Genomic DNA, 50112 nt, shown 5'->3' on the forward strand with positions numbered 1-50112 from the left:
CCCAGCTAAACACGGGGGCTGCGCGGCGGACACGCCGACGTCACCGCGATGCCACGCCATTTTGCAGAACTTGACGCACACAACTTGAATCAGATCGCGGGGTCTCACAGGCTGCAGTTCCTAGGATACCTCCTGGAGATGGCGTATATCGAGTCGTACGACATGGTCCGCAAAGAGCGCTCCCACCGTCAAAGCAAGGCCATAGATCAGGGATAGCCCTGCTGAACTGAGCGCTGCGGCAGCTTCAAATCTCACTCGGCACTTCTATTTCCGCAAAAAAGACGCGCAGTGCTCCAGCGCGTTCACGGGCGGTTGGACTGCAAAAACCAGTTGGAATATCTGACAGCGCGGCAGGATCACGATTTGCCCTCCAGTGCGCGAGCAACGACATGGATTCGATCTACTTGTTTCGAGAAATGGTCGGACTGTTTCGCACAACTGACATCAGTTTCGGTTGAGTGGATTCGAGTGGGTCTAGTGGCCCCTCACTGAGGCCCTATGCGAAACCATAGGCCAGCGGATAATCCAAAAAGTCGTGTGACACGCCAATTGCATCGAGGAGGATTCGCGTTGCCCTTGTACAAGCCAATGCTTCGCCACCTGAAAACGCGCGAACTGTTCGGAGCCATTGACCGGGTGCCGGCTCTTGGCATGCTGGTAAGTGAGCGGACCTTCGAGGTACTAAATCCTTCGACCGGCGAAGTGCTGGCGGAACTGGCCGACATGGGTGTCGAGGAGACGCGCGCGGCGATTGACAAAGCTTATGTGGCGCAACCTGAATGGGCCGCACTGACCGCGCGCGAGCGCAGCGACATCCTCTGGCGTTGGCACCAACTGATCGTCGACCACACTGACGATCTTGCAGCGATTCTCACTGCGGAAATGGGCAAGCCGATAGCCGAAGCGAAGTCTGAGGTGGCGCATGCGGCCGCGTATCTGCAATGGTACGCCGAAGAGGCTAATCGCATCTATGGTGAGACGATCTCGCCGCCCTCTACAGACCGTCGCATGCTGGTGATCAAACAGCCGATCGGCGTCGTTGGAACGATCACGCCCTGGAACTTCCCCGCCTCAATGGTTGCGCGCAAGATCTCGCCGGCTCTCGCTGCCGGCTGCACGATCGTGCTCAAACCGGCTGAACAGACGCCGCTGGTGGCGGGTGCAATGTTTGCTCTGGCCCACCTTGCCGGGTTTCCGGAAGGCGTCGTCAACCTGATCTATGCGTGCGAGGGTGATACGGTCGGCCGCGAACTCTGCTCCAACCCCAAGGTCCGCAAGATCAGTTTCACCGGTTCGACCGAGGTCGGCCGATTGCTCATGCGCCAGTGCTCGGACCAGATAAAGAAAGTCAGTCTAGAGTTGGGTGGCAATGCGCCTTTCATCGTCTTTGATGATGCCGACGTCGATGCTGCCGTCGACGGCGCGATCCAGGCCAAGTTCCGCAATGCCGGCCAGACCTGCGTTTCCGCCAACCGGCTTTACGTCCAGTCGGGCGTTCATGACGAATTCGTCGCCAAATTCGTGGAGCGTGTCCGTGAGCTTCAGGTCGGCGACGGCTTCGATCCAGGTGTCGCCATCGGTCCGCTGATCGACGGGCATGCACTGGCCAAGATCGAACTTCACATTGCCGATGCCTTGGCCAAAGGTGGCGCGATCCGATGTGGCGGCGGCCGGATCGGCAGCGGTGGCAACTTTTTCCAGCCGACGATCCTCAGCAACGTCTCAAGGGAAATGATCGTGGCGCAAGAAGAGACCTTTGGACCCTTGGCGCCGATCATTCGCTTTGACGATGCTGATCAGGCCGTGCGTGAGGCCAACGATACGATATACGGCCTCGCCGCCTACTTCTATGCTTCGAACCTGAAGCGTGTCTGGCGTGTGGCCGAGGCGCTGGAATACGGCATGGTGGGGATCAACACGGGACGCATGTCCTCAGAAGCCGCGCCTTTCGGTGGCATCAAACAGTCCGGCATCGGGCGGGAAGGTTCCCGCCACGGCCTCGAAGACTATCTTGAAATGAAGTACCTCTGCATGGGCGGCATCTGAGGCAGCGGGCGGCGACTGCCGCGATGAAGGCCAGCGGTCGGCCGGACGCCACGGAATGGACCCCACAGTTTTCAGATTCGCGGAACAATCCACACCCAGTCTGCCTCATAAAGGGCCACGGTTTTCCGCCTATTTTTTGGTGGTCGAACGTCGTCAATTGCCTTCGTCACTGTGGCGGAACGCGGCGCGATAGCCGGTTAGCAACAAGCTTTGGGCGTCATTTCTCTCTGGCGGAATAGACCTCTTCCGACAAAAGCCTGACCTTTGCCAGTCTTCTACGAGCCAGCGTTCGCGCCAAAAGTTCAAAGCCGCGTCCGTAACATTCAACAATGAAAGCCAGCGTTATCAGGTCGAGCAGAAAGTCGTCTATCGCATGCGTGAGCGCATCAGACCTTTGTTCGAATCGAAGTAGCAGGGCGCGCGCCTCTTCGATCGCGGCCTGGCAATCGTCTGCGTCTATCAGGGAATTGAGCCTGTCAAAGATCTGCAAGCGTCCTCACTTTTCGAAAGCCACACTCAGCATCGAATGCCGCTGATGAGTGAGTTCCAACAAAAAAACAGGGTCGCGTTTCGCGAAAAAATCTCGGCAGCGGCGTCGATCAAGCATGGCGCCTCCAATGCCATGTGAATCCCGGCTCACCAAGATGTGGTCGAAGCGAGTGAGCCGGCCCATTTCTGCGTCTCGGCCGCCTAACCATTGGTCAGGAGGAACTGTGGCCACATTTGTCGGGCAAATGGGTTCCATCTATTCTTCTAGCCGCCACGGTTCAGCCTAGATTACATGGGAAGCGACAATAACGGAAAGCAAAGGTTCGCAAAATGAGTAGGGTGGCTGGATCAAACGAAGATTTGGCTGCACCAACGACCTTTGGGCCACTTCTGCAGCCCACCTTTCGTTCGATCTGGCTCGCGACGCAGGTTTCAAGCCTCGGCTGGTTGATGCAGACTGTTGCCATCAGCTGGCTGATGGCAACGATCTCGACTTCCGATCTGATGGTTGCGTTGGTGCAGGCTTCATCGAACCTGCCCGCTTTCGTCTTGTCCGTCTTTGCCGGGGCTCTCGCCGACAATTTCAGCCGGCGCCGGGTCATGTTCGCCGGTCGGTGCCTTATGGTGATTGCGTCCGCGATGCTGACCGCGTCCGTGGCGCTGGGCTTTGTCAGTCCGTGGATGATCCTCGGCTTCAGCTTCTTGATCGCAAGCGGCGGTGCTCTCAATGATCCGGCCTGGCAAGCGTTGGTTGGCGATATCGTGGATCGACGAGATGTTCCCGCTGCCGTCACCCTGCTTTCTGTTGGCTTCAACACCGTCCGGACTGTGGGTCCGGCGCTCGGCGGCATTGTGGTTGCCTCATTTGGCCTTATGGCGGCATTCGCGGTGACCACGCTCACCTATTTCGCACCCTTGGCCACTATTTGGCGCTGCAAGTGGAAGATTCGTTCTTCCCCTCTTCCGCGCGAGTCGATGAGGACGGCCATCTATGACGGGCTGCGCTTCACGGCGATGTCATCGGAGATCAAGGCAGCGATCGCGCGCGGAACCCTCTTTGGCCTGGCGAGCATCGCCATACTCGCGCTGCTGCCGGTGGTTGTCCGCGACCAGCTGGGTGGAGGCCCGCTTGCCTATGGCGCGCTCATGGCCGGCTTCGGGGCCGGTGCCGTCTTCGCCGGCCTCTCCAACAGCCTGTTCAGACGGAGCTTGTCGCAAGAAAGGCTGATGAGGCTCTCCTGCGTCGCCTGCGCGGCGTGCTCCCTTTCACTTGCACTGACCTCTTCAATTGCGGTGGCGGCAATTGCACTCGCCTTGGGCGGCGCCGGCTGGGTCACCGCCTGGTCCGGGGTTGGTGTGAGCGTGCAGCTGGCGAGCCCGCGCTGGGTCGTGGGGCGCACCATCTCGATCTACTATGCTTTGATAGACGGCGGCATCGCGCTCGGCAGCTGGGTGTGGGGCACGGTGGCCGAAAACCATTCGTTGACCTGGGCGCTGGAGGGCTCCGCTGGAGCCCTGCTGCTCGTCGCTGCAGCCGGCGTTCTCTTTCCTCTTCGAGAGCGCCGCGACTCCGAGCCCGATCCCTTGGAGGAATTCGATGCCCCAGCTGTCGCTCTCAATCTGAAGCCGAGGAGCGGCCCGATCGTGGTCAAGATCGAATATCTGATAGCCGAGAGAAATCTCGAGGCCTTCCTCGACCTCATGCGGCAGCGGCGCCATGTACACAGCCGCGTCGGTGCTCGGAACTGGACGCTCCAGCGCAACCTGCAGAAGCCTACGCATTGGACAGAAACGTTCCGCACGCCGACCTGGACGGACTACCTTCGCCTCAATCATCGTCTGACGGAAGTGGATAAGGAACTGGGCGATCGTGTCTTCCAGTTGCACGCGGGAGAGGAAGCGCCTCAAATGACACTTTCCATCGAGCGGCCGACAAGCTCGGCCCGCAAGCCCGAGCACTCAGCTTTTCGCCATCCCCGTCATTGAAGCCCGGCCGGCACAGAAAACGCGATTCTTGTCTATCGCGCTCAAACCGGTGCGGGAGACGGACAATCCACCAAAATTCGATGATGGGTGGCAGAGAAGAACCCCAGGCTGAGAGTGCGACCGATCGGTCCCCACGGTGAAGCGGAGCCTGGGGCTACAGCGGCACGCGACTATTGCCGCGTGTCACCTTTTGAATTTAAAGTCTTCCTCAGTCCGCCTCGCTGATCCGGGCCAACGCTATCTTGAGGTTGGCATTTTGTCCCGCCAGCTCGCTGAGACGATCGCGTTCGGCGGCGACCACATCCGGACTGGCGTTGGCAACGATACACCCGCGCGGAGCGTGCTGTTGCTGGAAGCAGGAAGGCATGATCGGCCAAAGCCGGGAGAGGTGCTGCCGGCAGTAGCGAATGGGCTGCTGCGTCAGCTTGGTGTCTGGACGCCGTTCGCCGAGGCCGGCTTCGTTGAAAATCGTGCGCTTGTTTCGGTGTGGGCCGATGAAGTTCCCAGCGAGCGGCACGGCATGTTTTCCGCTTACGGTGCCGGCTGGCAGCTCGACCGGACGCGATTCGACCGGCTGATGGTGCAGGCGGCCAAGGCGGCAGGTGTGGACACGCGGTTTGGCTCGGCCGTGGGTTCGGCAGTGCGCGACGATCAAGGCTGGCTGCTCAAGCTGGCCGATGAAGCTATCGTTGCCCGCGCCGTGGTTTGGGCGACCGGTCCAGTTGGAGGCTGGCGCGATGTTTCGGCGCCAAGCTCACTATGCACGGACATCTTGCCGCCTACACACGCTTTTTCGACCGCGCACCGGGCGATTGCAGCATGGTCGTCGAGGCGCGTCCCGAAGGCTGGTGGTACAGCGCCGACTTGCGCGTGCCTCACCGATCCGGATCTGGGCAGCGAACTGCGCAAAGCCGGACATTGGTACCGCGCTTTAGCCGCAACGCAGTCCGTCGCGCCGCTCGTGCCGCCCAACGCAATCGAGACCGCCAGCATGATCAAGGCGGCGGGAACCGCAACGATCGATCCCGCCGCCGGTAACCGCTGGGTCGCGGCGGGCGACTGCCTGTTCTGTGCCGATCCACTGTCATCACGCGGGATCGTGCATGCACTCCGCTCAGGGATCCTGGCGGCCTACGCGGCATCGGACATGCTGGACGGGCGTGGCGATTCGCCTGCGCGCTATGCAAAATCGCCACACGCGGCTTTGCCGATTAGCTCCCGGCGCTGGCTGCCCACTATGCAGCCGCCGCGCGACGGGACACGCCTTTCTCGCAGCGGCGGCGCAGCCATGTCTTCCACGCGTCTAGCATCGAAGGAGGGAGGTCAGAGGTGGTCTCGGGACGGGGTGCTCGGCATTTATGAAGCGACCGAGCGCCAGCGAGTGGTCGTCGGCGGGCTCGATGGCGGCATCAGGTCAGGGAACTCGGCCTCCATGATCATCTCCGATTTAATTCAAATTTTTCTGTATATATTGACGATTGCACTACCTTCACCTCGTAGACGGCAATGCGGGCGGGTAGAGAGGGTTCTATGATATGACAAGCGATTTTTCCGCCGCCCGAGTGCATTTAGATCGAGCGTATGACTACCTTTGTGGGGATGACCCGATGAGTCAAAGGGGCCGCGAAGCCTTGGACCTGCTAATTGAGGCGGTTGCCGTCGAAGAGTTCAAGCAGCCACGCCAAAGCGCTGAGGTGCTAAGGTTTCCGATCAGGCGCCGCTGCTGAGGTAATCTCCACGGCCGCCATGTAGCCTCGCGGGTGAGGCGCTCACGGCAGGGACTCGCCGCCCCGTGAGGGCCGGGAACGAACGCATTGGCAAACGGAAAGCCCACTTGCCAGACCAGCGCCCGGCCGGCGTGGCAAGTAGGCCGGCGGTTCCAAGCGGAGACATTGATGCCGGACTATGTCGTGCTTTGCATCGCATTAAGCTGCTGCGGGATATACGTAACGCCATCCCTAAACACATCGAATGCGGCAGCGACAGCGCGAATCCCAAAGCGATGCTCCCGCCGTACGCGGACAAAGCCGTTTTCGAAGTCCACTATCCCGTCCTTGGCCAGCATGGCCAAGCGCTCAGCCGAATCGCGAAGACGGATCGGATCAGATCCGTGGGCGACACAGATTGCCGGCACGTCAGCCTCGAAATCGCACATTAATCGCTCGATAATTGCGGCTCGCACGCGGTCGTCGTCTGTGAGGCGATGGCCCTTCGATGTAGCCAGTCGGCCAGCTGCGATGTGCTGGATGTAGGAATCCCGTGTAACTTCGTTTTGAACGTATCCCTGGCCGACGCGGCCGATAGCCGACGCGCCGAAACCGATCAGGGTTCTGCAGGTATCGGCCGAGTAGCCCAACGAGTTACGTCGCAGGCGACCTGTTTCCTGTGCCAGCGCGAGCTCGTCGTCCGGCAAGGCGAAATGGTCGAGCCCGATCTGTCGGTAGCCGGCGGCAATCAGCGTCACGGCGACAGCCGCATACTGTTCAGCGCGGGCAGTGCTGTCGGGAAGAAATTCCGCCTCGATGAGGCGCTGATTCTTTACTTGGGATGGGATGTGCGAGTAGCCGAACAAGGCAAGCCGGTCGGGGCGCATGGCGACCGCCGCCCTCACTGTTTCGACGCACGACTCCACCGTTTGACGCGGCAGGCCGTAGATGAGGTCGAAGTTGATGCGGCTTACTCCATGCCGGCGCAGCACTTCCACGGCAGCCGACGTCTGGGCCTCGCTCTGGATTCGGTTGATCGCTTTTTGAACAATGGGATCGAAGCTCTGTACGCCCAGGCTCGCGCGGTTCACGCCGGCCGCTCCCAAGCCTTCCGCCATCTCGGGCGTGAGTGTTCGTGGATCGATCTCGATGGCGACCGTAGCTGTTTTCGAGATGGCGAAGCGGCATCGCAGGAACTCCATCAGAGCGACGAACTCGGCTGGTCCGATGAGAGACGGCGTTCCGCCGCCGAAATGTATGTCGCTCACGGGCAACGTCTTCGGCACTCGCTCCGAAACCAGACGGATCTCGTCACGCAGCGCCGCCAGATAGTTGAGGATGGGCGCATCACGGCGGGTGATGGTGGTTGGGAAGCCGCAATACCAGCAGGCTGATCGGCAGAACGGAACGTGCAGGTAGAGTGACACCGGATCATCAGCCGGCAGGTTCCTGAGCCATTCCTCATAAGCCTCGGCGCCGACCGCCCCAGAGAACTCCGACACAGCCGGATAGATAGTGTACCAAGGCAGCCGGGCCTCTCGAAATTTCGTGGTCTGCAACGGTCACCGTCCCATGCTGATAACATCCAACCTTACCGCTGCGCTCGCCTGCGTCTTTGCGCTATGTCAGTCCGTTCCGCTTTGGGCTCGAAATTTTTTTAGCAATGGGCGCCGTTCAGTCTTGGCTGGACAGCGATGGTCTGAGCGCACTCGGTCAGCGACTGACGATGGTGTTCCCGCCGAAACCCTCACGCGCACCGTTTTGTTCGACGTCCCTTCCCTTCATCTGCGCGTGGGAGACTCTTCTGAGCGCAGATGCCGCATCCGATGAGACAATACGGTGTTGGGTCCAGACTTTGCACGCCAGCTAGCGCCGCCCATAATGATCTCTGCCGTCTCGATGAGCTCGTTGTGTGAATTGCTGGCAAGAAGCATTAGCTGTGCCGCGCCGCTTTCAGCACGAAAACCTGCTCGACGCGACCGTCAGGTCCGCCGCAATGCCAAGGCTGGCGCCTACCGACTCAGTGGTGCAAGGCTGCGGCGCGTGGTTATCGACCATCAGCTCGCCAAAGTGACGGCGTCGTACCGAGCGGTGGCCGCCGCATGATGCCTCAACGGCGGGGCTCACAGCAAACAATGCCGTCGCCATTAAGCCAAACTGTCACGAAGCGAACAGACGAACCGTAGCCGAAACGTTTGCCGTTCGTGCTTGGGTGGATCCGCAAGGCAAAAAGAACGGAAGCGCGAACCAAGGTCCGCCCGCAAATTTGAGCTTCAGCCGCAGCTGGGTCGTCAGGGTGGCACGTCATTTGCAGTAGCACCCTTTGTGAGGCCCGCCGCGGAGGTGAAAAGGGTAATTGTACAAAAATGTTGTATGATCGTCTGGAGTGATAAATGCTTAATAAATGTGACGGCAACCACATTCTGAATTCTCCTAAGCGTTAGCACGGCAGTTGCAGCAACACTCCTAGAATTAATCTTGATTCGCTATCAATCGTTTGCTTAGCAAAAATCATTTATCGGTCTCGATTCCTTTTACCATTTAGACGGAGATCAACAATGACCATTGGGAGCCTCCTCCTCGGCTCAACTGCGGCACTGATCGCCGCTTCGGACGCTCGCGCCGTGATCATCGTCCCCGAGCCTGATCCCACTGAGTACCTCAAGATCTGCGACGTCTACGGCTCCAGCTACGTCTATATTTCAGGCACCGAGACCTGCCTGCGCATCGGCGGCTATCTCAGCTACTACGTGGGCCTGGGCCATGTCGGATTGTTTGACCACGCAAGAACCTCAGATGTGAGGACTGGTGAGGATCAGGGTACATGGCAAAACAATACGCGCTTCACACTGAAAGCTTGGACCGGCCAGGAGACCGAACTCGGCACGTTGAAGACCTACACCGAAACCCGCGTGAATTTCGGTAACCGCCACACTTCGGTTTCGGACAGTTCTCGGTCCTATGCCTTCAACGGAGACAGCATCTTGACTTTCGCCTGGATTCAGCTTGGTGGCCTCCGAGTTGGTAAGGACTGGTCGGCCTTCGACAAGTTTATTGGCGGCGCGGGTGACGTACTCAACCAGACGCCGGTTCCGTACGGCGCTTTGGATACCAATGTGGTCCAGTACTACTTCGACGCCGCGAACGGCTTTTCCGCCGTGGTTTCGCTCGAAGAAGGCTCAGGCGTGGTGGGCACAATCGGCAACTACGCTCCGCACATAGTCGGCGGCTTGAAATACACACATGGCTGGGGAGCGATCACCGGCGTTGCTGGTTATGATAGCAACTACGAATCGGTAGCCGCCAAGGTCCGTGTCGACATCAACGTCACCAACGAACTGTTGCTGTTCGGAATGTTCGGCTACGGTTCCAATGGCAAGCTCAACGACGACTCCATGAACGCGATCGACGCTCATGGTCGCGGCTTATATAAGATTTGGGGCGGGAACTCGGCTTTCTGGGCTGGCGCCGCTTACGACGTCAACGAGACAACTTCGTTCAACCTTCAGCTCTCGGGTGATCAGCTCAAGAACTATGGTGTCGCTGCGAACGTCGCCTATGCGCTTCTTCCAGATTTCACAGTTACGGCTGAACTCGACTACGACCGCTACGGAGGCTCCGCCGTCGGAAAGGTGAAAGCTTCCGAAGTGAACTGGGCCAATGCCAACAAGAAGAGCAGTGTCGGCGGTATCCTGCGTTTCGAACGCTCATTCTAATGCGATGAAGCGTTGAGCTCCGAGGTCAGTTGATGCGCGGACATTTCCCCTACATTCCGTTTGATTGTGGATGCGTGGCTCGGACGGCCGTCGTACGCGGCGACGTCATGGAGCTCGGGTTTGACGCCGTGCTCCTGAACACGGCGGTCCCGAGGGCGGCCGATCCGGTCGGCATGGCGCGTGCGTTCGGCAAGGGCGGTCGATGCCATTCGTTAAGCTAGCACTGGAATGCTCGAACCGCGCTACTCACCAACGGTCGGCAGGGCTGTCTTCTCAGGAAGTCGTCGACGTGCCGGCTGGATTGACCGGCTGGTGCCGCTCGGCGTGAGTCTGGTGCAGCTCCGGATAAAGGATATGGACGAGAAAGGACTGCAGACGGAAATCCGCCGCGCTAACGACGCCTGCGCGGTCCATGGTTGCCAAGTGAGCGTCAACGACTATTGGCGCACGGCAATCGAGGAAGGCTGCGACTCGTCCATCTTGGTCAAAAGGACTTGGCTGCCGCCGATGCTGACGATTAAATACGCCGGATTGAAGCTCGGCCTTTCGATCCACGATCACACCGAACTGGAAACGGCGCCAGTGGCCGAGCCGGAGTATGTGGCGCTCGGCCCAGTCTATCCAACTAGCCTCAAGAAGATGAATGGGCGTCGCAAGGGCTCGAGCGGATCAGCGAGTGGAAGCACCAGGTCGCGCCGATCCCATTGGTCTCCATCGGCGGCCTCAACCTGACCGGCTCGAAGGCGTTTTTCGAGGCTGGCGCGGAAAGCGCAGCCGTGGTCACCGACTTTGCGCTGAACGACGCCCCAGAAGCGCGCACGCGAGAATGCATCGAAAGACAGAACAATGGCGCTGGGGCGAGAACCGCATCTGCTCGTTGTTGTCGGGTCAGATTCCCGCGGTGGGGCTGGAATTGCCCGCGAGATCGAGACGATCGCTTGCCTTGACGTGCGCACCTGCCTTTGCTGTCAGCGCGCTGACGGTGCAAACCCAGGAAGACGCCTTGGAAATCCAAGTTACTCAACCCGGTCTGGTGACGGATCAAATGCGCGCTGCGCTTCAAGCTAACAGAGTGGCCGGCACCAAGGTTGGCATGCTCGCAACGGCTGAGATCATCGTCGCTGCGGTTGCCGCTGTGCTGCGCGAATATCGGCGCATATCGACAGTCCAGATCCGGTGCTGGCTTCCACGTCAGGCCGAGCGCTTCTTGAAGCAAGCGCCATCCCGCATCATGAAGTAGCATCTGATGCCGCTTTGCCGTGTCGACACCCAATGTCATTGAACTGGCGCTTCTTGCCGGCTCAGAGCTAGCGGCCAATGAGGTCGGCGCGCTTCAAGAAGGACCACAAGCTACCCCGTCTGCTGGACTACTCCTCCACCATTCGAGACACGGATGGTTCCTATCCAGACAATTGATTTTATCAATCTGCGACAATACCGCATAGCGGCGCCGGCGGAATGATCATCCGTACCAAGACGAGCTGCTTTCGGCGGCCTGCAGGACGCGCACCGCGACCGAGTACAACCGGCTCGTCTGCAGCCATGTTCGGATCGGCCGCATCGGTGCGCCGAATGAGATTGCCGGCGGAAAGCTCTATTCGTGCAGCTGTGACGGCAGTCATCTCACCGGGGCCATCCTGCCGATGGATGGCCGGCAGTCGGTGCAGCATGGGCTGACACTGTTCACGGAATGAAGCCGCTCGCGCTTCGGACGGTTGAAATGGAGGACATTAGCTTGGAACCGATCAGTCTCGACGAGCTTCTGGCCAGCGTCGGCAAGGAAGTCGGCGTGTCGCCGTGGCGGGTGGTCTCGCAGCGGATGATCGACCAGTTCGCCGAGTCCACCGATGACCACCAGTTCATCCACTGCGATCCGGAGCGCGCCAAGCGCGAGACGCCGTTCGGCGGCACCATCGCACATGGCTTCCTGTCGCTTTCGCTTTTGTCGGCGATGACTTTCGAGACCATGCGGCCGCTCGAAAACTGCAAGATGGGTGTCAACTATGGCTTCGAATCGCTGCGCTTCCTGGCGCCGGTGAAAACCGGATCGCGCATCCGCACCCGTTTCGTACTGGCCGACGTCAAGATCAGGCCGTCGGGCTGGGTGCAGACGGCGCTGGGCGTGACGATTGAGATCGAGGGCTCGAAAAAGCCGGCGCTGACCGCGCGCTGGTTGACGCTGACGCTGATCAAACGCCAGCCGGAGGCGGCCTGAATTGTCGACGAGTGTCAGCAGAGACGATCTTCACGTGCCGGGGCGATGTAGGCGACCAGTGCGCACCGATCGGCAACGCGGCCACGGGGGTCGGCTAGATAGAGTGGCAGGAATGCCTAATCGGGGCTCCGTCTCGGAAGGGGCGTCGATGTATCGGAAGCGCTTCGGCTTTCGGCGCTGCATTCCTTCTTCACGAAGTCCATGGAGAATTCCCGACCACGGGGTCGAAAGATCGGCTTGTGATCGGAGTGGGCAGATCCTCCCCGACTGAATCTGCCAATAGGGTGTTATCGAGTTAACCGGGTCGAACTTGAGGTCGCGGGTGTCGCTGATCGGCTGCTCGTCGAGCTCGAGAGCTGCCAGCTAAAGGCAGAACACGGCGATGCCAAGAGCTCCGCAGTTGATGTGGACGCCCAGAGCTGGGAGTACAGACCGACGAGTTCCCGGCGGGCGAATTTGCCATTGGTAGCGCGCCAGACCAGTCGCGAGAAAGCCTCGATGAGAAGGCCCCGAGCCGCGCGCGGCATCGACTACGTTTGGCGAGAGGCCTTCGAAGACGAGATCGAGTGTAAGATGGACGAGCTCGACACGCATATCGCGCAGTCCCTGCGATGGCGCCTTGTCCGCGGCGCTCGTGCGTGCGAACTGTTGGTAGATCGAGCTGACTAGATGAACCGGGATGGCATTAAAGCGGAACTGGAAGAGACGCCCTGGCCGAACTAAGCAAGATCAATCCAGCCATCGCTAAAAGGTAGGCGAACACGAGACGTTCGGACGCCGTGCCGCTGAAATCCTCAAGTTGAATCGGCCGGACCGTTGGAGCTATCATCACCCGCTTGGCTTCCAGAGCTACGGAGCGGGTTGATTATCTGAACGTCCTCGAAGTCCTTTTCATTGTCGGTCACTACGACACACTCGTTGGCTTCGGCTACAGCGGCAATGATTGTGTCTAGGGCGCTCCGCGAACAGCCTCTGGCTTTGCCGTTGGCCATCAGCCGCGCCCACACGAGGCCAGCTTTCTCGTCGAACGATAGCACGCGGCCAGCGAACAGCGCTTGCGGGCCTTCGGAGCCCTCGAACCAAGTTTCAAGGCTGCTGCGCTTTTTCCCCTTCGGCTTCTTTAGGATGCCTCGGCGAATTTCGGCGACAGTAAGCGAAGCAATGAAGAGGTCTTCGTCCTTCTGCGCGCCCATCCAGGCCAGCAACGAGCCCGAAGGCGCCGGCTTTATGACGTTGCTGATGATATTGGTATGAAGAAGGTAGCGCGTCACAGGTCGATCTTGCGCCCCTCTTCGCGCGGCCGGCTGAGGTCGAGATTGGAGCCAACCAGAGGCGAGCGACGCAACGCGGCGAGAATGCTGCCCGCTTTCGGTGGCTCACCCGCCACGGCTTGCTGTATGGTCCGACGAAGCTGTCGGGCATCCGGCCCGCTCTCCGTTAATTTTCGGGCAAGAGTTCGCAGTAGATCGCGGTCTGCGTCGAACGCCAGGATCTCGAACCGCGCGATGCCGCGCTCAGCCAGGCGAGAGCGATAATTCTCGATGGCTCTCTTCTGTGCAGTGTTGCCCATCGCGTGCCTCCGTTCTCTATCCGGATATATAGCCATGGCTTCTTCGGAGCACAAGGTGCCCCGTCATCGGCCAGCACTGGCTCCTGCGCGACGCGCGTTATTGATCACAAAGAATTTCCATCTTGTCGAAGCACTGCGACTTGGCATCATTGTCGCGAAACGGAGTATTTCGCGTCAGGACAGGAACGCGATTAATAGCGCGACCGAAACGTGCAACAGCCGAAATGCTTCGTGTGGTCGCCGGCGCGGCCCGCGAATCGGCTGTGCCTGCGTCGCCGAAGCCCGATCGACGCTTCGTCAATCTGGTCCATTTGCTGGCGCGACAGGCCGCACGGGATTTCGTTCAAGCCGAAACGGATAGCCAAACGCGAGACCGCGTCCCGGAGTAGGGGCCGCCTCATGAAGGTCGCGCTTGGCGCTCGCTACTGAACTGACAATCACCGAGACGCCTCGATCGAGGATCAGTTGGCTCTGCTGCTTGCGTGCTGAAAGCAAGGCTGGACAGTCGTCGACAGCAATACCCACCGCGCGATCTTCGGCGCGTCGCTGTTGCGTCCCGGCCTTCAGGAGCTGATCAGCGATGCGATGCAGGGCAAATTCCTGATCGTGCTAGCAGAAGCGATGGATCGCCTGACCATGACCGCTGCAAACCGGGAGCAGGCCAGGCTGGGCGAACGTTGCAACAGATCCTTCAAGGAAATTCATAGACCCTTAGCAACTTCGGCTCGCTGTGAATGGTAGGCTTATTGCAACGTCTGAGGTCAGTGGTTCCAAACCGTGGCCCCGCTTATCTTCGACTCGCCCAACTGCCTGCAAGTTCGGCTAAAGGCAGGAAGAGCGCCCATTTGTTTGTTGGACACAGGATATCGACGGTCGTCACGGCCACCGAGATTTGTCCGGTCGTGGACAACCTTCGAGATCTGCAACTTCTGTGGAGAACGCGAAATGAGAAATTCGGCAGGACGTGGTCCTGAGCCATGATGACACTGGTTAGTCGCCTACGCATGGCAGCGCATCCTGACCGCCTTCGAATCCTGGGCCTTTGTGCGCATGCGGACCTAACTGTCTGCGAGCTAGCCGAGATTCTGGGTCTATGCCGAGAGCGGGTTGCGCGACACGTCCGGCTGCTCGCCAGAGCCGACTTTCTTTGCTGCAACGAACAGCCTCCGTGGCGCTCGTACCATCTCAAAGCAGGATCCAACGACGGCGGGCTGGTTCAATTATTGATCGATCTCCTGCCCCATCGCGACGGCTTTCATAAACAGGACCTGCAGCGGCTCGAAGCGGTACGAGACACGCGGCCGAAGGGAACCGCGTGCTTGATCGTGAGGTAAGTCAATCGAATTGGAGCGCGACGCTACCATGGACAACTCCGCCAACGGCGCGATCGCACAGCCCGGCACGAATGGACGGTCTGCCTTGGCCAGCGTCGATTCCCGCGTGCATGAACTGATTTTAAGACAGGAGCGGCAGGAGCGAACGACCCTCAAACTCATTGCCTCGGAGAACTTTGCCTCCTCGGCCGTGCTGGAAGCGAACGGCTCGATTTTCACGAACAAGTACGCCGAGGGGTACCCCGGTGCGCGCTACTACGCTGGAAACGAGATCGTTGATGAGCTTGAGAATCTAGCCATTGAGCGCTTGAAAACACTATTTGGCAGCGAGCATGCCAACGTCCAGCCTTATTCCGGCTCGCCGGCCAACCAGGCTGTCTATCGTGCGCTTTTGAGTCCCGGTGACAAAGTCATGGACTTGCCCCTTCCGGAAGGGGGCCATCTGACTCATGGTTGGGCCATCAACTTTTCCGGAACTGACTATCAACGCGTGCCCTATGGACTAGATGAAAAGACACAGCAGATTGACTATGACCGCTTACGCGAGACAGCCAAGCGGGAACGGCCGCGGCTCATTTGGGTCGGCGGAACTGCTTACCCGCGTGTCTTTGACTACGCGGCAATGGCAGAAATCGCCCTGGAAGCGAACTCCTATCTCGTAGCCGACATTGCGCACATCAGCGGCCTGATTGCCGCGGGAGCGCACCCGAATCCCGTGGGCCATTGCGACGTGGTCAGCAGCACGTCCCACAAGTCGATCCGCGGTCCGCGCGGTGGCTTCATTTTGTCAAGGAACGAAGATCGCTATCAGGCCCTGTATCATACAAAGAGCAAATACAATCTCGCCAGACGAATAGACCGGGCGGTCTTCCCTCACCTGCAAGGCGGGCCCCACATGAATGCCATCGCTGCGCTAGCGGTTGCCTTGCACGAAGCCGCGAACCCGTCCTTCCGAAGCTACGGCCAACAGACGGTCAAGAATGCCAAGGCTCTGGCACATGCACTGCTTGAGCGAGGCTATGACCTGGTGACCGGGGGGACGGACAATCACATGCTGATCCTTGATCTTCGCGATCGGCCACTATCGGGCAAGGCCTATGCCGAGCGACTAGCAAAGGCAGGAATCATCACAAACTTTAATATGGTGCCTGGCGACCCGCGGAATCCGGCGGTCACAAGCGGAATTCGCCTGGGGGCGCCAGCAGTGACGTCAATGGGCATGCGCGATGTGGAAATGGTGCAAATTGCTGGCTTCATTGACTCCGTCCTCCAGCGGCCAGACGACGAAGATCTCCATGCCTGCGTGCGAAGAGACGTTGCCGACTTGTGCGCTGCGTTCGAGGTCCCGGGCATCTCCGACAAGTAAGGTGGGCCAAGCAAAATGCCCATACCACATCCAACACCCGAAGCGAGGTATTCATGGCTAGGCAGTTCGTGTTCTCTTCCGAATCGGTTGGCGCGGGGCACCCGGATAAGTTGGCCGACAACATCTCGGATGCCATCCTCGATGCCATCCTCCGCACAGATCCCAAGGCGCGCGTCGCCTGTGAAGCGTTGGTAAAATCAGGGATAGTCGTTCTGGCTGGCGAGATTACCACCGAGGCGCAGGTGGATTATAGCCAAGTTGCGCGCGATACGATTCTCGACATTGGGTACGACGACGAGGCCGTCGGCTTTGACGGCCGGCGTTGCGCCGTCGTTCATGCCCTCACCGAGCAGTCGCCCGACATCAGCCAAGGCGTTGACGAGGGAAGAGGGCAAGACCTCCAGCAGGGAGCGGGAGATCAGGGCGTCATGTTCGGCTACGCATGCCGCGAAACCGATACCCTGATGCCTTTGCCGATCCAGCTCGCTCATCGCTTGACGAAACGGCAGGCGTATGTCCGGAAGGCACAGCTTGGCTGGTTGCGTCCTGACATGAAATCCCAAGTCTCAGTGCGCTATGAGGGGTTGCGCCCGGTCGCCCTGGATACCATCGTCGTGTCGACGCAACATGACGAGCAGGTCTCGCAAGAGACTGTCCGCGAGGGCGTCATTGAGGAAATCATAAAGCCTGTCCTGCCGACCCACCTGGAGACGGAAGGCATCAGAATTCTGGTCAACCCGACGGGGCGGTTCGTAGTCGGCGGGCCGCGCGGCGACTGCGGTCTCACTGGACGCAAGATCATCGTCGATTCCTATGGCGGGATGGGTCGTCATGGCGGCGGCGCCTTCTCGGGCAAGGACCCGTCCAAGGTTGACCGCTCAGCTGCCTATGCAGCCCGCTATGTCGCAAAGAACATCGTCGCTAGCGGACTTGCGGACGTGTGCGAAGTGCAGCTTGCTTACGCAATCGGCGTGGCCAGTCCGGTTTCCGTCATGGTCAACACGTTCGGGACAGCCAGGGTTGAGGAAAGCAGGATCGAGCGCCTCATTCTTGAGTTGTTCGATCTCAGACCGAAAGGCATCATCAAGATGCTTGATCTCTTACGCCCTATATACCGCAATACAGCGACCTATGGCCATTTCGGCCGTGAAGAGCCTGATTTCACCTGGGAGAAGACAGACAGGGCCGACGAATTGCGGCGCGAGGCAGGACTTGCCGCCCCGTGAGGGCTGGCGCCGAACGGATTGGCAAGCGGAAAGCCCATTCCCACTGGCCAGACCCGCCCGCGCCCGGCATGCCAGAAAGCCGGTGGGTTTTTGGCGGAGACATTGATGCCGAAATATGACGTGCTTTGCATCGGCAATGCCATTGTCGACATCATCGCCCAGTGCGACGAGGAATTCCTCGAAACCAACGGCATCATCAAGGGTGCGATGAACCTCATCGACACAAAGCGCGCCGAACTGCTTTACAGCCGCATGGGGCCGGCGATCGAAGCCTCCGGCGGCAGCGCCGGCAACACGGCGGCCGGCGTTGCCAGCTTCGGCGGCCGCGCCGCTTTCTTCGGCAAGGTCTCCAACGATGCGCTGGGCGAAATCTATGCGCACGACATCCATGCGCAGGGCGTCGCCTTCCACACCAAACCGCTCAAGGGCGAGCCGCCGACGGCACGCTCGATGATCTTCGTCACCCCGGACGGCGAACGCTCGATGAACACCTATCTCGGCGCCTGCATCGAGCTCGGGCCGGAAGATGTCGAACCCGACAAGGCTTCCGGCGCCAAGGTCACCTATTTCGAGGGCTATCTGTGGGATCCGCCGCGCGCCAAGGAGGCGATCCGGCAGACCGCGAAACTGGCTCACGCGGCGGGCCGCGAAGTTTCGATGACACTGTCGGATTCGTTTTGCGTCGACCGCTACCGCGACGAGTTCCTCGAACTGATGCGCTCGGGCACGGTCGACATCGTCTTTGCCAACAGCCACGAGACCAAGTCGCTCTACCAGACCTCGTCCTTCGACGAAGCGGTGGCGCAGATCCGCAAGGACTGCAAGATCACCGCCGTCACACGCTCGGAAAAAGGCTCGGTGATCGTGCGCGGCGACGAGACCATGGTCATCCAGGCGACGACGATCCGCGAACTGGTCGACACCACCGGCGCCGGCGACCTCTACGCCGCCGGTTTCCTGCATGGCTACACGCAGGGCCGCAACCTCAAGACCTGCGGCGACCTTGGCTCGCTGGCGGCCGGCCTGGTGATCCAGCAGATCGGCCCAAGGCCAAGGCAGAATTTGCGCCGCGAGGCGGAACGGGCTGGGTTGCTGTAGATGCGCGGGCAACTAACCAGACGCCTACTGACGCGATGATCGCAGTGGCGGAACTGTGTCAAAGCTCGCTGATAGCAACAGCCATTCGCTCCGGAGAACTGACCCATGCTGCTGCCGTGAAGCTCGCTGGAGGAGCGGTGCAACGCGTGCTTGCCTTGACGGCATTCACCGTCATCCAGATCGTCACCGGCAATTTCCAGAAGCTCAGCTTTACGAGTATGCCTATCGTTCGGTGCCGATCCATTCCCGGGTTGCCGACATGGTGCAGGCCCAGCGCCTCGCTGGCCCGAAAGTAAGCTGCTGTTCCCGTCCCATACCGACCAGACCAAGCCCCGCGACAATTTCCGTAAGGGGCTGGAGCGATTTAAGGCCCTCCCCGGTGTGCCGGAGTATTTCCAGCTCTACGATCTTAAGCGGATTGCGATCTCCTCATGCTGACCCGCCAGGGCGTGTCGCACGAAGCCATATCCCACTACGTCGACCACAAGGGAAATCTGGAAACGACCATGATCTACGACCTTGGTCTCGTCGATCCCTTGCGCCCCGTCACCGAAAGACTCGGCGCCCTGCTCGGCATATAGGCTCCGACGACGAATACTTAACCCTTTAGCCGATGAAATAAGATACAAATCTCCATCGATATCAGGCTAGATTATACCATGTCATCTTCTGAAAGTTACTCGGTACGAGGCGACCGCGCCTTAGGCGCGGGCGATCAAGATAAACTTGGCTTCCGAGGGGTGGCCAAGCGTATTGCTACGTCATTGGTCGACCGGGCATCTGAGGACGGCCTAGTCGTCGGACTTGAGGGGGCTTGGGGTTCTGGAAAATCGAGCCTGCTATTTTTGGTCGGCGATGAGCTCGGCAACCTACCTCCCGAGGGAAGGCCGACAGTCATTCATTTTCGACCTTGGCTGATCGGCAATCGGGACGCCCTGATCGTTGGCCTTTTCGGCGAGTTTTCCAACCAGTTGGATCGACTGGCTCTCGCAGCTGGGGACGCTACGCCAATCTCAATCAAAAAGGCTAAAAACGCCGGCAAAGCCCTGCGCAGCTTCATGGGCGGATTAAGCAAGGCTGGAGGACTCATTGAAGTTGCAGGGGATTTTGCAGGGATTGGCGCGATTAAGTTCGCGGGCAAAGGCCTGAAAGCTGCAGGCGACATGGCCGGAAAACAAGCCGATCCTCAGTTGGCCACTCTCAAGGACCAACTTGTCGCGTCGTTGCGCGATCTTGGTCACCGTTTTGTCGTCACCATTGATGACGTGGATCGGTTGGAACCAACTGAAATTTTGGAAATTCTGCGCCTGGTAAGGTCTGTTGTCGATCTTCCGAACGTAATCTATCTGCTCTGCTACGATAGCGAAGTGCTGGCACATAGCATTCAGGAAGCCGCCAGTGTCCAGAACGGCGGGGCTTTTCTCGAGAAGATCGTCCAACTGACCGTGATGGTGCCCAAGCCGGAAGCTTTCCAATTACGCCAGTGGTTTGCCGAGGCACTACAACAAATTGGAACAGCTAAGGATGAGGACGAGCGCGAGCGGCTACGCAAGGTCATCGATCACGAGGGCGGCCGGCAATTGCGGACTCCCAGATCGGTGGTTCGGGCATTAGATTCAGTTCGTTTCTTTTGGCCCCCTCTCCGGGAAATTGGCGCCGATCTGGCGGATCTGGTCTGGCTGCAGCTGATTAAAGACGGCAATCCGGCGTTGTATCGATGGACCGAAGAATACTGCGGAACGGCGGCGGCCCTGTCCTTGGGAACGGCCCGGGTGGATGAAGCGGAGAAAAGCCAGCAGGTGGATTCACTTGAGGCCGCAGCCGGTAAAAACGTCTTTGATGACCATCTCTATCGGCATGCTTTCTCAGAACAGCTTGCTGGCGTTACCCCGAACTTCTCAAAAGCCGGACCTGCATTCCAGCTTTTCGAAAGAGTTGACGACCGAACGAGAGATGAGGCGATTCAAGGTCGGCGCCTGGCCAGCCCCGACCACTACAGGTTCTACTTCGCGATGGCCACACCATCCCACGCTCTGACGCAAAGTGATTTCGATGCCTTGCGGGACGCACTGACAGTTGGTCCCGATAAAACGACAGCGGTGCTGTTGACGTTGCAAAGCCAAAATGCGGCCGGAACTCTCACCAAGGCTGACTTGATGATCAAGCGGATGAAAGGTGGCGCCTACGAACTGTTAGACGGGAAGCAATGTCGAAACCTGCTTATGGCCTTGGCGAACAGCATGGACGAGGCATACCGTCTTCGTCCGTTCGACGGGTTTGCTTTCAGTTCATTGTGGGACAGGACGCTTCCGCTCGTAGCCCTGCTTTTGGCGCGGCTGAAACCCGCTCAACGCAGTACCACAACCCGTGACATGTTCGCAGAGGGCGCTGCAATCGGATGGCTTACTTTTGTGTTTCGGCATGAGATTTTTGCCCATGGCCGGTTCGGAGATCGGAGTCGTAACGAGAGCGACTGGGTATTGGCAACGGAGCAGCAGGTGGATGATGCTATCCGCATCATGCTCTCGCGGTACAATGCAATGACCCTCAAACACATTTTGCACTCCCCTCGCCCGCTAAGCCTTCTCTTCGCATGGCAGCAAGCCGGCGATGGGGAAGGCCCCCGGCGGTTGTTGGGCACTCACAGCAAATCGGACGAGGGGCTTTTACAAACTCTTGAAGGGCTAACCTCTCAGATCAACAGCAGTGATAGGGGAATCGTCACGGTGCTGTCTAGAGAAAATATCGAGCCATTTCTTGACTACGAGCAGGCAACAGGGCGAATAAAGGCACTCGCGTCGAAACCTAGATTCAAAGAGGCCGCTACTAAGATCATGAAGCTTATCGACGAAGGGAAGCAATTCTGAAACGCCTTTTTACCGCGGATTTTTCTGACATCAGCGCTTAACGTCATTTTTTGACTGTGACGCAATGAACCAACGGCGATTTCGGCTGCAAATCCCACCAAAAGAAAGTACGGCTTATGGAAGCCCTGCAAGCGCTGGTGCTGACCAGCACGCAATTGCGTGACATGCTGACGGACGCTGCGAGACAAGGGGCGGCACTCGCCGTAGCCGAGCTCCGCGCTGATCTTCGCCAGTCGCCCGAAGATGCTACGTTACAGAAGCTCCGAAAGCTACCTGACCGAACCGGCTTCCCTTTCCAATCCCCATGACCATTGGGCAGACAGCGGGCTGATCCGCCGGATTCAGGTTACCTCACGCGGAAAGCCAAGATCCGATGACAGTGCGCTGGTGGCAATTCGCCCAGTCGCTTACGGAAAAGCCCGTGAAGGGAATGCTCACGGGCCCAGTCACCATTCTCAACTGGTCTTTTGTTCGCGACGACGTACCCCGCTCCGAATCCTGCCGCCAGATCGCGCTCGCCATCCGCGACGAAGTGACGGATCTCGAAAAGTCCGGCGCAAGGTTGATCCAGATCGATGAGGCCGCGTTTCGCGAAGGATTGCCACTGCGCCAATCTGACTGGAAAGTCTATCTCGACTGGGCTGTCGAATGCTTCCGGATCGCTTCAACGGGTGTAAAGGACGCGACTCAAATCCATACCCACATGTGCTATTCGGAGTTCAACGAGATCATCGACGCGATCGCTGGAATGGATGCGGATGTCATTTCGATTGAGACGTCGCGCTCGAAGATGGAACTGCTGGACGCCTTCACGAGCTCGAAATATCCGAACGAAATCGGTCCCGGCGTCTATGACATTCACTCACCACGTGTGCCGGAGGTCGGCGAGATTTCGGACCTAATCATGCTTGCCCGCGAGCGACTGTCCGACGGCCAACTGTGGGTAAACCCGGACTGTGGCCTCAAAACACGCAAATGGGAGGAGGTCCGCCCTGCCCTCATGAACATGGTCGCTGCAGCGCGCGCGCTCCGGGAGAAAGTGCAGGCCTGAGGCTTCTCCTTCCTCACCGTGTGGTGAGCTACCGGGCTGGCGCATGTGGGCCGTGAATATGCCAAACCGGTCCCACTCTTGGAAATAAGCACCGGCGAAAATGTGCAATTTTCCTTCGGCACGTGTCCTAATCCCGCAGAAATATAAATGTGGCACCACGCATAATATTGGTTCCTTGGGAACATACAGGCCCCGCGCCTTGAACAAATCGTACACGTGTCGTTTCTTAAAGTAGACTGCTTGGCGCGTTCGCTCAGGCGGCGGCAATATATGGTGCTGCGTCTGTCAGCCCCCAGTTGATGCGCGCAGACTACGGGCGCGGTGGCAGGTTTCGGGTATCGCTAGCGTCCCGCCAATTCGGAGATGGACGTCGCAATTCCGTGTCGCCCAAGTAAAAGTCGCACTCATTTTCGATTGCGACGTCCGCAGCCAGCTGGCCCTTATTTTCCTAAGATCTGCGTTACAGGCCGGGGCGTTGTCGCCGTTTCGGAGGGTAAGATGGGATAGGCGACCTCGGGTGCCTCTCCGGTCAGCGAGTTGAGGAAGGCAACAAGCAGATCAACTTCTTCGTCCGCCAGTACTACGCCAAGCTGGGTGGTCCCCATGATGGCGACGGCCTGTTTCAGATCCCAAACCTTGCCCGAATGAAAGTATGGCGCGGTGAGTGCAACGTTGCGCAGCGGCGCCACGCGGAAAACATAGTAGTCATCGGCTGCATTGGTGACCGCAAATCGGCCCTTGTCTTTTTCCGGCAGGACCTCGGCGCTGGGCTGTTCCACGAGGCCGAATGGGTAATTGGCTTGCCCACCAACGTTGATGCCGGCATGGCAGGACGAGCAGCCTTTGTCCATGAAAAGCGCCAGGCCCTGTTTCTGTTCGGGAGTCATAGCAAGCTCATCACCATTCAGGAAGCTGTCGAACGGGGCCGGTGTGACCAGTGTCGCCTCGAAGGCTTCGATCGCCTTGGCGAAGTTGTCGAAGGTGACCCGATCGGCTTCAGCCGGAAAAGCTGCATCGAACCACTCGACATATTGCGGCATGGACTTGAGCGTGGCGATGACTTGGCCCGGTGTATTGGCCATTTCGATCCCGGCTTGGACCGGTCCCTTTGCCTGAGCCTTCAGGTCTTCGGCACGACCATCCCAGAACTGGGCGATGTTGAAGACAGCGTTCAGTACAGTCGGCGCGTTGCGCTGTCCCTTCTGCCAACCGTGGCCGATCGAGGTTTCGTGATTGTCGTCGCCGCCGGTGGCCAGGTTGTGGCACGAGTTGCACGACAAGACGCCTGACGCCGAGACGCGTGGATCGAAGAACAGTGCCTTGCCGAGAGCGATCTTTTCCGGGGTGATCGGGTTGTTGGCGACTGTCGGCGTGGTGGATGGCAAAGCCCTGAAGGTGGCCAATGCCGTATCTCTGAGGTCGGTGGGGATCGATTCCGCAGCAAAGGCGGTGGGTGCCAGCAAGGTGACAGCCATCGTTCTGAATAGGATTTTCATAAATGGTCTTCCTGCGTCGTGCACGCAGCCACTATGCGATCTGCGGCTCATGAACGCCCTGAGCTAGATCAGCTGAGGGAAAGGATCGGGGTCTGACACCTGTTTTCGCGGCTGAGCTGGGACCCTCTTGGAAGTGATCGCTCTTCTCGATTGGACTTCAGGGAGGAGGAGTAGCCCTGCTCGGCAACCGTTTGTATGCATCAAAGCACGCCCTGGGGCGGCTTCGTAGATTCGGTCACTGCGATCTTCCCGCCATCGTTGAGAAACTCGATAGCATCCGCAAGAATGGCTATCTCTTGCACGATGTGCGCTGCACGCCTTGCGAAAAGTGAGCTTCTGAAACCTCAGGGTTCATTCGTTCCTCCGGACCTGCTGATTGCGTGAATCGACCTTATCGACACCCGCCGACTGCACATTGTGATGTCACCAGCGATGGCGGTTTCAATACCTAAGCAGCGACGGTCTATGCGACATTATGGATGTCCTATCGGAATAGCCGGTCCGCCTTGTCGATCGTCACACCGGCATATAGCTCCGCTTCTACGAACATCCCATCACGCGAGGAAAGACATGGCCAACACGCGCAGTATCGCCAATCTAGCCCTTGTGCCGGCGCGGCGCTTGAGCAGGTCCACCGGCTGCAACTGCCTCACACCTTGATCCACAGATCCTAGGAGATAACCACGTTGTCGTCATCATTTGACGGACGCGGGGCATTGGCCCATAAGCGAGCCACCGCAAACTGTGCGGTCGCCAATGCGTAATGAAGTGAATTGGAATGATCTTCGGTTGCGAAACACGCACGTCCGACGCAGCTTGCGTTGACAGAGGCGGTTTTACGCGCAATAGCACTTCCGCCGGCCTATTTTTGTGGAGTTCAATTGTGGTTCGGCTAAGGGCGCGGGGCGCCGGACCGGCGCCGGTAAACCTCATTAAAGAGAGAGAGACCCTGCATGGAAGAATTCTTACCGCGCATCGCCACTGGTGCCGGCATCGGCCCGGCTCTCGCAGAGAAGGGCGTTGGGTTAATGCTGGGTTTCCTGCAAAGCCACGCGGCCGACGGTCCCGTTGCGCGCATGATCGAGGCCATTCCGGGAGCTTCGGAACTAGTAGCGAAGTATCATGGCGACGACCCAGAGGGTGGCGGCCTTATGGGGCTCGGCCAGCAATTGATGAGTGAGGGTCTCAGCATGGCAAAGATCGCCGGTCTCGCCAACGAGATGATCGCCTGCGCCAAGGAACATGCCGGCGACGAACTCGTGGACGAGGTCCTCAATTCCGTTCCTGGCCTTCCCCAGTTCGTCTGATCAGCGGCAGCCGGGGGCGCATGACCTCGTGCGCCCGTGCCGGCCAGTTTGCGGCAGGCATTCTCCGCCGAGCGTTCGTACCGATCTCGCCAGACCACCGACCGCCGGGCACGCCAAGCGAGCGTTGGAGTACTTCATTCGTCTAATCCAAAATCGACCTCAGGCGAATCGATGTGTATAATTTCCGGCGGTAAGGGTTTATCCTGAACGCTTTCGATGAAGCTCGCGAGATAAGCAAACGTATTGTATTTCTCGAGGACCAACCGCTTCGCCTCTCTTATTGCGCCGCGACGTTCCTTCCAGAGGTCCGAGTCGATGATTTCTTGAATTTTTGGGATTACGTTCTTGTCCTCTGGGTCAATCAGAACCATAGAGTCCGAAGGGAAGAACCTCGTGATTGCCGGGCTGCCGTAATAGATCGGCATTGTTTCAGCAACGAAGCAGTCCATAAGCTTCTCTGTAAAATAGTAATCAGCACGAGTATTCTCGAACGCTATACTGTAACGGTAAGGTGCGAGTGCGTTCCATTTATCTCCAATCAGCCGAAAACCTCGGCCGAACAGGTCAAAATCGAGTTCCTTTCTCAGCCGTTCCAGAAACGCCAGCCGATATCGATGTCCTTTAAGCAGGGCGATGTCACTGGTAATCCATGAGAGCCGAAGCGGCTTATCCACGACTTCGCTGACCAGAAGTTGGTCATATGTCTTGTTTACAGACCAAGACCGAGTGATAGGTGGAGACAAAACGAATCGGCGCGCTGCATTCTGCCGAGCAGCCAGCTCTGCGTCACACGTCAGGACGATAGTATTTTTCCCCTGCCCTTCATGAAACGCGCGATGAGCTTTCGTCGGCGGTTCGCCGATTGCAAAAATTGTCCTGTTTGGGCTCGCCTCGATATCAACAGGGAGCCCGAAAAGAGAAGCAGAGTTAAAGACGATATGCCAATCGGGCACGAAGGATGTCGTGCGAACAAAAGCGACATTGTTCCAGATTCCACTGCCCTTTGGAGTGAGATGGTGGATTGCATCATCCAAAACACCCCAAGAATCTAGACATGTAGCAACAATGGGCGCCGGGCGTTCCGTCAACAATTTGGCCGACAAAGAAGTTTCACTCCCTTCACTCGTGAAGGTACTCAATCGCCATTCCGGATTGCGGTAACATTGGGCAGCATAAACCTTCCGGGACCCGCTGTCGAGGCAATTGTCGCTTTGCACTTGACTAGGTTCTTCCTCGCTTTGTGGTGATCAGGCCGGCTGAGTGGCAGCATGCGTGCCCTAATGAGTTCGCACCCCGCTCTGCCCAATGGTACGTTTAATCGTCTTCAGGCGGTTGATCAGCCCTTCCGCCTGGCCGTTGCTCCACGGTAGTTCAATGGCATCGCGAACGGCGTCAGCGTCACGGCGTAGGACCCGACCGAAACGCGTGATGGCGACGGACCCGGAGTTGACGCCACGTCGATCGAAGTGTCGAGCTTGCCCAATTCACAGGCCCCGCAAAATGCCGCGGAAGCGCATGGCAAGCCTGCGCATAGTGGCAAACTGATGTGATCCCTGCTTCAGGACGTCGACCTTTGTGGCCTGGTTGATCATCAGCACATCCCGAGGCTTCGTGCAGAGGGCCGGGGCGACTACCGGCGAGATCACACGGCCGGTCGCGGGATTCGTATGGGACAGCGTCGCTGGCTGGTTGACGCGTATGATTGAAGCAGGCGACGCACTGTCCTTGCCCGGCCTCTCGGCGCGGCGCCAACTTGCGAGAAGCCGCTCCAGATTCGAGAAGCTGCCTGTGTCGCCGCGCTGTTCGAATCGTGGAACAGGTGTCGTCCGCAGCGATTGCCGTCTCTCGAGGACCGGTTAAGAAACGCCTCGAAATACATTGATGTCCTTGGTTACCAGCGGCGGTTCCCAGCCCCTTGGAAGAGCGGCTCACCGGGCGATGAACTTACATTTGGCCATGGCCAATGAACGTCCATCGTCCCTGATGCCACCAGCAAGCGATCACGATCCCTCGATTTCACAGTCAAAAGAAGTAATATCGAGCCAAAAAACCGCGCTTAGGCTCAAGACCACTAGCAACTTCGACGCAAAGTTACAGCCGGGACGCGCCACGCACCTCGGCAGGGTCGCCAACAACGAGTGGCTCAGCGTCACGACGGGAAATATGGCGCATCGATGTCGCTTCTGGACGAGCATTGGCAATAACGCTGTCGAGCATTGTTGCTTTCAGCGGCAACCGGCCCTATGAAGCGACGCTTCGCTGACTATGTTTCACCGCCTGGAGAGTTTCATGACAGAAGAAGCCGGAAAGAACGTCGACACCCTCATTGAGCTTGCCGCCGATGTCGTGTCGGCCTATGTCTCCCACAATCCGATCCCGGTGGGGGATCTCCCTGCCCTCATCGGCCAAGTGCATGCGGCTCTGAGAGCGACGGCCGGAGGTGTCTCTGCGCAAGAGCCGGTTGCCCTTACGCCTGCAGTCCCGATCAGGAAATCGGTGACACCGGACTACATCATCTCCCTTGAGGACGGGAAGAAATTCAAATCGCTAAAGCGCCATCTGTCGACCCACTATGGGCTGACGCCGGATGGATATCGGGCCAAATGGGGCCTGCCGGCGGATTATCCCATGGTCGCACCGAACTACGCCGCGGCGCGCTCGTCATTGGCCAAGACGATGGGGCTCGGCCGCAAACCGAAGGCGCCGGAAGCGCCGGAGCCTGCGCCGACGAAGCGAACCCGCAAGAAGGTCGCGGCTTGATTTCGGCAATCGAGATTCGTTCTGGAGCGTTGCAGCCATCGGCTTAATCTGCGCGTCATATAAGAAGGCGGGCCCAACCCCGCCTTCCTTTCAAACAACTTTGTTTCATGAGGAGTTCGCGACGCCTGCAGCAATCTGCTGCCCTCAGTTTTTGCTCGCCCCTATCGAGCGGCCGTGAGGACCTCCGGACCTACGTGCCTGCTCTTGCCAGGACGCAGGAGAAAATTTCAACCAGCTTTGCTCAGGCTGCCAGCGGAGGACTTGCCAGTGCGGCGATCCTGCTCGATCTCATAGTTGATTTTCTGGCCGTCAGCGAGGGTCGAGAGGCCCGCGCGTTCGACAGCGGAAATGTGGACGAAAACATCCGGACCGCCATTGTCGGGCTGGATAAATCCAAACCCCTTGGTGCTGTTGAACCACTTTACCGTTCCAGTCGGCATATACTTGTTCCTTCTTTTACAATGCAACGTGGGCAGGCCATTAGGCCTGTCCGAGTCATAGCCGAGACTTGGGCGCAGCAAAAAGCGAAAAATTGTTAAGCCACGATCAGCTGGCGCACTCCATTGTGGCGGTGGTCGCCAGCAAGCACTGTCCTACACTACCGCTCGAGCATATCCTCGCCGGAAGCGCCCGATTTCTTCCAACGCTCCTCAGCGCCACGTCGATGGCTCGTGTTTGGAGGCGTGGGACGTAAGGCCGACCGCTGCTCGTGCCGCCAGGTCAAAGGCCGGGTAGTTCACGGATCTGCCTTCGTGCATAACACCTTGGGAGCGCCTTAAGGAGTTTCGGGTTGGATTGTTTCAAGAGGGTCGAGGGGTTGATCGATGCCACCAGCGTGGAAGCGATCGATAGCGCGCGCGTTTTGCTGGACCAGTTCAAGGGCAAGTCAGAAACAATCGCCCAAGCGATTGACGACTTCCTGCTTGATTTCATGACCTTGCTGTTTGTGGTAGAAGCCACCCGCGAGCAGTTCCACAATCCGGCGAGGCGGTTAGCGCGCATCAGATTGAGCAAGGTCAGGCTGTTACTCACGCGATGCTCTTGACCTAAGCGACCACCCGCCAGGCATGCATTTGCAGCCGAAAGGAAGGCAAAATCTGTTCGCCGGCAAACCGGGCGCACCAGGCGGCATTTTACGCACATGAAATCAATCGCGACTGCTAATTCTCCTGTTTGGTGCCCAGGGACTACGGCAAACGCGGACAGCTTCCGTGCTGCTGTCCTGCAGCGACAAATGTGCCTGCATGCCCCCACCGCGAGCTCGACGGTTGTTTCTCACGTTGACCAATGTCCCGTGAGGCCATCACGCCAGAAGAGAGCAACGGCATCGTTTTTCCCGCCCGAGCCATACGATCTCGTTTTCCAGCGCCTCGCGAATGTCGCCACTCGCCGTTTTTTTGATCAGGTCCGTCTTCGCGCGCGAGCAGGCTCCGCGCCCGACTTAGGCTACGCTACTCACGCCTCTACCCTTCAGCACCGCCCGGTCTGACTGTCGAGGACATCGGTCCGCTGGAGCGACAACATCTCAACTCTGACCATCAGTGCAGCGGCCTTCGAAGCGCATCCTGTACCCCTCCCCGGCAGCGCGCCTCATCGTCTTCCGAAAGAAGAAGATACTCTCAGCCGTGCTCGCGTCGCCTTCAGCCCTGTTCGATGGCCCACAATGTCGGATGCGAAACATGTCAGACCCGACTTGTCCACATGCCTCGAATGGTTTTCTGATCTGGCACGGTGCATGCTTGGTCGTCCGCAAGACGTCGCGGACCAAGGAAAATCCCTCCAATGACCACCTCCCCAAGAACACCGCCGCAGGTCTCCTGGGTCCATCCGAAGGTGAGGCTCGAATGAGCCCTGGCCCCATGATTCATCTGGCTCGGCGCTGCCCGCCGATCCTCCCACGAGGAGGCGAAGACGCAGCGCGTTCATCAGAATGAGGAACAAATCACTTTGCCTCGAACCTTGCCTTGCCAACCGGAGCCATCGATCGCCCCCCTAGCTGCGCAAGGCGTTCACCGCCACCGCCCTGGCCCTGGTGACGACCGCTCCGGCTCTGGCCGCCACCGACGGCGGCAAGATCGCGGATTTCCTGCTCGACAATGGCATGGAAGGGTCGACATCCCCGATCACCGCGCGCCGATCGTCACTCATATGGTCTGGTACAAGGTCGGCAGCGCCGACGAGCCACCCGGCAAATCTTGCCCATTTCCTCGAGCGTCTGATCTTCAAGGCGACCACCAACCGTGCCGACAGCGAGTTCGACCGAGCCGTCTCAGTCAGCGGCGGCTACAATACCGCCCTCACCGCCTATGACTCGCTTTGGGCGAGATAATGGGCTTCGAGGCCGATCGCATGTTCAACCTCATCCTCAACTACGATGATATCGAGAACGAGCGAAACGTGATCCTGGAGGAGCGCCGTTGGCGCAGAGAGACGAACCCTCAGGTCTGCTGGACGAGGAGGTCAACGCGACGTTGCGGCCGAATCAGCCCTACGCATTGCGGTCAACGGCTGGATGCAGGAGATGGAGAAGCTGAACGGCACCGACGCATTCACGATCTACAACAAATACCTGCCGACCGAACAACGCCGTGCTGGTGGTGGCCTACGAGGCAGAGCCTGAGAGGGTGAAGGCGCTGGCCACTAAGACCTATGCGCGCGGGCCGATCCTGCCCCCGCGCAACCTGACCGGCCGAGCCCGACTAGTAGAACCGCGAGGCATCTTCTAGCGATTTCACGGTATTCTCCCTTTCCATTTTGGGTGCCGTGGTCTGCTAGCTGTCTGGCCGAGGCCCTATAAGGAACTTGGACGTCCGTAATACACACCGCACCTGCTATATACACCTGCTGCGTTGAGGAGGAATCCGGTATTGCCCCTGTGCCTGCCGATGATCCGTCACCTGAGATGCCCCGACCTGTTTGGACCCATTGATCGCCTGCCGGCACTTGGGACGCGGATTAGCGAGCGGACATTCGAGGTCCTCAACCCGTCGACCGGCGAAGTGCTGGCAGAACTACCCGACATGGGTGTCGAGGAGACATGCGCTGCGATCGACAAGGCCTATGTCGCGCAGCCTGGATGGGCAGGGTTTACCGCCCGTGAGCGCAGCGACGTTCTATGGCGATGGCATCAGTTGATCATCGACCACGCCGACGATCTCGCTGCAATTCTCACCGCGGAGATGGGCAAGCCGCTTGCAGAGGCCAAATCGGAGATATCGCATGCTGCGGCGTATCTGCAATGGTACGCCGAGGAGGCAAATCGCGTCTATGGCGAGACAATCTCCGCACCATCGACGGACCGCCGAATGTTGGTGATCAAGCAGCCCATCGGGGTCGTCGGCACGATAACGCCATGGAATTTCCCGGCCTCGATGGTGGCGCGCAAAATCTCGCCAGCCTTGGCAGCGGGCTGCACGATCGTCCTCAAGCCCGCTGAACAGACGCCGCTCGTGGCTGGAGCAATGTTCGCCCTCGCCCATCAGGCAGGCTTTCCCGAAGGCGTCGTCAACCTGATCTATGCATCCGAAGGTGACGCGGTCGGCCGCGAACTTTGCACAAATCCCAAGGTCCGCAAGATCAGCTTCACCGGGTCTACTGAGATCGGGCGCCTACTCATGCGCCAGTGCTCGGACCAGATCAAAAAAGTCAGCCTAGAGCTCGGCGGCAATGCACCTTTCATCGTGTTCGATGATGCGGATATCGATGCCGCAGTTGACGGTGCGATCCAGGCGAAGTACCGCAATGCCGGCCAGACCTGCGTTTCAGCGAACCGCCTTTACGTCCAGTCGGGCGTTCACGACGAGTTCGTCGAGAAATTCGTGGAACGGGCTCGCCAACTTCAAGTTGGTGACGGTTTCGCGCCCGGAGTGGACATCGGACCCCTTATCGACAAGCAGGCTTTGGCCAAGATTGAATCCCATATTGCCGATGCCGTAGCTAAAGGCGGCACAATTCGATGCGGGGGCAAACGCATCGGCACGAATGGCACTTTTTTCCAACCAACGGTCCTGACCGGTGTCACCAGCGAGATGACCGTCGCGCGACAAGAGACATTCGGGCCGCTCGCACCGATTATTCGCTTCAAGGATGCGGATCAGGTCGTCCGTGATGCCAATGAAACGATCTACGGCCTCGCGGCCTATTTTTATGCCTCTAACCTGAAGCGTGTCTGGCGTGTCGCCGAGGCCTTGGAATATGGAATGGTCGGGGTAAATACCGGCCGGATGTCTTCGGAAGCGGCGCCGTTCGGTGGGATAAAACAGTCCGGGATCGGGCGGGAGGGATCCCGCCATGGCCTCGAGGACTACCTCGAAATGAAATATCTCTGCATGGGCGGCATCTGAAGCATCGGCTTGCAGGGTTCACAGACGGGGTAACCTAGCGAGCGATCTCCAAATATGTGAATTGTAGAATCGCTCCTCGATTGGGAACTGAGGGGCGGCTCCGTACCCGAGCAACATGCAATCCTGAGGAGTGCCTCTCGATGAGACAAGCGTCTGCATTGTCGGCGAAGACGGCGCGCAATCGCTGGAGGATACGCTTGCGATTTAGCGGCCCTCGCCGACTATCTACAGGCGACGGGCTGTCGTTGGGCGGGTATGGTTGGAAGCTTGTGCACCATAGCAATCGTGAACGCTGGTTGTGAGCAATATCCGTTTTCGGGGGGCAGAATTTGACCTGCTATATTCCGATTGTCAGTAGCTCAGTTGTTCTTCGGCCGACTGCGGCGCCGGTTCGGACAGATCGGAGATAGCATCAGGCAGGCATTCGCATCCGACATTTCCGGTGATCGGCGCACGATCCAGGGCGCGCCAGGTTGACCAAGCGCCTCGGACCGCATGACAGCCTTGACCGCCTGGAGGACGGAAATCCCGATGCCGAAGAGGTTGGTCAGCGCAGTCGAGCCCACACGGCATTTGCGGCACGAACAGCAAGGGCTGGGAAGCGATCGGCCGGGCGGTGCTCCAAGGGCGGGCCAGGGTTGTCGACGACGCGTAGGTTCAGGTCCGCTAATCTGGTCTCTACCGTTTGATAGCGGCTTCGGTCGCCAGTGACAGCGAGTCAAGATATTTGGCATCATCGGCTTTGATTGCCTCATCTGGTCGAGATTGGGATAGCTCACTGGTGCACCTTTGGCCTCATAGTGTTTCCCCGTCATCGAGATGAGGATTGCCGGATTTGGCGTAGAACACCAACACGGGTCCGAGATCAAAGCGCGTCCCGGGCGCAAGGCGCTGGACGGACCGGGGCCATGTTTCGGTTGAGGCGCCATCGATGCCTCGCGCCAGCGTTGTGGCGAAGCGGGGCATCAGCGGAGCGAGTGTCGGTGCCAGGATCGCAGCGGCCGTCGTCTGAAGGGCTAGCGAAGTCCGATTGCGGGCGGGATAGAAACGTCGCGCCGCCGCAAAGTCTCGCGCCCCGCGGTAGATCACGCAATCGCGCACGAATTCGCAGACCTGAGTGGCCGCGCGCCGAACCGAGAAGCCTTCGTCCGAATAGGCGTGCTCCATCGCCGCGCGATAGATCTCTATGCGAGCAAAGAAGGCGCGGTCGACCGGGCTCCAGTCGCCTGCATCGGGTACACGGCCGGCAAAATCCTGCTTGATTTCCTGGTTCAACGCCTCAAGCCAGTTCAGCCAGATGCTTTGGAACACCTCGTTCTCGGTGCGGCGCAGCGCGTCCAGCGTGAAATCCGTCCGCTCACCTTCCGGGCGTGTCAGGCCCAAATGAAGGCGCACGACGTCGACTGTCTTTGGGCTCAGAACCTCCTTGCCCCAGACCGCATGGCGGCAGCTGGTTGAGAACTTCTTGCCGTTGAGCAGGTAGAACTCGTTGACGTGATAGCGAATACGTGGCGTCCAGTGGGAGAAGACCTCGGCGTAAAGAGCGGGGTAGAGTAGCGCGTGGTAGAACGAATTGTCGAAGCCGAAGAAATGGACAATCTGCCAGTCGTTGCCGGGCATCTCCGCCTTCCAGTCGCGACCCATCGAGCGGCCGAGCGCCTGGATGTTGTACAGAAAACCGAAGGCCATCTCCGGCCAGACCCAGATCACTTGCCCCGGGAACCCTTCCGCCGGCAGGCCCCAGTCCGAGGGGTGGGTAATGGGCACTGAAAAGTCGCCGCGTTGGCGTAGGCGCGCGAAGAGATCCAAGATCCGTAGCGGGACGCCCGACGCCCTTAGATGCCGGTCGATATTGTCGTAGCATTGGTCCATGGCAAGTTCCGGACGGCGGAGGGAGCCGACCACCGGCGCCTCGGCAGACTGCCGTGACCTCGCTGCACCTAAGTCGTGGCAAAGGTTTGGGGCACCGCATTCCTCGCAGATGTTGCCAGCGGCGGAGCCGCCGCAATCGGGGCAGAGGCCGCCAACATCCGGCTCGTAAAGATAATGGCCTGTCACAGCATCAAAAAGCGCAGGGCTCTGGCGCAAATCTACCGCCGCGCTGCTCAGAAGACTCCGGAAACACGCGGTTTGGAACTCGCCGTAACCGTCATCGCCCATTGTGGCTTGGAAGCTGTGGACCTCACAATCGAGATGTGCAAGCGTGGCGCGAATCTCGTCGGCGTAATAGCGCGCCACGTTTGCAGGCGTCGATTGATCGGCATCGGCGCGTGTCGCGACGTAGCTCTGGTAATCGTCGCTTCCGGTCAGGTGATAGGCCTCGACTCCTTTCATGCGCAGGAAACGAGTATAGACGTCAGCGCCGAAATAGGGGCCAGAAAGATGCCCCAGATGCAGATCGCCATTTGGCGTTGGCGGCGTGGAGAAGACGAAGATTGGGCCGCGTGGAGCCGTGGTCTTTGCAGCGGCATCAAGGGCGGCCTCGCCGTCTCGCCAGTAGACAGCGACGAAATCTAGGTCTTTGTTTCCGTCATTGCGCAGCACATGCGCTTCAAAAGGGTGGAACAGAACGACATCGCCCGCCTCGACCGAGATTTCCCCCCGGTCGGTCCTGAGATTGCCCGATCCTGACAGGAACACGAACGCCTCGATTTCGTCGTGCCGATGGGGCTCGGATGTGACGCCGGGTCCAACCTTTCCGAATGAAAACCCCGTGCGAGCGCTGCCCGTTCCAAGCGTGGCCGTGTCGATACCGAACGCCCGCGACAGTTCCGTTCGAGAAAACGTGTATTTGCGCATGACAACGAACCTAAGCTGTTGAAGAGTGGGACGGACCTTCGGCTGCCAACGCAACAGCCTCAGGTGCACTTCGTGGAGAGAAACGGCAGCCCGACCCGTTGGCGGCCCGGCCAGGATAGTGCAGCTCTGGGCCGGCAAGCGGGCGACCAAGGGCGGCACTAGTCGGGCTCTAGGCGCACAGAAGACCGCCTGCGACCACCTCCGCAATCCACGTGCCAAAGCGTCGTAACGGGCTGCGGTCGATGCTCCGCGAGCCCGCAAATCAGACATCCATCCCGTCCGCGCATTTTTGAGCGGTCGATCAGTTTCGTGTGCATGCCTCCGCCTGGCTGCGTGAGCTCAATCGCGATAGAAGATGCCATTTGGGGGCTTGAGATTGTCGAGATCGGCCACTTTGCCCTCGGGCGGGTTAAGGGCGCGCTTAAGCACGTTATATTCAGCGCGGGTCGGCCCGCCGGTTGAAGCACGCTGGAACACCAAGTAGAGTGTCCGCCGAGAACGATTGCTTTTGTTCGGTCGTGAGTAGTGCGGTGCGTAATCGTCGAAGATGAAGACGTCGCCAGACTTCCATACTACGGGTTCCCAGGAGAACTTTTCGGCAACTTGAGGGTCGATCACCCCACCGGCATCCATGGGAAACACCCCCTTCTTGTGGTTGCCGGGGCTGAAGAAAAGCCCGCCGTTTTCCTCGTCGGAGTCGTCGATGCCTATGGTAACCACCGCATGGACCATCCGATCCGGGAGTTTGTGTGGAATGTGATAAATGTCCTGATGCGGGAGATAGCCGCCGCTGTCGGGGTAGTGGAAAATCAGCAACTCCTTGAGCCTGCGCGAATCTTCGCCAAGCAACTCCTCGACCGCTGACTTTATGCGCTGATCTTCTAAGAGCAAACGACGCAATGGATCATGGAAGTCGAGAAAATTCTCCATCTTGGAGGTGATCTTTCGATTGTCCGTCGTCTTCTCGAACCACATGAGCCATTTATCATCGCTGACGGCCCAGCGTGACATATCTTCGACAAAGGTAGAGATATCTTCCTGAGCCGCTGGAGCGAAGAACCTTTCGAGCCTGACGTATCCGTCCTTCTGCCACTTTTCTCTTTGTGCATCAGTCAACATGCGAAAAGCCTCCTCTTGGAAAGACTGGTTTGGTTGGACATACCAATTCGGGCGGTCGGGCGCTGATCAAGTTGCGGGCCCACGGAGACGGACTCACGTGGTGAGGGAGGCGATGCTAAGTGCGTTCCGCTCCGGCGGGTATGTCCGCAGAAGCTCGGCGCGAGACTGCCTATGTCAGGCTCAGCCGAGTCCAGGGGTTCCGTAAACTCGGCCGGATCAATCGCTTCACCCGGTTCAACCACGACACGCATCGCCAAAGGCCGGCACCATCCGCTACCTGCCGACCCAGCCATGGCCGCCAAGGCCACGGCGGTCTTTCGAGTGAGCGACTTGGTACGGCCTTGGCAACCGTAGGGGAAATGCACGCCTCCAGAGTGATGCGATGCGCCGCTTGGTCCAAGGGCTTGGTCGATCACGATGATATCGGAGAAGCCTCCGGGATTCACCGCAGCGCAGGCGGACATCATTCCTAGGATGCCACCGCCGATGATCAAAAGCATACGAGTCATATTCCACTGCCCATTTCTTCGGCTGCGTGGTTGGGCCAGCTCTCGATCGAGGTATGGGTGATGAAGCCAGGATGCTCGGGGTTCGCGCATGGCGCGCGCCCAAGTAGGCTATCGAGGATGCGGCGCGCGCGCCAGGCCAGCAAGCTTAGGTTCGGATCGGCCAGGCCGCGCTGCCCGAGGCTCGCATTTTGTACGAAGATGCGTCTGTCACACGGTCCGTCCCAGCTCACCGAAAAATCCTCGCGAATAGCTAATTCATTGTCGATCTGCTCCAAGCGGCCCATGATCGGTCCCAACAAGCTTGGGACCGCGTTCTCGTAACCGGTGGCCAGGATGACGATGTCAGCCGTGACTTCTTCGAGCTCGTCCATGCCATGCTGCAGGGTCAGCCTGTGACCCGGTCCGGCGTTGATGCAGTGCGAGACGGTGCAGCCCGGCCGCAGTGTGATGTCGCATCGGTTTGGCTCGAAAAATGCATGGCGGTACAGCGCCTGATAGATCGCGCGCAACGTGCTTTCCGAAATGCCGTCCGAAGCAAGCACGAAACGCCGCAGGAGCAGCTTACGCTGCGACTCGCTCATCGCCGCGAAGCGATCCGAAAAGCAGGGCATGAACAACTCGTTTGTGAACGGGCTGTTGTCCAGAGGCAGATAGTTTTCGCGCTGCGAGACCCAAGTGATCGAGGCAGGCCGCCGTTCGTTCGGCAGGCCGACAAGGTGCAACATCACCTCGGCTCCCGACTGGCCTCCGCCGACCACGCAGACATGCTTTCTCCGCACCTCAGGGTGGATGTGCAGTAAAACCGATGAGTGGAACAGGTTGCGTCCAATCCAGCCCTGAAATTGAGGCGGAATTTGCGCCTGCTTGCCAATGCCGACCACAACGTTTCTGGCGCCGAGAATCGCCTTATCGGTCCGCACCTGAAACTCGCCGTCAAAGCGGATTTCGCGCACTGTCTCGCCGCCGCGCACAAGTGGGTTCCTGTGGAAGACCCAGTTCAGGTATTGTTCGAACTCCACTCTGAGCACGGCTTCGAACTGTGCGTTCAGGAAGTGATACAGACGCCCGTTCTCGTGCAGGAAGTTTACGAAAGTGTAGGCTGATCGCGGATTCACTAGAGTGACCAGGTCCTTGAAGTGGCTGACCTGGAGCTCCGAGGAATCGAATGCGTTGCCTGGATGCCAGCGGAAGTCGACCTGCCGATCCAGAAACACTGCCCCTTTCCCAACTTGCTCGTGTATCTGACACGCAAGGCTCAAATTGGACGGGCCAGCACCGATCCCAACGCAAGATGACTCCACCTGCTTCCTCCTATAGCGTCTTCCCACTAGGCGGCTTGTTCGCGGCGAATATCGGCCATAGCCATTAGCCTCCGCTCACGGACTTCGAGCCCCAGTCCCGACCGGGCTTGCGAGAATTTGTCCTGCGCGCGGGTCTTCGCATGTAGACCCGCGCATTCCAGCGCGGTGACAATCGACGGGTCATGCCGGCGACGTGGGGCAACGACGTTTGTCCTTTCCGCCTGTCTGGATGCCCCCCTCGCCGTCACGCGAGGAGCTTTCCAGGCCCACTAAGGTGTTTGAAGCCGGCGCAATCGCCTGTCTCGACCATGACGCGCCGGCCTTTCGGCGGCTTTATGGCAGGCGAGAGCGCGGTTTTCACTGCGGCGACGGCATTTTCGGTGCGCATGATCATGGAGACGTCTCGCTGATGCGTTCGCAGAGTCTCATGCATGGGCCGTGCCAGAGAAGGAAAAACTTATTAAACAATGGGTTGTCGGATTTTCGGTCCTGTCGGAAATCAGACATTGAGGGGGACGCCTCACGGCGGCGCCGATTTGCACGTCGATGTCGCCTTTTTCCGAATAGCTAATCGGGCACCTTCTGCACCAGAATACTTCTTTTATGGAGACCAGCACGAAGTCTTCACGAACGGACAGTGCAGAACCTTGTGTCTCTGCCGGACAGATCGCGATATGCCTTGTCCTTCGAGGTCGGCAGTTGCAAGAGCTACCAGATCCTTCACCTATCGTGTCGTTGCACTGGCTCGATCCCGACATCCTCGGAGGCCGTGATCATGAAGAGTGACGCAACCTTATGTCCGCCGCGAGGCCTCTCTCATGGGGAAGCAATTCTCTGTGTTGGTGTTGAATCGATGCTCTTGAGAGAGGATTGCGGATGGGCGCATGCCCAGACCTAAGCGCATCAATGATTGCGCGATATGGGCCTTCACTTAACTGGATTGTCAAATCTCTGTAAAGATAGCCGAAAGACAGTTGCGTTATGACCACTCTGCCGGTTCCAAAAGCACGTGCGCCATTCGGTCCCTGCGACTCAATCCAGGCGGAGGGATGACGCCGCAAAGCAGTCTTTTGCGCGCCCACCGGTGGGCCAGGATGGAGCCATCGTAAACGCAGTTATTCGATGATCGCCGCCGCGGAGTCCTCAGGCTGTGCCGCGCCCGACACCGGCGACGTAGTGGTCGTCGATCGCCCCGTCGCCGATGTCGGTCCGAAGCTTGGGCAGTTTCGCGGTGAGCTTCACTGCTTATTCCGCAGTGCCCACCGAGTGGCACAGGAGGTTCTATCAGGCGGTCACGGCTGCGTTCGTTGTCGGATCTTCGACGATGTCGGACATGAGACACAGCGCCGTCAGGGTGATCGCATTGTTATGAAATGATTTTCTCATTTGGCACGACACCTGCAGCGAGTTCGCAAAACGCGCTGCGGCACGGAAAGAGGGAGAAATCATCCCATGATCATGCGCGCCGAACATGCGGTCGCAGCCGCGAAGCAAACTGGGCATGAGCGCTCCGCCAATATCAAGCAATTCGAGCAAGATTTTTCGTAACTCAGTCCACATTTCTGAAGAGCAAGGAGAGAATATCATGGCGAGAAACCAAATGCGCGCGGCGCGGGGAGTAACAGCGGCCGTTGTCCTCATTGTGATGGGACAGCAGGCCGTCGCGGCGGACCTTGCGCAAGCGGCGAGCGTCCCGCAGGCGGGAGCCTCCGTCACGGAAGCGCCAAGCCCTTGGCAGATCCGCCTGCGTGCGTTGGGGGTCGTCACTGAGGATTCGGGCTACGTCAATGCAGTGCCCGGCTCCGATCTTTCGTATTCGAACACCGTGACGCCGGAACTCGATATCTCCTATTTCTTCACGGACAACATCGCCGCCGAGCTCATACTCGGCACCACCTATGCAAACATCGGAGGCCAAAGTACGATCGGCGGGCTGGGCAATATCGGCAAGGTTTGGCTGCTGCCGCCTACGCTCACATTGCAGTATCATTTTACCGATTTCGGCGCGTTCAAGCCCTATGTAGGCGCCGGCGTGAACTACACGATCTTCTATAATCAGGGTGCCGGCCGTGCCGATGCTCTCAAGGTTAAGAATACGTTCGGCACCGCACTGCAGGTCGGATTCGACTACATGGTGGATCAGCACTGGGGCGTCAACTTCGACGTGAAGAAGCTTTTCCTCAAGCCAGACTTCGACGTCACGGTCGACGGCGCGAAGCTGACGGGGAAGGCTGCGCTCGATCCCTGGTTCATAGGCGCAGGCGTTACCTACCGCTTCTAACAACGAAAGGTGAAGGCGGCTGCCGATAGCCGATCGGAAATGAAGGGCGCCTCGTGCGCCCTTTTTTGCGGTCGTCCCTGCACGGGCGACACTTGAAGAAGCCGTTGTCGACGGGCGGCCGCCCTCCTCCAGCGGACCAAGAAGGTTCCCCTGGTCAATGCGGCCTCGACTAACGCCTGAAATGGACGTCCTTAGATGCGCTTCGGATCAGGATGGCTGTTGGGTATTGTTGATGGAATGCCCGGCATCAGTCTCCCGGACGGCATGTCAGAGCTTGCGCCTGCGTAAGGCGAGCACGGAGCCTCTCGACGCCGACAAGATGCCTTGTTCAGCCAGGCTGCGACAGCTGCTGTTCTTTTGCTGCAGGAGCGGTGGCTGGCGCCCAGAGGATGCATTCCTCGGCAGGCCAAGGCCTGCCTTTGCGCTGCCCCATGGCTTGACCCATGGCACGGTGCCGCGCCTCCAGCTCGGCAATGATGCGGTCCGTGATCTCCTGATAAAGGCTGGCGCCGAGGCGCCCGCCCTTGCCTGCGCCAGCCTTTCCGCTGGCGGTTCGCTTGCTGTTTGCATGCATCGTCTCATCCTCCGCTCACCAATCGCCGCGCCTTGCCGATTGTTTGCGGATCGGACAACCGTTCGAGTGGCCAGCCGGCGCGACGCAAGATCCGCTCTATGCGCAGATCGGTTACGGTGACGATGCTGCGCAGACCGCGTGACAAACCAAACTCGACCATTCCGGCAAACAGCTCGTAGGTGCCAATTGCGATGCCCGCCTGTTTCGGCGCGGCAGGCGGCAGATCAAGCGCAAAACGGCTGCCTTCCCAAACCCGCGGATCTTCCGGCGCCGAACGGTCAGCAAGGAGAGCGAAGAAGCTATCGCGCAGCATCGTCGGTCCTGTAGTCGGCAACAGGCGCACGCAGCCGTCGATGCGTCCGGTCGGCGCCCGCAGCAAGAGATAGTGGGGGCGCAGCGCATCGAAAGGATCGATCTCATAGCCACCGCTGACCGAAACGTCCCAATCAAGTCGATCCCTGAAGACGCGATGCAAGCGGTGCATTTGGGTGAGCTCGTCGACGAACTTGGCGTAGCAATCCGGCGTGATCAACTGAATCATGACGGCCTTCTCCCTCGCATGGATAATGCTTGCGATTGAAGGCAAAGGCCGGAGTTGATACAACCTGTGCATGTGCACAGGTTAGGGAGGTCAAGTGACGTCCGATGGCCTGGATAGTGCCAGCCGAACGGCTGCCTGAATAGTTGTCGGCGCGCCAAGCTTCTTCCTGGCGTTGTCACGATGATAGGCCGCGGTGCGCCCACTGATCCCCAGGATGCGGCCGATCTCCCACGCCGTCTTGCCGCGACCCGCCCACTTCAGACACTCGATTTCCCTTCGGGATAGGGCAACGCCATCCACTATCCTGGCGTCAGCCAGCTTACGACGGGCATGGAAATGGAAGAAGATCGCGATGAGCTCGAGCGCGCGTTCATATCGATCGATCACGCCGAAGAACAGTGGTTGCCTTTCATCGGAGGCGAACGTCAGTGCTGCAAACAGACCGCCGCTGTCATGGATCGGGATCGTAAAGCCGCAGTGAATGCCGAATTGCGTCGCCTCATCCATCAATTGTCGCTGCTGCGTCGAAAGTTTGAGATCGCCGTGCGCATCCCAGCTGAATGGCTCCTGAGTACCACGCGCCTGATGGATCACCGGGTCCATTTTTTCATACTGACTGTGAAGGTAGTGAGATGTCCAGGGTTGAGGATAGGTGGAAATCAGGTCTACCTTGCGGCCCAAGCCAGGCGAAGGGAAAAGGTAGGCGAAAGACGGCAAATCGAGCGAAGAGGCAATCTCCGCCAGAGCGTTGCGCAGGTCCGTCGCGTCAGCGCTGTCTGCGATTTGCTCTACAAATCTATGAAAAACGTCTTGCATAGCTAAACTGCAGTGAGTTCGCCCACGGCTTCTGGCCGCACAGAACGAGCGCAGACGGCTCGATCAAAGCGCAGCCATTCAGGGAGGAAGTGCCCGGCAGGAGACTGAGCTCGCTGCCGGGCGGGTGCGCCTTGGGAGGGCGATATTGCGGGCCTTTGGAGACCAATCTGGCATGAGAAGCTCAGCCTCAGGGTTGGTCACTTATCAAGCTATCAAGCGGCGAGAGCGTCTCCTTTATGTTTTTTGCAGCAGGCTGGCATTCTGGTCGTCACCATCTCGATCGCGAAGGCGGTACTGCGTTTCGAGATTGGCGTCGCATTTTGCGGCATCGCCTCGCACACCCTTGATGCAAACTGCCGTAAAAGCGACGCTGGTCTCTTCGGGCGGCGCCAGTTCATGACGCCATAGGGATCTTGCTCCTGGACGGGATATCCTGGTCGATCCGAATGGCGGGCGTTCATCCGTCACGTCAGGATTATGCCGCGCGCTCGGCCTTCAGCGCGCGATAGGTCGTATCGACCGATCTCGCTGAGCGAAGACGCTGATACAAATCAACTTGAACCCAGGCGTTGTCGGTGCGCCCACCTAGTACCTCTGCACAGGGATTATGACTCTTTGGCCGTTGGCTTTGGATAGGCCTTGGCCAATTTAAGGCGCGCTTGTTCGGTTGAGAACATCCAGTTGATGCGGGCGCGGCTGGTGTTTCGCAGGTGCTCCCAGGCAGCGGTCTGTGCGACAAGGCGATCGTAGCTGTCGATCCGGCGATCGAGGCACTGGCCGCGCAGAACGCCGATCTCGATCTCGACCATGTTGAGCCAGCTCGCGTGTTTGGGCGTGTAATGGAACTCCAGCCGTCGCAGGATGCGTCGCGCCTCTGATGCCGGCAAGGCCTGATAGAGCGCGGCGGGCGTGTGGGTCGACAGATTGTCGAGCACCACCCTGACGCGTTCGGCTTGCGGGTAATGGATATCGACGAGGTCGCGCATGCAGTGGGCAAAGTCTTGTGCTGCGCGCCGCTCGGTGACCTTGACCTTGCGCCAGGAACGATGCGCATCGAGGAAGACGAACAGGTTGGCGGTGCCGTTGCGTTTGTACTCGCAGTCGTAGCGCTCCAGCCTTCCCGGCGCGGCCTGGATCGGCTGACGCACTTCGCCGATGAGTTGGGTCGGGCTTTCGTCGAAGCATACCACGGGCCGCTTCGGATCTGCTGCTTCGGCATAGAGGTCGAGCACGTCCTCCATGCGCGCGACATATTCTGCATCGATCTTGGGAATGCACCACATGTCCTTGCGCCAGGGCTTGAGATCGTTCTCGGCCAGGCGCCGACGCACCGTCTCGCGCGACAGCTGTTCGTGCTCGGTCAGCTTGACGAACGCATCGGCCAGCAGCTCAAGGGTCCAGCGGGCCCGCCCGGGCGGCGGGCTGGAGCAGGCGGTGGCCACCAGCAAGGCTTCCTCCTTGCCGCTCAGCTTGCGCTCCGCCCCGGGGCGCGGCTCTTCGCTGAGTGCCGCCTCCAAGCCCATTTCCACGAAGCGGCGCTTGGTGCGGTAGACCGTGGAGCCACCGACCACTACCGTCGTCGCAATGGTCTCGTCGCCCAGGCCGGCATCGGCTGCGAGCAGGATCTGGGCTCGCTTGAGCTTGCGCGCTGGATGCTTGCCGCTGCGCAGCATCGCTGTGAGTGCGTCGCGTTCGGGTTGGTCGAGATCGACGCGATAGCGTACATTCATCCGGAAGGCCTCCTTCGCTTGCGGAGATTCCGGAAGAATCAAAAAATGAATCAATTAGTTGACGGACAGTCGCCAGACCGACCCCGCTTCACACAAAAGCAGGGCCAGTATCTTGCCTTCATCTGGACCTACGGTCTGCTCAACGGTCGATCGCCGGCCGAACGCGACATGCAGCGCTTCTTCGGCGTCACCGCACCTTCCGTCCACCAGATGGTGCTCACCCTCGAGCGCGGCGGGTTGATCCGCAGGCAACCCGGCCTCGCGCGCAGCATCGAACTGCTCGTCAAACCCGATAGCCTGCCCCGGCTACAACCCATCCAACCCGTCGAATCCTCTGTGCACAGGTACTAGCTGAAGCTGTCCTGCGAGGCGCCACCCTGGTGGCAGCTTGGTCGTCATAGAAAAATGCGCCATTGCGCGGTGCGAGGAGGACATCTTTGATCTGCACTTCACTTTGCTCGATTTTTTCGGACGGCGTTGACGGGCGGTTGCCATTGGGTTTGGCTATCTCCCAAGTATGCGTCACTTCGCGTTGAGTTCACCAATATAATGTTCTGGACAGTGCCATCGCATTTTCAGATGGCCCGCGCCGGCCCGAAGGGACGGGCTGAGCGCAATCTCGCAGTGGCTGGACGATAATTTCGACCTACCCGGCTCGATTGCGGATTCGGACGTGAGCCGGCCGCCATTCCATCAAAAGTCGGCGAGTCTCGGCACTGAAGATTACCTCCTGGTCAGCAACTTTGGCATCAATCACCTCGCGACGAACGGGGAGAGTTTGATGCCGGCAAAGGGGCTACTGATTGTTCCTGTTCGCTAAGGGTCGGCAATGGTGTGATCGACCAATCGATTACGTCGACAGCACGCTGAAGTATCTCCTCAGTCTGAGCAAGGCTGGGTGACGCGGCGATGACAAATCCGATGCAGTCTCGATAATCGCCTTGCCTGACGATCGGCGTCTTGGGTTGAACAACAAATTTGACCTCGACCACACCTGGTAAGGCAGCCGCCCGGCTGCCGCCATCGATCCAATCGAGGATGCCATCGCGATCAGGAAGGAGCGACCGGCAGGCCACAGTCTGCGAATGCCTTTTGCGCAAATCCCATTCCTCGCCTATGACAACCTTGATGTGCTCGGTTATGAGATCGACACCGTAAGCAATCCGAATCAGTTCAGGATCCCCACCCGGCATACGCGGATTTACTTCAATGACGACTGGCCCAAGCTTCGTCCACCGGAATTCAATGCACGTTGGCCCCCAGCCAAGGCCGAGAGCTCGCAGACAGCTCAGCGAAATATCGGCGAGACGCTCACGCTCGTCATCAGTCAGCCGGGCCGGATAGGTCGTCTCACGAAAGACGAAATGAGGTGGGGGACCAAACTTAGCGGCGCAAATCGCAATGATCTCATTTCCCATTATGTGGGCGCAATAAAAGGGGCCTTCTGCAAATTCTTCGACCAGTATCCTCGGCGAAGATCGCCATATATGTTTCCCGCCCAACAGATAGGTCGTATGTTCGGCTAACTCATCGACGGCGCGGCACAATCGGACGCCGTAGCTGCCGTTACCTACGGCTGGCTTAAGTATCACCGGCAGGCCAATTTCCGCTGCGGAGTTTTCAACGTCCGTCGCATTCCCTGCCAAGCGATAAGCAGGTACTGGAACGCCGGCCTTAGCGAGCATCTGACGTTGAGCGAATTTGTCGCAGCATCGTTCTATCGATGCGGGGTTCGGACCCGGTAGATCGAAATGCCGGCAGAGCTTGCCAGCTGTCGCATAGACCGCCTCCCTGGCGCTCGTTATGCCAGCAATGTCATAGGTCGCACGTAGCCGGGAACATTCGCGGATCAGCGCATCGAGATTGTCTGTACGGACACGGATTGCCTCAAGCCTCTCTGCCGCAAGATAATCGTACTGAGCTGGATCAGCCGACAGGGTTATTGGGTGAAGACCAAGACGCTGGGCGGCTTGGGCGTATTGCAGACCAGTACCGTGTGTGTTGCCTTCAACCAGAATGAGCGCTCTTCTTGCCATCGGCTGTTAACCTCGATGTGGCGTGCTGTACGGAGGTCCGAGCGTAATCGCATCAGCTTTTTCAGCCGTGCCTGACTCAGACTTGCGGTGAACGTATCATCGTTACCGATCTGCGCTCGCAAAGGTTCTGTGAATTTGTTTGTAAGGATCTGTTGCAACGCCTCGAGCTCGACTCCAATACCGTCGAGCGCTCGATCCGTTCGATCTTGATCCCGGCCTTGAGGTCGTGGTCGAGTAGCTCAGCCATTCGGCTTTCGCCCTCACAGATCCGGGCGGGCGGATTTCCGGGATCAACTTTGTTCGAGCACATTTGGTGCGTAATGGCTTCGGTAGAGATGTGGCGTCGGCCAGCGCGGGCCAGAGGTGGCAGGCCGATGAGAATCCCGAGCGCCACATAAGAACTGGATTTAGGTGATCGGATTTCCCACTTCGCTTGAGATCTGAGGCATGTTCGAGGACTTATTCGCCGACCCGAAGGTCGTAGCGCGTTACCATGACGGGCCCGAGACCTCGAAGCGGCTTCGCTATCTCAAGCATCTCGCCGATCAGCGTGCCGCTCGTGAGACTTTGCTGCGCACCCCGCGAGCTGCTGGTCATTGCGGAGCGGCTGGACCTGCCCGGCGGCAGGCGCGTCAGGCAGGCCGAGATCGACGCGACCGCCCGATACCAGCACGCGCGAACAGAGCCTGCGGTGAGAAGTGGTCCCGGCGTTTGTTCCTTGACCTCGCCGCAGCGTGGCTTTGCTTTCTTGGCCAGCTTGACGAACCGGCTCCAACGAACCGAAGGCCCATTGTGAAAAGGTCGACGACTTCATCGCCTATCAATACGATGAGGGTGGCTTGTCGGCGAGCACCCTAGCAACCAGCGCTGGCAAGTAGAGACTTTCCTCGAACATTTAGGCTTCGAAAAATCTTCGATCGCCGACATCACCGTTGCAGACGTGGACGATTTCCTCGACGTAAAGGGTCGTGGCGGGTGGTCTCGGGTATCGATAGCGACGAGCGCGCACGCCCTGCGCGCGGTCTTCCGCCATGCTCAGCGTCGACAATGGTGTTGCCCCGGAATCGCCGTAGCGGTCGACGCGCCGCGACTGTTCAGGGAAGAAACTTTGCCGATGGGCCCCGGTATGGCCGGATGTAGCGGCTCCTTGAGAGCAAGGACCGCGCGTGAGTCCATGACCACGCGATTCTAAAGCTGCTCGCGATCTACGGACTGCGAAGCGGCGAACTCCGCGGTTTTTGTCTCGAAGACATCGATTGGACGAGAGAGGTCATCAAGGTGACCCGGTCCAAGCAGCGCAATACACAATGCTACCCCCTGGTGACCTCCGTCGACAAGGCTGGCGCGCCCCCCGCTGCCGCCGCCATGAGGTCTCCCTCACCCTCAAGGCTCCGTTCGGGCCGCTGTCGGCGAGCGCAGTGTACCATGTGATTGCAGCCGACTGAGCACCCTAGGTTCAGTCGATGCATTTTGGCCCTCATGGACTTCGCCACGCCTGCACCACCCATTTTGTTGCGCAAGGTCTGAGCCTGAAGGAGATCGGGACCATCTCGGCCGTCGCAGCGCGTTTGCGACCCGCATCTACACCAGGGTCGACCTTGTCGGACTGCGCGAGGTCGGGGCGTTCGATCTGGGAGGACTGGCATGATCCTTTCAGAAATTTTGGCGAGCTTTGTCGATCACCGGCAAGCAATCGGAATGCGCTTCCGTTACGGAGGTGCGCACGCTCAAGTCGTTCAGTCGCTTCGTCGGCGACAGACCTCTGCCGGAGGTGACGGCCGACCGAGTGTTGGCCTTTCTGGCGGGACGCGGCCCGGTGACCCGTTTCTGGGAACGAAAGCATTCTGTTCTGGCGGGGTTCTATCGGTTCGCGATGGCCCGGGGGCATACAAACATATGGCCGTTGCCACGCGCCGTCCCCAAGCCGACGGAAGCCTTCGTTCCCTATATTTACTCCCGCGAGGAGATCGGTCGTTTACTCGACGCCGTCGTCCTGATCGACCATCCTCGCTGTCCTATTGATCCGGACACATACCGAACGCTCCTGCTTCGCCTTTACGGCGCGGGGCTTCGCCTTGGCGAGGCACTGTCCCTCACCTTAGCCGACGTCGACCTCGAGGAAGGGGTCCTGTGCGTCCGCGAGAGCAAGTTTTACAAGACCAGACTGGCTCCGATCGGCCACGACCTCGTGCGCATCTTATCCCAGCACGCTTCTCGCCGCCGCGAAGGCCAGTCTGCAGAATCCCTCTGGTTCCTCACGCGCCAGAGCGCCCCTGTGGCCCTGCAACACGCTGAGAGGGTGTTCACACCGATTACGCGTCAAAGCGAATGTCGTGTGCGCCGGCGCCGGGCCGCGACCTCAGCCTCGCTCTGCATGACCTCCGTCACAGTTTAGCAGTTCACCGCCTCCTCTCCTGGTATCGCAAGGCGCCGACGTCCAACGGCTCGTGCCCAAGCTCTCCACCTAGCCGCCTTGATGCACAGCGATGGGTTTTCGGCGGCCTGAAGCGGCGATCTGGTCGCTGTTGCGGTGCTTTTCCCCGAGCCTCGTCAGGCGCCGGCGGTGATCCGTCGTGATGGCAGGTGGGGGTTTGCAGGTTGCGGTCGACGGGTTCGTTTCGGGGCGTCTGCCCCCATCGTTATGTCGCGAGTTGGGGGATGCGGTCGAAGACGATGCGCAGGATGCGCTGGTCGGGGCACGATGTCGGCAGGTGCAGGCGGATTTGCGATTTCATCTCGACCACCCGCGCAGCGATTTTGATGAGGCGCAATCGGAGCGTGTCGAATTGGGCGACGGCAAAGCTCGAGCGCCTCGGCATCGCGGCCCGCAAGCCCCACATCAACCAGTAAGCACCGGGATGCAGGAATAGCCGGAACTGGTTGGCCGTCGCTCTGGTGCAGGATGTGCGGTCGGCGGCAAGATGCGTCTTCCACGACTTGATGTGGTTCTCGGCCGCGCCGCGCCGGCAGTAGACATCCTCGTAGAGCGCCTTGGCCTTCCCACCGGCAAGGTTGGTGACGACGAAGCGGATATCGCCACCTTGGGCGCCGACCTCGACCCGCGCGATGATGCGCTCGACGCGGCTCCAACTAGCCGCGCCGTCAACGAACTCCTTGAACCTGCGGACCTTGCCTGTCTTGGCCGACGCTTCGAAGCGCGCCGTCGTGCTGGCCTCCAGATCCGCGACATGCTTGCGCAGGGTCGTGGTGGGCGCGAGGCCAAAGATGAAGTCGACGTCGTTGGCGCGGCACCAGTCGATGACCTGCGGGTTGCAATAATGGCTATCGCCGCCGAGCAGGATTCGAATGTTCGGCCAGTTTGATCCGGATCGCCCGCACCAGACGGCGCAGGTGGGGGCGGATCTCAGCCCCACTCGGCCGCTTGGCCGGTTGCAGGATCGCGCTGACGAACCGTCCCGCACCATCGAACACGACGATCGGCTGGAAGCCGTACTCGTCATGGTGGGCATTGAACAGGCGAAGCTGTTGGCCTCCGTGCACAGCGTCGAAGGTGTCGTCAATGTCGAGTACGATCCGCTTCGGCACCTGCCGGAACGAGGCGCAATAGAGATCGACCATCGCCCGTCCCATCGCGACCAGTTCCCGCACGCCGGGTAGGTTCTCCAGCCGGCACATCGTCGATTGCGACGCCAGATCCCGACCCGACGGCAGCGCATCCTGGGCCATCTTGAAGACCGGATCGCGGCGCAGCCGGTTGGCGTCGTTGCCGTCCTCGTAGCCGGCCGCGATCATCTTCATGCGAAAGCCGATCATGTCCGCCAGGCTGTGGACGACCTGGTCCGGGCAGCGCGGATCGTCGATGCAACGCG

General features: G+C 59.2%; 36 protein-coding genes and 7 pseudogenes. 25 read left to right on the plus strand and 18 right to left on the minus strand.

Going from position 1 to position 50112, the window contains the following annotated elements; genetic code table 11:
- The first annotated feature begins 588 nt into the window (after window positions 1-588).
- Window positions 589-2046: an NAD-dependent succinate-semialdehyde dehydrogenase gene (locus tag NKJ01_RS26990; protein ID WP_502905917.1), complete on the plus strand. Its 1458-nt coding sequence runs from the start codon at window positions 589-591 to the stop codon at window positions 2044-2046.
- 217 nt (window positions 2047-2263) lie between these two features.
- Here the strand turns inward: NKJ01_RS26990 and NKJ01_RS26995 are convergent, their stop codons facing one another.
- Window positions 2264-2536 carry a hypothetical protein gene (locus NKJ01_RS26995; RefSeq protein WP_352732659.1) on the minus strand — a complete coding sequence of 91 codons (273 nt, stop codon included), beginning with the start codon at window positions 2534-2536 and terminating at the stop codon, window positions 2264-2266.
- Window positions 2537-2865: 329 nt separating this feature from the next.
- Here NKJ01_RS26995 and NKJ01_RS27000 point away from each other — a divergent pair, with 329 nt between their 5' ends.
- The 3 genes from NKJ01_RS27000 to NKJ01_RS27010 all read left to right on the plus strand — a co-directional run bounded on the left by NKJ01_RS27000 (window position 2866) and on the right by NKJ01_RS27010 (window position 6248).
- On the plus strand, window positions 2866-4521 hold the full coding sequence (locus tag NKJ01_RS27000) for an MFS transporter (RefSeq protein WP_352732662.1): 1656 nt from the start codon (window positions 2866-2868) through the stop codon (window positions 4519-4521).
- Window positions 4522-4777: 256 nt separating this feature from the next.
- Entirely contained in the window at window positions 4778-6055 is a 1278-nt protein-coding gene (locus tag NKJ01_RS27005; RefSeq protein ID WP_352732665.1) for an NAD(P)/FAD-dependent oxidoreductase, read from the plus strand.
- A 1-nt stretch (window position 6056) separates the two neighbouring features.
- The gene (locus NKJ01_RS27010; protein WP_352732668.1) at window positions 6057-6248 is read left to right on the plus strand and encodes a hypothetical protein; all 192 of its coding nucleotides are present in this window, start codon (window positions 6057-6059) and stop codon (window positions 6246-6248) included.
- Window positions 6249-6424: 176 nt separating this feature from the next.
- Here NKJ01_RS27010 and hemN read toward each other — a convergent pair whose 3' ends face one another.
- Complete coding sequence (gene hemN, locus NKJ01_RS27015) at window positions 6425-7786, minus strand: oxygen-independent coproporphyrinogen III oxidase (protein ID WP_352732671.1); 1362 nt, start codon at window positions 7784-7786, stop codon at window positions 6425-6427.
- Between the two features lie 999 nt (window positions 7787-8785).
- Here hemN and NKJ01_RS27020 point away from each other — a divergent pair.
- From NKJ01_RS27020 to NKJ01_RS27040, 5 genes and pseudogenes are all read left to right on the plus strand, one after another.
- On the plus strand, window positions 8786-9943 hold the full coding sequence (locus NKJ01_RS27020) for a porin (protein WP_352732673.1): 1158 nt from the start codon (window positions 8786-8788) through the stop codon (window positions 9941-9943).
- 32 nt (window positions 9944-9975) lie between these two features.
- Window positions 9976-10219: pseudogene (locus NKJ01_RS27025) on the plus strand (thiazole synthase); the annotation flags it as partial.
- A 57-nt stretch (window positions 10220-10276) separates the two neighbouring features.
- Complete coding sequence (locus tag NKJ01_RS27030) at window positions 10277-10675, plus strand: thiamine phosphate synthase (RefSeq protein WP_502905918.1); 399 nt, start codon at window positions 10277-10279, stop codon at window positions 10673-10675.
- A 94-nt stretch (window positions 10676-10769) separates the two neighbouring features.
- A complete protein-coding gene (locus NKJ01_RS27035; protein WP_352732676.1) occupies window positions 10770-11183 on the plus strand; it encodes a bifunctional hydroxymethylpyrimidine kinase/phosphomethylpyrimidine kinase in 414 nt (137 codons plus the stop codon).
- A 480-nt stretch (window positions 11184-11663) separates the two neighbouring features.
- The gene (locus NKJ01_RS27040) at window positions 11664-12158 is read left to right on the plus strand and encodes a MaoC family dehydratase (RefSeq protein WP_352732678.1); all 495 of its coding nucleotides are present in this window, start codon (window positions 11664-11666) and stop codon (window positions 12156-12158) included.
- A 794-nt stretch (window positions 12159-12952) separates the two neighbouring features.
- Here the strand turns inward: NKJ01_RS27040 and NKJ01_RS27045 are convergent.
- Window positions 12953-13429 carry a type II toxin-antitoxin system VapC family toxin gene (locus tag NKJ01_RS27045; RefSeq protein ID WP_352732680.1) on the minus strand — a complete coding sequence of 159 codons (477 nt, stop codon included), beginning with the start codon at window positions 13427-13429 and terminating at the stop codon, window positions 12953-12955.
- Window positions 13426-13728, minus strand: coding sequence for a hypothetical protein (locus NKJ01_RS27050; RefSeq protein WP_023778360.1), 303 nt, complete (start codon window positions 13726-13728; stop codon window positions 13426-13428). Before NKJ01_RS27050 ends, NKJ01_RS27045 begins: the two co-directional genes overlap by 4 nt.
- A 1004-nt stretch (window positions 13729-14732) precedes the next feature.
- Here NKJ01_RS27050 and NKJ01_RS27055 point away from each other — a divergent pair.
- From NKJ01_RS27055 to NKJ01_RS27085, 7 genes and pseudogenes are all read left to right on the plus strand, one after another.
- Window positions 14733-15062 carry an ArsR/SmtB family transcription factor gene (locus NKJ01_RS27055; RefSeq protein ID WP_352732733.1) on the plus strand — a complete coding sequence of 110 codons (330 nt, stop codon included), beginning with the start codon at window positions 14733-14735 and terminating at the stop codon, window positions 15060-15062.
- A 28-nt stretch (window positions 15063-15090) separates the two neighbouring features.
- The gene (gene glyA / locus NKJ01_RS27060; protein ID WP_352732683.1) at window positions 15091-16428 is read left to right on the plus strand and encodes a serine hydroxymethyltransferase; all 1338 of its coding nucleotides are present in this window, start codon (window positions 15091-15093) and stop codon (window positions 16426-16428) included.
- Window positions 16429-16481: 53 nt separating this feature from the next.
- Entirely contained in the window at window positions 16482-17654 is a 1173-nt protein-coding gene (metK, locus tag NKJ01_RS27065; protein ID WP_352732736.1) for a methionine adenosyltransferase, read from the plus strand.
- A gap of 105 nt (window positions 17655-17759) precedes the next feature.
- Window positions 17760-18752, plus strand: coding sequence for an adenosine kinase (locus NKJ01_RS27070; RefSeq protein ID WP_352732686.1), 993 nt, complete (start codon window positions 17760-17762; stop codon window positions 18750-18752).
- Between the two features lie 431 nt (window positions 18753-19183).
- The gene (locus tag NKJ01_RS27075; protein WP_023778352.1) at window positions 19184-19333 is read left to right on the plus strand and encodes a hypothetical protein; all 150 of its coding nucleotides are present in this window, start codon (window positions 19184-19186) and stop codon (window positions 19331-19333) included.
- A 78-nt stretch (window positions 19334-19411) separates the two neighbouring features.
- On the plus strand, window positions 19412-21619 hold the full coding sequence (locus tag NKJ01_RS27080) for a KAP family P-loop NTPase fold protein (protein WP_352732689.1): 2208 nt from the start codon (window positions 19412-19414) through the stop codon (window positions 21617-21619).
- A 364-nt stretch (window positions 21620-21983) separates the two neighbouring features.
- Window positions 21984-22670, plus strand: a pseudogene (locus NKJ01_RS27085) (5-methyltetrahydropteroyltriglutamate--homocysteine S-methyltransferase); the annotation flags it as partial.
- A gap of 440 nt (window positions 22671-23110) precedes the next feature.
- Here NKJ01_RS27085 and NKJ01_RS27090 read toward each other — a convergent pair.
- Entirely contained in the window at window positions 23111-24166 is a 1056-nt protein-coding gene (locus tag NKJ01_RS27090; protein ID WP_352732692.1) for a cytochrome-c peroxidase, read from the minus strand.
- Between the two features lie 953 nt (window positions 24167-25119).
- Here NKJ01_RS27090 and NKJ01_RS27095 point away from each other — a divergent pair.
- Entirely contained in the window at window positions 25120-25473 is a 354-nt protein-coding gene (locus NKJ01_RS27095; RefSeq protein WP_352732695.1) for a hypothetical protein, read from the plus strand.
- Between the two features lie 134 nt (window positions 25474-25607).
- Here NKJ01_RS27095 and NKJ01_RS27100 read toward each other — a convergent pair whose 3' ends face one another.
- Window positions 25608-26612 (minus strand): glycosyltransferase family 10 domain-containing protein, encoded by a 1005-nt coding sequence (locus tag NKJ01_RS27100; RefSeq protein WP_352732698.1) that lies wholly within the window; start codon window positions 26610-26612, stop codon window positions 25608-25610.
- 122 nt (window positions 26613-26734) lie between these two features.
- A pseudogene (locus NKJ01_RS36520) lies at window positions 26735-27364 on the minus strand (transposase); the annotation flags it as partial.
- 398 nt (window positions 27365-27762) lie between these two features.
- Between NKJ01_RS36520 and NKJ01_RS27110 the strand changes: the two are divergent.
- The gene (locus NKJ01_RS27110; RefSeq protein WP_352732701.1) at window positions 27763-28233 is read left to right on the plus strand and encodes a Ros/MucR family transcriptional regulator; all 471 of its coding nucleotides are present in this window, start codon (window positions 27763-27765) and stop codon (window positions 28231-28233) included.
- Between the two features lie 227 nt (window positions 28234-28460).
- Here NKJ01_RS27110 and NKJ01_RS27115 read toward each other — a convergent pair whose 3' ends face one another.
- Window positions 28461-28673, minus strand: coding sequence for a cold-shock protein (locus NKJ01_RS27115; RefSeq protein ID WP_023679670.1), 213 nt, complete (start codon window positions 28671-28673; stop codon window positions 28461-28463).
- 377 nt (window positions 28674-29050) lie between these two features.
- Between NKJ01_RS27115 and NKJ01_RS27120 the strand changes: the two genes are divergently transcribed.
- From NKJ01_RS27120 to NKJ01_RS27130, 3 genes and pseudogenes are all read left to right on the plus strand, one after another.
- Complete coding sequence (locus tag NKJ01_RS27120; protein ID WP_245260682.1) at window positions 29051-29278, plus strand: hypothetical protein; 228 nt, start codon at window positions 29051-29053, stop codon at window positions 29276-29278.
- Between the two features lie 951 nt (window positions 29279-30229).
- Window positions 30230-30944 (plus strand): annotated as a pseudogene (locus NKJ01_RS27125) (M16 family metallopeptidase); the annotation flags it as partial.
- A gap of 174 nt (window positions 30945-31118) precedes the next feature.
- The gene (locus NKJ01_RS27130; protein ID WP_502905919.1) at window positions 31119-32576 is read left to right on the plus strand and encodes an NAD-dependent succinate-semialdehyde dehydrogenase; all 1458 of its coding nucleotides are present in this window, start codon (window positions 31119-31121) and stop codon (window positions 32574-32576) included.
- 795 nt (window positions 32577-33371) lie between these two features.
- Here the strand turns inward: NKJ01_RS27130 and NKJ01_RS27135 are convergent.
- The 4 genes from NKJ01_RS27135 to NKJ01_RS27155 form a co-directional block, all read right to left on the minus strand.
- Window positions 33372-35375 (minus strand): class I tRNA ligase family protein, encoded by a 2004-nt coding sequence (locus tag NKJ01_RS27135; RefSeq protein WP_352732706.1) that lies wholly within the window; start codon window positions 35373-35375, stop codon window positions 33372-33374.
- 339 nt (window positions 35376-35714) lie between these two features.
- A complete protein-coding gene (locus NKJ01_RS27140) occupies window positions 35715-36494 on the minus strand; it encodes a phytanoyl-CoA dioxygenase family protein (RefSeq protein WP_352732709.1) in 780 nt (259 codons plus the stop codon).
- Window positions 36495-36999: 505 nt separating this feature from the next.
- Window positions 37000-38331 carry a lysine N(6)-hydroxylase/L-ornithine N(5)-oxygenase family protein gene (locus NKJ01_RS27150; protein ID WP_352732715.1) on the minus strand — a complete coding sequence of 444 codons (1332 nt, stop codon included), beginning with the start codon at window positions 38329-38331 and terminating at the stop codon, window positions 37000-37002.
- Between the two features lie 1257 nt (window positions 38332-39588).
- Window positions 39589-39840, minus strand: a complete 252-nt coding sequence (locus tag NKJ01_RS27155) for a hypothetical protein (RefSeq protein ID WP_352732718.1) — start codon at window positions 39838-39840, stop codon at window positions 39589-39591.
- A 64-nt stretch (window positions 39841-39904) separates the two neighbouring features.
- Here NKJ01_RS27155 and NKJ01_RS27160 point away from each other — a divergent pair, with 64 nt between their 5' ends.
- Entirely contained in the window at window positions 39905-40585 is a 681-nt protein-coding gene (locus NKJ01_RS27160) for an OmpW/AlkL family protein (RefSeq protein ID WP_352732738.1), read from the plus strand.
- Between the two features lie 375 nt (window positions 40586-40960).
- Here the strand turns inward: NKJ01_RS27160 and NKJ01_RS27165 are convergent.
- The 4 genes and pseudogenes from NKJ01_RS27165 to NKJ01_RS27180 all read right to left on the minus strand — a co-directional run.
- A pseudogene (locus tag NKJ01_RS27165) lies at window positions 40961-41159 on the minus strand (ArdC-like ssDNA-binding domain-containing protein); the annotation flags it as partial.
- Between the two features lie 4 nt (window positions 41160-41163).
- Window positions 41164-41700 (minus strand): acyl-homoserine-lactone synthase, encoded by a 537-nt coding sequence (locus tag NKJ01_RS27170; RefSeq protein WP_352732740.1) that lies wholly within the window; start codon window positions 41698-41700, stop codon window positions 41164-41166.
- Between the two features lie 90 nt (window positions 41701-41790).
- Window positions 41791-42516 (minus strand): LuxR family transcriptional regulator, encoded by a 726-nt coding sequence (locus NKJ01_RS27175; RefSeq protein WP_352732721.1) that lies wholly within the window; start codon window positions 42514-42516, stop codon window positions 41791-41793.
- A 605-nt stretch (window positions 42517-43121) separates the two neighbouring features.
- A complete protein-coding gene (locus NKJ01_RS27180; protein ID WP_352732724.1) occupies window positions 43122-44246 on the minus strand; it encodes an IS630 family transposase in 1125 nt (374 codons plus the stop codon).
- Between the two features lie 45 nt (window positions 44247-44291).
- Here NKJ01_RS27180 and NKJ01_RS27185 point away from each other — a divergent pair, with 45 nt between their 5' ends.
- A complete protein-coding gene (locus NKJ01_RS27185; RefSeq protein WP_023750948.1) occupies window positions 44292-44597 on the plus strand; it encodes a LexA family protein in 306 nt (101 codons plus the stop codon).
- Window positions 44598-44995: 398 nt separating this feature from the next.
- Here the strand turns inward: NKJ01_RS27185 and NKJ01_RS27190 are convergent, their stop codons facing one another.
- Complete coding sequence (locus NKJ01_RS27190; RefSeq protein WP_352732727.1) at window positions 44996-46282, minus strand: ATP-grasp domain-containing protein; 1287 nt, start codon at window positions 46280-46282, stop codon at window positions 44996-44998.
- 883 nt (window positions 46283-47165) lie between these two features.
- Here NKJ01_RS27190 and NKJ01_RS27195 point away from each other — a divergent pair.
- Window positions 47166-47474, plus strand: a pseudogene (locus NKJ01_RS27195) (hypothetical protein); the annotation flags it as partial.
- Between the two features lie 480 nt (window positions 47475-47954).
- The gene (locus NKJ01_RS27200; RefSeq protein WP_352732730.1) at window positions 47955-48677 is read left to right on the plus strand and encodes a tyrosine-type recombinase/integrase; all 723 of its coding nucleotides are present in this window, start codon (window positions 47955-47957) and stop codon (window positions 48675-48677) included.
- Between the two features lie 244 nt (window positions 48678-48921).
- On the opposite strand, the pseudogene NKJ01_RS27205 reads toward NKJ01_RS27200, so the two are convergent.
- Window positions 48922-50112: pseudogene (locus tag NKJ01_RS27205) on the minus strand (IS1380 family transposase); the annotation flags it as partial.

The sequence above is a fragment of the Mesorhizobium sp. M0276 genome (assembly GCF_040321755.1).
Lineage (GTDB): Bacteria > Pseudomonadota > Alphaproteobacteria > Rhizobiales > Rhizobiaceae > Mesorhizobium.

Bases quoted from the DNA above. Each gene is read 5' to 3' on its own strand.
- NKJ01_RS27135 (WP_352732706.1), bottom strand. From the start codon at position 35,375: ATGCGCAAATACACGTTTTCTCGAACGGAACTGTCGCGGGCGTTCGGT.
- NKJ01_RS27070 (WP_352732686.1), top strand. From the start codon at position 17,760: ATGCCGAAATATGACGTGCTTTGCATCGGCAATGCCATTGTCGACATC.
- NKJ01_RS27050 (WP_023778360.1), bottom strand. From the start codon at position 13,728: ATGGGCAACACTGCACAGAAGAGAGCCATCGAGAATTATCGCTCTCGC.
- NKJ01_RS27020 (WP_352732673.1), top strand. From the start codon at position 8,786: ATGACCATTGGGAGCCTCCTCCTCGGCTCAACTGCGGCACTGATCGCC.
- NKJ01_RS27080 (WP_352732689.1), top strand. From the start codon at position 19,412: ATGTCATCTTCTGAAAGTTACTCGGTACGAGGCGACCGCGCCTTAGGC.
- NKJ01_RS27035 (WP_352732676.1), top strand. From the start codon at position 10,770: ATGCATCGAAAGACAGAACAATGGCGCTGGGGCGAGAACCGCATCTGC.
- NKJ01_RS27110 (WP_352732701.1), top strand. From the start codon at position 27,763: ATGACAGAAGAAGCCGGAAAGAACGTCGACACCCTCATTGAGCTTGCC.
- metK (WP_352732736.1), top strand. From the start codon at position 16,482: ATGGCTAGGCAGTTCGTGTTCTCTTCCGAATCGGTTGGCGCGGGGCAC.
- NKJ01_RS27000 (WP_352732662.1), top strand. From the start codon at position 2,866: ATGAGTAGGGTGGCTGGATCAAACGAAGATTTGGCTGCACCAACGACC.
- NKJ01_RS27075 (WP_023778352.1), top strand. From the start codon at position 19,184: ATGCTGACCCGCCAGGGCGTGTCGCACGAAGCCATATCCCACTACGTC.
- NKJ01_RS27010 (WP_352732668.1), top strand. From the start codon at position 6,057: ATGACAAGCGATTTTTCCGCCGCCCGAGTGCATTTAGATCGAGCGTAT.
- NKJ01_RS27140 (WP_352732709.1), bottom strand. From the start codon at position 36,494: ATGTTGACTGATGCACAAAGAGAAAAGTGGCAGAAGGACGGATACGTC.
- NKJ01_RS27055 (WP_352732733.1), top strand. From the start codon at position 14,733: ATGGCAGCGCATCCTGACCGCCTTCGAATCCTGGGCCTTTGTGCGCAT.
- NKJ01_RS27180 (WP_352732724.1), bottom strand. From the start codon at position 44,246: ATGAATGTACGCTATCGCGTCGATCTCGACCAACCCGAACGCGACGCA.
- NKJ01_RS27190 (WP_352732727.1), bottom strand. From the start codon at position 46,282: ATGGCAAGAAGAGCGCTCATTCTGGTTGAAGGCAACACACACGGTACT.
- glyA (WP_352732683.1), top strand. From the start codon at position 15,091: ATGGACAACTCCGCCAACGGCGCGATCGCACAGCCCGGCACGAATGGA.
- NKJ01_RS27185 (WP_023750948.1), top strand. From the start codon at position 44,292: ATGAATCAATTAGTTGACGGACAGTCGCCAGACCGACCCCGCTTCACA.
- NKJ01_RS27160 (WP_352732738.1), top strand. From the start codon at position 39,905: ATGCGCGCGGCGCGGGGAGTAACAGCGGCCGTTGTCCTCATTGTGATG.
- NKJ01_RS27095 (WP_352732695.1), top strand. From the start codon at position 25,120: ATGGAAGAATTCTTACCGCGCATCGCCACTGGTGCCGGCATCGGCCCG.
- NKJ01_RS26990 (WP_502905917.1), top strand. From the start codon at position 589: ATGCTTCGCCACCTGAAAACGCGCGAACTGTTCGGAGCCATTGACCGG.
- NKJ01_RS27115 (WP_023679670.1), bottom strand. From the start codon at position 28,673: ATGCCGACTGGAACGGTAAAGTGGTTCAACAGCACCAAGGGGTTTGGA.
- NKJ01_RS27040 (WP_352732678.1), top strand. From the start codon at position 11,664: ATGGAGGACATTAGCTTGGAACCGATCAGTCTCGACGAGCTTCTGGCC.
- NKJ01_RS27175 (WP_352732721.1), bottom strand. From the start codon at position 42,516: ATGCAAGACGTTTTTCATAGATTTGTAGAGCAAATCGCAGACAGCGCT.
- NKJ01_RS27090 (WP_352732692.1), bottom strand. From the start codon at position 24,166: ATGAAAATCCTATTCAGAACGATGGCTGTCACCTTGCTGGCACCCACC.
- NKJ01_RS27130 (WP_502905919.1), top strand. From the start codon at position 31,119: ATGATCCGTCACCTGAGATGCCCCGACCTGTTTGGACCCATTGATCGC.
- NKJ01_RS27170 (WP_352732740.1), bottom strand. From the start codon at position 41,700: ATGATTCAGTTGATCACGCCGGATTGCTACGCCAAGTTCGTCGACGAG.